This is a genomic window from Pelomonas dachongensis (genome assembly GCF_043555865.1).
Taxonomy (GTDB): Bacteria; Pseudomonadota; Gammaproteobacteria; order Burkholderiales; family Burkholderiaceae_C; genus Pelomonas; species Pelomonas dachongensis.
This window is the reverse complement of record NZ_JBIGHY010000016.1, coordinates 1-56,350: the sequence shown is the minus strand read 5'-3', so window position 1 is coordinate 56,350 and position 56,350 is coordinate 1. Positions and strand designations below refer to the sequence as shown.

Below are 56,350 nucleotides of genomic sequence, written 5' to 3'. Positions count from 1 at the left end.
ACCGTACGTCCACGCCGTTGAACTTGCCGTAGTCCCAGCTGCCGTTGCCGTTGAAGTGGGCCTCGACGATGGAGGTCTGCGGCTTGCCGTTGGACGCCAGCGGGCGGCCGAACGAGATGGCGGAGATGTAGTTGTCGTAGCGGTTGTTGTCGAACGTGCCGCCCAGCACGTCCAGGCTCACTTCGGTGGCCTCGGACGGCTTCCACTGCAGCGCCGCCGTCAGGCCCAGGCGCTCGTACTCCGCGACGGAGCGGCGGTAGCGCGGAATGCGCGGGTGGAAGGAGCCGCTGCCTGGGGCCGGGTTGGCCACGGTGCCGCCGAAGTTGTCGGTGCGGCCGAACACGTCCTGGTAAGCCGCCAGGTTCGACGTACGGGGAAGGTTGACGCCGCAGTTGTTGGCGTCGATGCCCTTCACGGCATTGTTGGCCGGGTTCTGGGGCACGAAGCCCACCGGCGAGCAGAAGCCCGAGCCGCCGTCGCTCGCGGGCAGCAGTTCGACGGCCTCGTAGCCTTCTTCCGTGGCGCTGCGCTTGGACCAGGCTCCGGACACGAGGATGCCGAGCTTGCCGATGCCGGTCTGCGCGCTGGTTGTGAACAGGCCGGTCAGGCGCGGCGCCGAGTTGCGGGCCAGCGTGTTGTAGTTGGTCTGCGCGCCGAGGGTGAGGGTCTGCTCCCTGAAGTCGAAGGGACGCGCGCCGCGCAGGTCGACGGTGGCGCCCAGCGAGCCTTCCTCCACATCCGCCTGCGAGGTCTTGCGCACGGACAGGCTGTTGAACAGTTCGGCGGCGAAGACGGAGAAGTCGAACGCGCGGCTGCGGTTGGTGCTGCCGTTGATGTCGGAGGCGCCGGTGGCCGAGATGGCCTCGATGCCGTTGATGCGCACGCGCGTGAAGCCCGCGTTCAGGCCGCGCACGGTGATCTGCTTGCCCTCGCCGCCGTCGCCACGGGCAAGTGCCACGCCGGGCACGCGCTGCAGCGATTCGGCCAGGTTGGCATCCGGGAATTTGGAGACGTCCTCGGCCTTGATCACGTCGACCAGGCCGTCGGCATTCTTCTTCTGGTTCAGCGCGTTGTTCAGGCTGGCGCGAAAGCCCGTCACGACGACGGCGTCCAGCTTGTTGGGATCTTCCTGCGCTGCCGCGCCACCGGTGGCCGTGGCGATAGCCAGTGCCACGGCGCTCAGGCGCAGCTGCGTCTTGCCTTGCACGCTGTAAGGCTTGTTCATGTCTGTCTCCTTGATCGTTGTGATGCCCCTGCGGGCGGGCAGATGGTCGTCACACGACAAGTCCGGAGCAATACAGCTTCTGGAAACACTCAGGGGCTTGCGCGATCCAGGCCTGCAACGGCCAAAAACCCCCACGAATCGCAGTCGGCATTGATGCGGGCGCGCCACACGGTGCGCGCCACGTACGCACTCAGAACTTCAGCAGCAGTCGTCCGCGGTAGGTGCCCGTAGCGACCGAGGGCTCACCCGCCGGCCCGGTCAACTCAGCGGCCTGCATCTTGGCGCCCATGCCCGGGATGGCTTGCATGAAGCCGACATCGCTGGCGGGGAAGTCGACGCTGGTGGTCGGAAAGTCCGCCATGCGCGCACTCAGCTGCAGATAGCCCGCGCCTTCGTTCACGATGACAAGGTCGCCATGCGGCGAGCCCAGCCTCAGCCAGCGCGGGTCTGCGAAGTACCCGACACGCGGGGTCAGGTCGTGCACGTCCAGCAGCGGGCCGCGCAGGCGGTTCTGCCAGACGGGGTCGGGGCCGCGCACCAGCGCGCGCGCCTGCGTGCCGTCGTCCAGTGGACGGTCGAAGCCGATGCCGTGGTACAGCACGGGTCCCTGCAGCGGGTAGCCGTAGTCCAGCGCCAGCACGCCGTCCTCGCGCAGCGTCCAGCGCACCCATTCCAGCCCACCGGCGCCGGGCGCCTCCAGCCAGGCTCCTCGCGGGCCGCTGCCAGTGGTGATGGCGACCGGGCCTGCAGGCACGGCAAAGCGCTCCGCTTCGAAGGCCATGCGCACAGACACGACCGCCGGCACGCGTCGCGCGCCCGCCAACTGGCTCACGCGCACGGCTTTCACGAGCTGCGGCGCAAAGATGTAGGTCTGGCCGTCACGCGCCACGCGGGCGCTGTTGTAGACGGTCTTCCAGCGCTGGCCGTCGGGCGACAACTCCAGCTTGAAGCCGGCCCAGCCGTCGGCCTCGGTGATGTCCAGCGCGATGGAGGCGACGTTGGCCATCGCGGCCTGCGCAAACTCGTAGACGCCCCCGCCTTTGAGGGCCAGTGCCTGCCAGTTCGGCTCGGCGGCCGCCTTGGGTCGTGCGACGACCAGACGCGGCCCGTTAGACAGCGTCTGCACCTGGCCGTCGCGCGCCAGGTGCATCAGCAAGCCGGTGTGCGCGTCGAAGCGCGCCGACACGGCGCCGGCCTGCAGCCTCACGATGTCGCCGTCACGGGCCACGCGGGGCTCGCCGGCGCGCGCGGTGACCAGGCGAGCGAGCGAGCGATCCGCCGCCGCCCAGGTCCATGTCAGCAAGTGCACGTCGCCCTTGGTGGCCGTCAGCCGCAGGGCATCGGCCTCACGCCACGCCACCGGCAGCGGCAGCTGCAACTCACCGCGCGCATGCGGCGCCACGGCCGGGCCGGCCAGCTCGCCCTGGGTCAGCACAACCGCCCGGGTCGTGCTGTCAGCCATGCCGGCAAAGCGGATCCATTCCCACTTGAAACGCACCGCCGACAGCGGCGTAAAGTCGTAGTCGTTGCGTAGCTTCAGGCGACCGTCGAAGGACTTGTCCAGCCGCGGCTCGTCGATCTGCACCGGCGACCAGATCTCCCGGACCGTGTCGTAGCTCGGTTCCTTCTCCAGCCGCGACCCGACGATGCCGTCCGGCGCGTAGCTGCCGAACAGGTCCAGGCGCCCGCCCTGGTCGGTGCGGACGACGCCCTCGTCCGCCAGGTTCCACAGGAAGCCGCCCGTTCCGCGCGGCGACGCCCTCATCGCACGCCAGTAATCGTCCAGCCCCGCGCCATGGCCGCCGTCGAACAGGCCATGCAGGAACTCAGTGGGCAGCACCAGCATCGGGCCGGCCAGACGACGCTGCAGGTCGGGGTAACGCGGGTAGTGCTTGGTGTCGATGCCGCCGAACGGCTCCCACGGATGGATCAGCGGGCGGGCCTGCGGGTCGTAGAGGGCGAAGTCGCCGTCCAGCTCGCGGTTCCAGCCGCCCTCGTTGCCGTTCGACCAGATGATGATGCTCGGGTGGTTGACGTCTCGCTCCACCAGCGCGCGCACCAGCTTGCGGCCCACCTCGGTGTCATGGGCCTTCTGCCAGCCGCTCAATTCGTTGATGACGTACAGGCCCAGTTCGTCCGCCGCCTCCAGGAACGCCTTCTCGGGCGCGTAATGGGCCACGCGCATCGCATTCATGTTCATGGACTTGATGAGGCGCGCGTCCTCATACGCCTGCGCGCGCGACACCGCGCGGCCCGTCTCCGGTCGGAAGCTGTGGCGGTTGATGCCCTTGAGCATGAGGCGCTGGCCGTTCAGGTACAGGCCCTGTCCCTCCCGGACCTCGAAGGTCCGAAAGCCGAAGCGCTCGCGCGTCTCGTGGACGGCCTTGTCGCCATCGAGCAATGTGACCTGGATCTGGTACAGGTGCGGCGTCTCGGCCGACCACAGCAGCGGCCGCTCAATCCGGCCCTGCAGGCGCACGCGGCCCGTGCCACCGGCAGGAATGGCGGCAGACAGCGGCTGCCCCACCGCCACGCCGTCGCGCGTGGTGACCTGAGCCACGAGGCGCGTCACCGTGCGCGGCGCGCGCAGTGTCACGTCGGCCACGAGCGCGCCGCTGGCTTTCGCATCGATCGCCACGTGCGCGATGGACTGCGGCGGAGACGCTTCCAGCCATACCGGCCGGTAGATGCCGCCGAACACCCAGTAGTCCCCATGGCGCTCGGCAATGTCCGTGGCCGTCGCAGCCGAAGCCTCGCTGACCTCGACCTCGATGTCGTTGTCTTGACCCGGCTTCAGCCAGCGCGTGATGTCATGGCTGAAGCGGTTGAAGCCGCCCTGGTGCAGCGGGCCCGCCAGGTGCCCGTTGATCTTGACCAGGGTGTCCGTCATCACCGCGTCGAACACCACGCGCACGGTCAGCCCCTGCCAGGCGGCGGGCACCGCAAAGCGGCGCCGGTAGACGGCTTTGTCGGCCGCGCGCGGACCCTTGTCGTAGCCGTACTGGTAGTGACCGAAGCCCTGCAGCTGCCAGTTGGACGGCACCGGAATGCGCGCCTGCTCGCCGGCACGCCGGCCGCCGTCGATGACGAAGTCCCACGCCACGGCATCGTCGGGACCGGTGCCGCTCAGCATCTGCACCTGCGTGCGCGGCGCGTCGGCGGCCAGCGCGAGCGGCGCCGTCAACATGCACACAAGCAGGCCCACGAGCCACGTCTTCCATTGTTTGCCCATCAGCGTCATCCCGGCAGTTCCACGTTGGCTGACCCGCTGCTAGCGCGGGTCGAAAGTCAGTTGCTCGGCACGCACATGCGCCTCCCAGGCCTCGCGGGTCCTGAAATCCAGCCCCCGTTCCCATACGGAGGCGATGTAGTAGACGAAGGGCTGGCCGGGCTTCACGCGCAGGCGGACGAGGTGGTTGTCCGCGTCGGCGCCCACGTCCACCACCTGCGCCGGGTCCACGCGTACGGCGGTGCCCATGGCGCCGTGCTGCGCATGTGCCGGTGTCCAGAGCATCAACAGGCCCTGCTTCGCGTCGACCGTCAGCACACCGCGGGCCGTGCCCACCGGCGTCTTGTTCAGACCGATGCCGACGATGAGGTCTTCCGGCTTGTCCGAATCGATCACCGACTGCAGCCGCGTGAAGTGGCTTCCCAGCGACAGCGTGAACGTGCGAGTCTCCCAGACCCTGCGGTCCACGCCCACCGGCCAAGGCGCGTAGCTGACCTGGAAGGATGCGACATCCGGACCGTTCTGCAGGATCTGGTGCGAGGCCCAGTTGCGCGACACCCAGAGCTTGTCGTCGAACCAGATGCCCAATCCGCCCACACCGCGGCTGCCGCCGACGCCGTAGAAGTCCAGGCCCTCGCCGTAGTCGTTGTGATACGAAGGGGTCTTCAGCTGCCGGTCCATGAAGGGCCAGCGCACCTTCTTGACCCAGGCGTCGATGCCCGACCCGGACGGCGGTTCGAGCTTCTGCAGGGCTGGTCCGTAGATGCGATGGGCGACGCGGTCGTTCTCCCAAATCAGGTCGTCCGCACGGTCCGGGGCATGGCGCACGACGGCGCGGGGCACGCGCTCTTCAGCTGAGGGAGGCCGCAGCGCGTTCGAGACCGCTGTCGCCTCCGCGGCATGCGCGAGCGGGAGCAGCGAAAGTGCATAGAACGCAAGAAGCGCCACCGCAACCAGCGCTCGATGTATAGGTTTCATGGCTTCCCACCCTTGAGTCATCGACGCACCCGGCAGAACTGTCGACGGACCCGGCGAGCCAGCTTGCCGTGCGCTGCGCCACCTGTGCGGCGCGGATCGTAGGCGGGAACATCGGCGCAGCGCTGCTCAACAATCTGAGCGGTTGGGCCCAAGCGGCGCAGGCCTTCGGCGCGGCAAGTTCTTCAGCATCTTGGTGAAGCTGCGCGACAGTGCAGCGGCCCTGAGCGGTCGGGCAGGCGGATGGGGGCCTGTCGCGGTCTCGTCCTGCACGCCACGCAAGCCATAAAGGAAAACGGGTCAGCGCCTTGCGGTGCTGACCCGTGATTTCTCTTCTTATTTTTGGTGCGGCTGGCAGGATTCGAACCCACGACCCCTTGGTTCGTAGCCAAGTACTCTATCCAACTGAGCTACAGCCGCTGAAGCCTCACAGTATAGCCAGATTTTCTGGCGTCTCGCAAGACTTTCGAGATTTTCTTAAAAATAGTTCGAGGCGCCTCTGGTGAGCCTATGGCTCAGGGCAGCCGCGCGGCTGCCTGGTAGCAGCGGGCGGTGCGCGCTTCATCGCCTTCCTGCTCGGCCAGGGCCGCCAGGCCCAGCCAACTGCGACGGCGCGCGGCGCTGGGCATGGTGACGTCATCGGCCACGGTTTCCAGCATCAGGCGCGCCTTGCCCCACAGCTGGCGCTCGGCCAGCGCATGCCCGAGCGCATAGGCCAGCGCCCGCTCACGCGGGAAGCGCGACTGTGCGGCCTCCAGGCGCTGCAGCCAGTCGGGCCCGCAGCCCACCAGCACGGGCACCAGCGCGTGCGCCAGCGCGGCCCGCTCGTCTGGCTGCAGTTCTGCCAGATCGTCGAAGAAAGGGCGCAGCCAGCCGCGGCCGTCGTCGGGTGCACCCAGGTGGCCGGCGCATTGCGCGGCGCGGGCGGCGACCAGCGCGTCGCGACGGTCGGCCGAATCCAACTGCTGCCACACGACGCGCAGTTGGTCCACGTCGCGGGCGCCGTCCAGCGCCTCGAACGCCAGCGTACGCAGCAGGCCTTGTGCGGCGACCTTGGAGAAGGCCTGGTGCTTGGCCAGCAGTCGGGCGGTTCGCAGCGCTTCCAGCGGCTGTTGCGCCAGGCGCGATGCCTGCAGACGCAGCCGCAGCGCCTGCGTGCGCCGGGCAACGCCAGGGGGCAGTTCGCCGATCAGGCTCAGCGCACGGGTCGCGTCGCGGTCGTCGAGCGCCCATTCGGCGGCCAGCAGGCGCGCGCCGTCTTCGTGGGCACGTGCGCCGCCAGTGCGACGCGCCAGCTCCAGTGCGCGGTTCAGCTGCTCGTCGCGGTGGCGGCGGTCCTGCAGGCGATGCGCGCTCGCGGCCGTCAGCAGGTGCGCGAGCGCCATGAAGGCCTGGTCGGCCGCCAGTTCGGGCGTGGCGGACTGGATGTTCAGCGCCTTCTGGGCCGCCTTCTGCGCGCGACTGAAGCGGGCGCCGAAGAACTCCACCAACGCCTCGCGCAGCGCCAGCTGGGCGCTGCGTTCGCGCTGCGCCAGCCGCCATTCGCGGGCCCGATTGGGCAGCGTGGTCAGTGCCTCGATGGCCTGGATGGCGGTGACCAGTGCGAAGCAGCTGGCCACCAGCAGCAGCAGGAACAGGTTCAGCGAGATGTCCAGCCGCCAGCCGCGCCAGTAGAAGCTGGCGAGGCCGTCGTTGTTGCCGAGCATGAGGGCCGCGACGACGGCCGCGACGAACAGCAGGACCAGCCAGATGACGAGGCGCATGCTCAGCCCCTCTTCAACGACCGGCCGCCGCGGCGGTCAGCGCGGCCAGCGTGTCGTCCGGACGGGGCACGCTGACCTGGCGGGCCTGGCCGCCGACCTGCCGCAGCAGCTCGGTCACGCCGACCACCTTCCGCGAGCGCATGTCGAAATAGCGGCTCAGCATCTCCTGGCTGTCGCGCAGGTCGCTCTGGGCCGTGTCGAACTGGCGGCTTAGCAGCGCCAGGCGGGCGTTCAGCAGCCGCAGCTTGAGGTTCTCGCGCAGGAAGAAGCTCTGGTCGGGCGAGATCAGCGCGGCCTCGGGATGCTCGATGCGGGTCACGCGCAGCAGCGTGCGCGCCTCGCCCCACACCAGGCCGGTCCAGCCGGACAGTTGCTCGCGCGCCTGCCACCACCACAGCGACAGCTTGCCGTCGGCGGCGGCAGCGGCCTGCTCGCGCTGCAGCTTCAACGCCTGGTCGCGCTGCTTTGCGGCCACTTCGGACGGCCGGTCCTCGCGCGGCCGCAGGGCCACCTCGCCGCCCGACATCAGCGGCAGCTCGTCGGCCATGCGCACGACTTCGTCGAGCTTGATGGTCAGCGTGGACACATCCACCACCGCGACCGCACGCACGCGCTCCAGGTCGCGGGCCACGGCGCGGCGCACGCCTTCCAGGCGCGGCTGCTTGTAGCGCAGCAGGCGCTCGTCGGCCTGCTTCAGCGTGGCAACCAGCGGCTCGGCACTGCCGGTGATCTGGCTCTGCTGCAAGGCCACGCGAATGGCGGCCTCGATGTCGCCCACGACGTTCTCGTCCCGCGAGCGCGACATGGACTGGATCAGGTCCTCCAGCTGGCCGCGCTGCAGCGCTACCTCAGCCAGCCGCGCCTCCAGCAGCGAGACCTTGGCCGCGGTGTCGCGCACCAGATCGCCGGACTGCTTGGCCGCCAGCCGCGCCTCGGTCGCTTGGGCCTGGCTGGCCTCTTGACGGCGCACCAACTCCTGCTCCAGCGACTGCTGGCGCGACAGGCTCTGCCAGGCCAGCACCACGCACAGCAGCACGGCAGCCCCCAGCACGGCCAACAGCCAGGGCAGCCACGACGGCAGGACGGACGGGGCGGGGGGCGGCAGGACCGCGGGCTCGGCCGCGGGCAGCTGCGCCGTTTCGGGGGAATTCAACTCACTCACAGTGCGGCAGATTCTGTCAGAGCCCTTTCAGCGCCCGAGTCACCGCTTCGGGGTCCGGTCGCGCCAAAACCACAGGCGCGAAGCCGGCAGCGCGCGCCGCGTCAGCAATGCGCCCATGGGTGGCGACGGCACGCTGCCCCGCCACGGCCTGGCCGGCCAGGTGACCCACGGCTTCGGAACTGCTGAACAGCCAAACAAAGCCCTGCGGGTTAGCAAGGATTTGACCGAGCAGGGCCTGCTCGGCGGCGTCGAAGCGCGGGCCGCTGCGGTGATAGACGGTGACGGCCTCGGTGCGGGCACCCGCCTCGGCCAGCCGCTCGGCCAGCCATTCGCGGCCGCCGTCCCCGCGCAGCAGCAGCACGCGGGCACCGGCCCAGTCGCGCCGCGGCTGCAACTGCTGCCACAAATGCTCGGAGTCCAGGCCGGTCGCATCGGTGGCGGGCTGGACGATCTGCGCAGCCGGCACGCCATGGGCCGCCAGTGCCTGCGCGCTGCCCGGCCCGACGCAGGCGGCCAGCGTCAGCGCCGGCCATGCGGCGGCCGGTGGCGCATGGGCGAAGAACTCCGCCACCGCGTTGGGGCTGACGAAGACGGCCAGGTCCACGGCTGGCAGCGCGGCCCAGGCGGCGTGCACCGGTGCCGGGTCGCGGGCGGCCAGAATCTCGATCAGCGGCAGCGCAACCGCCGGCTGCCCGAGTGCGGCCAGCCGCGCCAGCCAGTCACCGCATTGCGGCCGCGGCCGTGTGAGCACCAGCGTGGCAGCGCTCATCCGGGCAGGTAAGCGCCGGCACCCAGCTCGCGCAGACGCAAGGCGACCTGCTGGCCGAGCGCGCGCGCCCCGGCCATGTCGCCCACGTAGGCTTCCACGCCGGTCCTCAGCAGCGGCGACAGGTGCACCTCGGCATGGCCCAGAGCCGCCTCCAGCCGCAAGCTGCGGCCCTGCCAGCGCGCGTGCGCGGCCAGCGGCATGCTGCAGCTGCCACCGAGCGCGCGCGACACGGCGCGCTCGGCCTCGCAGGCCAGCTGCGTCGGCGTGTGGGCAAGCCGGGCGAGCGCCGCCACCAGCGCGCTGTCGTCGGCGCGGATCTCCAGCCCCAACGCGCCCTGCCCTGCGCACGGCAGCATCTCGTCGATCTCGAAATGGCAACGGATGCGCTGGGCCAGGCCCAGGCGCTTCAGGCCGGCGGCAGCCAGCACGATGGCGTGGTAACCGCCCTCGTCCAGCTTGCGCAGCCGCGTGTCCAGGTTGCCGCGCAGCGGCTCGACGCGCAGGTCGGGCCGCAGGCTGAGCAGCTGCGTGACGCGGCGCAGGCTGGAGCTACCCACCACGGCGCCCTGCGGGAGGTCGGTCACGGTCGCGTAGTCGTTGGAGACGAAGGCGTCGCGCGGGTCCTCGCGCTCGAGCACGGCCGCCAGCAGGAAGCCCTCGGGCAGCTCCATCGGCACGTCCTTCAGCGAGTGCACTGCCAGCTGGGCGCGGCCTTCGGCCAGCGCGGCTTCCAGCTCCTTCACGAACAGGCCCTTGCCGCCGACCTTGGACAGCGTGCGGTCCAGGATCTGGTCGCCGCGGGTGGTCATGCCCAGCAGCGTGGCCGTCAGGCCCAGCTCGTCGCGCAGGCGGGCCTGCACGTGTTCGGCCTGCCACAGCGCTAGGCGGCTTTCGCGGGTGGCGATGATGATGGAGGTGGTCATGGCGTCGATTATCGAGGCCGCCCCGCCGACCTCAGGGCTGGCGGCTCTTGAAGAAGGCGTTGATGGTCAGGCGCCCAGGGTCGGATTCGTAGCCCGCCCGGGCCGCCTCCCAATCGATGTCGGCGGAATGGAACAGACCGCCGTCATAGAAGATGGCGCGGTTCCACCGTGCCGGCACGCGCCCGATGACCTCGAAGTGGCGACCGGTCTGGGTCATGTAGCCCGGCGCAATGCCGTACTTGTCGCCGAAGGCGCTGGCATCCAGCGTGTTGGCATCCTGCCGCAAGCGCGCCGTGTCGGCCTCGGACAGCAGCGGGCGGAAGAAGACCGTGCCGCCCAGCCGTGAATCCTTGAACAGGTAGTGCACCGAGGCCGCTACGCGCTCGCCGGCGCCGAGGTCGGAGTCGTCGCGGTGGCAAATGCGCTGGCGCGCGTCCAGCGTGGCGGCGTCCTGCACGACGCGGGAGAAGCGCGCGGTCGTGCCCAGCGTGGCGCCGGGCTGCAGCAGCGGCGCCAGCCGCGCGCGGAAGAAGGTGTCGAGCTCCGCAGTCATGCCGACGGTCAGGCCCAGCTGCGGGCCGGGATAGGGATGCCCGGGCACCGGCCTGAACTGGTCCTGGGCCGACTGCAGCAGCGCGACCAGCGCCTCCGGGTCAAGGACGAAGTCGTCGACCACGTAAACCTTGGCGCCGCCCGCCAGCTCCACCACGTCCAGTCGCGCGTCCGGGTTGATGCGCAGGGCGGATAGCGGGGCGGCGTCTGGCCGGTCGACCTGGGGCGCGGGGCAGAAGCGGTCGATGAACTGCTGGTGCGTGGGCAGCTTCATCAGCGTGCGCGCCACGTCCTTGCGGATGTCACCCAGGAACCCGGACAGGGTGCGGTCGTCCATGTTGCGGGTGATGGGGTGATGGCTGGACGGCAGGATGCCCTGCCCCAGCAGCACCTGAACCCAGGAGTTCTCAGCGAACAGCTCGCCCGGGCGCAGCATGACGCGCGCCGTGTCGCGGAAGTGCTGGATGCGGTGCTTCAGCAGCGGCGGCACGTCCATCTGGCGGCACTGACGCCAGAAGGCCGAATCGTCGCGGTTCGTCACGTGGTAGTGCAGGATGATGAAGTCGCGGATGACTTCGATCGCGTCGCGCGTCTGCAGGTTGTATTCGTCGACGTCGCTCTGGCGGATGCCGTCGGTCGGGAACAGCTCGACGAGCCGGCTCATGCCCTTCTGAATCAGGTGGATGCTGGTGGACTCCAGCGGCTCCAGGAAGCCGCTGGACAGGCCGATGGCGACAACGTTCTTCTTCCAGACCTGCTCGCGCTGCCCCGGCGTGAAGCGAATGACGCGCGGCTCGCGAAGCACCTCGCCCTCGACGTTGGCCAGCAGCGTAGCCTTGGCCTCATCGTCACCGATGTGCTGGCTGCTGAAGACGACGCCGTTCCCGACGCGGTGCTGCAGCGGAATGCGCCACTGCCAGCCCCAGGGGTGGGCGATGGAGCGCGTGTACGGCACCGGCTGGCCGACCCGCGTGGTTTGCACGGCCAGCGCGCTGTCGCAGGGCAGCCATTGCGCCCAGCTTTCGTAAGGCACGCCCAGCGTCTCGCCCAGCAACAGCGAGCGCATGCCGGTGCAGTCGATGAAGAAGTCGCCCGCGATCACCGGCCCGTTCGCCAGTTGCAGGCCGGTGATGAAGCCGGTGTCGGCGTCGGTGTGAACCTGGGCGATCTTGCCTTCGATGCGCTGCACGCCCAGGCCCTCGGCGATGCGGCGCAGGTACTGGCCGTACAGCGTCGCGTCGAAGTGGTAGGCGTAGTTGATGCCGTTGTCGGGCAGCAACGCGAAGCGGCTCTCCATCGCCGCGCGCAACTCCAGGCAGTAGTCGTCGTAGCTGCTGGCCAGGCCGCGCTTGCGGGCCTCGAGCCAGAAGTGATGGAAGCCGGCCGTCCAGTGGCTCTTGCCGGTCTTGCCGAAAGAGTGGAAGTAGTGCTCGCCGACGTTGCGCCAGTTCTCGAAGCTGATGCCCAGCTTGAACGTCGCCTGCGTGGCCTGGATGAACTCCTTCTCGTCCAGGTCCAGGATCTCGTGCATGAAATGCAGCGTCGGGATCGTGGCCTCGCCGACGCCCACGGTGCCAATCTCCTCCGACTCGACGAGGCGGAAGTCGAACTGCTTGCCCAGGCACTTGGACAGGCCGGCGGCCACCATCCAGCCGGCAGTGCCGCCGCCGGCGATGACGATGCGGCGGATGGGGCGGGGGGAATTGCTCATGGCGGGAGAGCCCTATCGGTTGAGGCGGTTGCGCAGGGCCGCCCGCAGCTGGCGAGCGCTGTCGTCGCTCAGCGGCGCAAGGATGCCGCGCGCCGCCTCGGGGATGTGGGCGGCGGTCTGCGCGTCGGCGTCGAAGATGTAGTGGTCGAACAGCGCGCGCCAGGCGTCGCGCTGCGCCGGGGGCAGGTCGCGCAGCGACAGCAGCGCCATCATCAGCGTGTTCAGCGGCGTGTCCATGAAGGCGGGCGACTGCCGCCACCAGAAGTTGACGAGCGCACTGACCGGCTCCAGCGACTCCACACCATGCCACCACTGGCTGGGGATGAAGAGCGCGTCGCCGGGCAGCAGCTCGAAGGTCTGCGCGTGCGCCAGCGCCTGGGCGTAGCGTGGGAAGCGCTGCAGGTCAGGCTGCGTCACGTCCACCAGGCTGACCGGCTGGCCGGCCGGCGTCAGGTCCAGCGGTCCGATGTAGAGGTTGGCCACCTGATCCGGCGGAAACAGCGTGAAGCGCCGCCGGCCGGCGACGACGCAGGCGAGGTTGTCCGGCAAGTCGAAATGCGTGGCCACCTGCATGCGGTTGCCCAGCCACAGGCTGACAAGTGGATTCGCGCCGGCTAGCGCGGCGATGTCATTGTGCCGGCGCAGCCCCGGGAACGCGGTGTCGATCTCGGTGGAGCCCAGGTAGAGCGCGTCCGGCGTTCCGGCCAGCAGCTCGTCCAGCAGCGCACCGAAAGGCCGGGTCTCGCGCCGGTAGTTGAAACCGGTGAAGTCGTCGTTGTAGAAGAAGCGCCCGCGGATCTCCGGACCGCCGCGCCACAGGCTCAGCGGCGTGTCGGCGCCGAAGCCGCGCAGGTGGTCGCAGAACGCCACATCGGAACGCTGCGCGGCCTGCACCAGCGGCCAGTCGCGCACCAGGCCGCGCAGCAGCACGGGCTGGGTGGACCGCAGCACCTCTGCCGGCAAGGCCTCGATGCCGAGTTCCGCCGACTCCCGCACGGACATCACGCCTCGCGGGCGAGGTGGCGCTGGATCAGCGGCGCGAAGTTGGAGAGCGAGGCCAGCGCCATGTAGAGGGGCATCAGGTAGTCGGCCTGGTGCAGCAGCCCGATGGTGCTCGCCTCCAGCGCGGCCAGGCGGTCTTCGTTGATGGTGTGGTATCCCACCAGCTCGCCGCGCGTGCCGTCCGGCCGCTCTACGTTCAGCACAAAAGGCTCCAGCAGGTCGTGCGCCATCAGCGTCTGCACGAACTCCGTGGTGGCCTCCAGGCCCTCGTGCAGCAGGCGCAGTACCGAGTTCATGTTCTCGGTGAAGTCGGTCGTGCCACCCTGCGGCAGGAACACAGCTTCGCCCTCCGCACCGTGGCTGATGCGCTTGCTGGACATGTCCACCATCACGCGCAATTCGTCTTCGGCAACGCCGATGGAAAACGGCAGGCGCTGCACGGACAGTGGCACGTAGTCGGCGTCCCAGCCGCTCCCGCCGTCCGCCGTCAGGAACAGGTTCTGGCCGTCATGCAGACTGAACAGCGCCGTGGGCACGAAACCGCCCTTTCCATCGGACTGGAAGACGATGGGGTAATGTGCCTGGGCGCGGCGGAACTCGTTGACGGTGACGGGCGCCGACATGAACGCGTCGCCCCACCGCTCGCCGCGCTGGGTGATGACGCGCAAGTCCTTGTGCTGGATGTTGTTGAGCAGTTGCAGCATGGGCATGGAGGGAAAAGTCACGCGGCCGGCATGCCGTGCGCGCGCAGGTGTTGGATGAGATCGCGGTGGCGTGGCAGGGCACCCAGCAGCCGCCGCGTGAGGGTGGGCACGTCTTGGATGCCGGCTTGCGCGGCAGCCAGCCTGTCGGCCCGCGGCGGCCGCATGGCCGGCATGAACCGCATGCCGTGCAGCACGTACTGGTAGCTGGCGGCCGGGAAGACCTCCTCAGCACGGTAGAAGTCGTTGTGCGACGGCGGCCGGTGGGCCCACAACTGCAGCAGGTCGCGCAGCGATTCGGGCTGCGTCGACGCGCTGCGATGATCGCGCCAGTAGTCGGCGTCGTCGCGGCGGCTCAGCACGTAGTGCAGCTTCAGGAAATCGATGATGCGCGCCCAGCGGTAAGCGAAGGCGTCGTTGAAGCGGCGCGCGACGATGTCCATGTTGGCACGGGTCGCCGGCATGTCGTCGCGGATCAGGGCGGCCGCCAGCTCGACCAGCGCCAGCGCCGAAGCCTCCAGCGGTTCGATGAAGCCGGCGGCCAGCCCGACGGCCACGCAGTTGCGGTGCCAGAACTGCTCGCGGTAGCCCGGGCTGAAACGGATGCGGCGCGGCGTAGTGTCGACGTCCGGCGCACCGGTGTGCTGCAGGTGCGCCAGCAGCGCGCGTTCGGCGGCGGCATCGTCGGTGTGACTGCTCGAATACACCAGGCCCACGCCACGGCGCGTGGGCAAGCCGATGTCCCAGGTCCAGCCCTGCGCGTGCGCGGTGGCGATGGTTGCCGAGGCCAGCGGCCCCTGAGCGTCGGCATGCGGCACCTGCACGGCCAGCGCGCTGTCGTTGAACAACACGCTTTTTTCGGAGCGGAAGCCCACGCCGTAGTGCTGCCCCAGCAGCAGGCAGGCCAGGCCAGAACAGTCGATGAAGAGGTCGCCTTCGAGGTCACCATGCGCGCGCGTAGCGAGTGCGGCGATGTCGCCGTTGTCGTACGAACGGACCGCCGTGAAGTGGTCCACCACGTGCCGCACGCCGAGCACGCCGATGGCATGCCGGCGCAACAGATGCCCCAGTTTGACGGCATCGAAGTGATAGCCGTAGTTGAGCACCCCGGCAAAGTCCGGCGTGGTGGTCTGCTTGGGCGCCAGGTGCGCGTCACACACGTGAGGCTGCGGGCTGACGGCCTCGGCGAATGCCAGCTCGCTGCCGGCCTGCCGCCACGCCGCGGAGACATCGGCCTCGCCAGAGCCGTGCGGCAGCGTGAACGGGTGGTAGTAGCGATCCGCGGCGCCGCCGTGCAGCCAGCCCTCGAAGCGGGAACCCTGCTTGAACGAAGCATCGCACTCCCGGATCAGGTCCAGCTCGCTGAGGCCGATGCGGTGCAGCGTGGCGCGCATGGTAGGCCAGGTGCCCTCCCCCACGCCGATGGACGGCACGTCGGGCGATTCGATCAGCGTGATCTGCAACGCGTCGGGTGCACGACCGCCCAGTTCAGCCGCCAGCGTCGCGGCCGTCAGCCAGCCGGCAGAACCCCCGCCCAGCACCACGATTCGTCGAACGCCTGTCGTCACCTCGGATCTCATTCCGGAGAAGTATGGGCCGAGCGGGCAAGGGGCTGCCTGCTCGGCCAGGGAATTCTGCAAAGAATGTTGGCCGAGGCAAGCGTGGAAGCACTCGCCTCGGCCAACAGTGGTCACCCGGCGCTCGCCGGGTGGCCAGGTGCTTACATCAGAAGCGGTAGCGCGCGCCGATCAGGAAGCGACGGCCGGTCTGGATGGCCGAGACGAGCATCTCGTCGGTGCGGCCATGCTGGCGGATGTAGCCATCGTTCAGGTTCAGCAGGTCCAGCTGCAGGGTCAGGTTCTTGCCGACCTTGTAGCCAACGGACATGTCCACTTGGCCGTAGGGCTCGGTGTAGACCGGGTTGTTGCCGTTGCCATCGCCGACCGCTGCGAGGAACTCGCCGCGCCAGTTGTAGGCCGCTCGGATGGACCACGCGTCGTTCTCATAGAAACCGACCAGGTTGGCGGAGTCGCTGACGCCCAGCAGCGCGGCCTGTTCATCCGTGCGCAGGTTGTTGAACTTCAGGCCCGTCTTCACCTTGGTGAAATTGCCCGACACACCGAAGCCGCTGTTGCTGAACATGTGCTGGAAGTTCAGCTCCAAGCCCTTGATGGTGTCACCCGGCCCGTTCTTGAACGTGGTGATCTTGAACGGGATCGGGGTGGCACCCGGCACGGCGCCGGTGATGCTGCCGGTGACTTCGGCAATGTTCAGCGCGCTCGTCGCCGTCACGCCGGGCTGGCCGTTGTAGTTGTTGAAGATGTAGTTGCGGATGCACAGCGGCTGCGTGTTGCCGCCGCAAGCGGCGAGCGCCGCGTTGTAATAGGTGCCGCTGGCCGGATTCAGGATCCCCGCGATCGTCGTGTCGAAGCTCGACGTGGTGACGAAGTTGTTGACCTTCTTGTAGAAGACGCCCAGGGCCGCGTAGCTGGACTTGGCGTAGTACCACTCCGCCGAGAAGTCCAGGTTCTTGGACTTCAGGGGCTTCAGCGCCGGGTCGCCGGTGGAGCCCGTGCCGCCGCCGTTGGGGTTGGCCGGGTTGTTCAGGCTCTGGCCACCTTGCATCTGGTTCCAGCCCGGGCGGCCGATGTTCTCGCCGTAGCTGGCGCGCACCTTCAGGTTGTCGGCCAAGTCGGCATCCCAGTCGATGCTGGGCAGCCAGTACGTGTACTTGCCCGACTTGGTGCCGAAGATCGGCGTGCTCGAGCTCAGGTCGATTTCGTTCTGCGACTTCCAGTTCGTCGCGCCCACACGGCTCACCACTTGCGACGATGCGTCCACCTTGGTGGTTTCGTAGCGCACACCCACCGAGACGTTCATCGGGATGGCCGTGTCAAAGGCGTGATCCCACTGGGCATATGCCGAGCTGGACTTCTCCGTCGCACGCCAGTCGTCACCCTTGGTGTAGTCGGGTGCTGCGGCGAAGTAGGCCTCGGCCTGCGCCTGCGTCATGCCCGGCGTGTTGGCCATCTTGACCTTGATGGCCTCGGCGCGAAGGCTGTCGAAATCCGCCATGTAGAAGGACGAGAACAGGCGTGAGTCGTCGTGCCCAGGGATGCGGCCGAAGAAGCTGCTGAGGTTGTACGTGCCCGTCTTGACGCCGGCGAACTGGCCCAGCGACGGCGCGACGCCACTCCAGTCGTTGTTCTGGTTGTTGAAGCTGGCGGAACGGTTCTTGGTCTTCGTGAAACCCAGGCCGAGCAGCAGCTTGTTGTCGGCGTCGATGCGCCAGGTGCCGCGCGCCTGCCCCTGGTCGATGGTCTGATCGCTCAGGTTGTTGCGGAACTGCGTGCCCGTCACGTTTGTCTTGGTGCCGTCGAACACCTGGCCCGGCAGGCTCAGGATTGGGAAGTCGCGGTCGTAGTAAGCCGTCGCGTTGCCCTGGTTGAACATCGCCAGGTCCAGCGCGTTGTAGGTGCCGAACGGGCTGTCCGGAGAGGTCTTGGACTTGGAGTGGTGAGCGTCGAGGTCGATCTGCAGCGCATCGCTGACCTTCCACTCGGTGTTGAAGCCCGTGGAGTTCAGCTTGGACTTCTGGGCGTACTGGCCAGTGTTGATGGCCAAGTCATGCTTGCCGTCCTCCCAGATGGCCGTCTGTACAACGGGGGCGGCGACGGAACCCGTCGTGAACTTGGTGGGAGGATTGCTTCCCAGCGCGCCGGAGAACGAGTTGTTGAACCAGCTCGACATCTCGGCGTTCTTCGAGCTGAGCGTGTTGACCGCCATCGTGTGGTCGACCGTGAACTTCAGATCCTTGGTCGGGGCGAACTGCAGCGTCACCTGGCCGTTCAGGCGCTCGCGCTCCATGCCGGTCAGCGAGTAGCGCAGATCGCGCGAGGTGGCATACAGGCCCGTCGGCTGATTGACGATGTTGCCTGCGGGGCTGACCGACTTGACCGCCGGGTCGTTCGTCCCCCAGCCGTTCTGCGTGTAGGCCTTGTTGGAGCCGGAATCGCGCTTGGAATAGCTGCCGCTGATGGCGATGCCCAGCGTGCGGTTGCCGAAGGTGTCGCTGTAGATGCCGGAGATTTCCGGCGTTACTTTGTCGCCCTGCAGCGGTTCGGGCAGGCGGCCGACGGAGGCATCGTAGTTGGCCTTCACGCCGATGCTGGCGATGCGCTCACGCACATCCAGAGGACGGGCCGTCTTGACGTTGATGGTCGCGCCGATGCCGCCGGTGGGCGACTCGGCACGCGCCGTCTTGTAGACCTCCAGCGCGGAGATGGAATCGGACGACAGGTTGGCGAAATCGAACGCGCGCGAACCGTTGGCGCCAGCGCCTTCCCAGCCGATGACGGCGGTGGGCATCTGACGGCCGTTGAGCAGCACCATGTTGAAGTCGGGGCCGACGCCGCGAACCGTGACCTTGGAGCCCTCGCCACTGGCGGAACGGTCAATGGACACACCGGCGATGCGCTGCATCGACTCGGCGAGGTTGGTGTCGGGGAACTTGCCGATGTCTTCGGCCACGATGCCATCCACCAGCCCACGCGACTCGCGCTTCAAGGTGACAGCGCTGTCAAGCGACTTACGAATGCCCGTGATGACGACGGTTTCCAGTGCGTTGGCAGCAGGCGCGGCGGGGGCTTGCTGGGCCTGCACAGCGGCAGCACCAGCCAGCAACGCGACCGACGAAGCCCAGGCCACCGGCTTGAGCCGCACGCGCTGGGCCTGGGGCCGCATCTTGGAATTCTGAGGGTGTTTCATATGTCTCCTTGCTTTGCTTTAATGGCCCGTTCGGACCGACTTCACGACGACTTCTGTAGCCCGCGGATGCCAGCGCTTGTTAGCGTTACCAATTTTCCGACGCACAAGTGCCTTGGTTCAAGCGCTCGCCGTACTTTATTGATTCACCCAACGCGGCATTGCTGGGGTTTGTACGAGTCGAGGCAGCGCTGTCCACATTCAGCAACAGCCGCCATGCACATCACGCCACAACTCACTCAATCCCACTGCCGATCAAGTCGAACTAACAAGTTGAGACGAGGCCTGTTAGCGATCCCAGGCAGCCATGCCACGAATCGCCTCAAGCGCCGACAACCGAAATAGACAACGTTGTCTACGATATCCGATCCCGCTGCGGCATTCAATTGCGCAGGCAGTCTGGTTTACCCGGCATGGCGTATGCAAGCGACAACCCGACGGCGCAGATTCGGCCCCGCTTGCTGCCAGCGGCCCTCGCTTCGCTGCGTCGCGGACGCCTATTGGCACAGACCTTTCCACTATCCGCCATCCCCAACCTCCTGCTGCGTCGCCACCTGGTCGTGCGCCGATCCGTGCAATCTGCCGTCGGCCGGCGCGTAGATGTCCACCCCGCCATTGCGCAATGCCGCCTTCGTCCGGCTCGAAGCGGCTGCGCTGATCGGTTCGCCACGCCCTGGCAAGGGCCGGCACGCACCGCCGATGCGCACCGCGCAAGGGGCGGAAATCGGCTGGCAGCCACACAACGACGGAGGGTCGCAAGATCGAGAAACTGCTAGAGTCAGACGCAGGTAATTCCGTTACCTCTCCTATAGAAATTCCTTGCCCGGACGACACGCCATGAGCCCACGAGCCGCCCCTGCCCGCCCCGAGATCGACAAGAAGGCCGACAAGAACGAGCCGTTGGTGGCCGACATCCGGCTGCTCGGTCGCATCCTCGGCGACGTCATCCGCGAGCAGGAGGGCCGCGAGGCCTACGAGCTGGTGGAGCGCATCCGCCAGCTGTCGGTGGCCTACCGCCACAAGCACGACAAGGAGGCGGGGAAGCGTTTCGACAAGCTACTGAAGAGCCTATCCGGCGACCAGGCCGTCAGCGTCATCCGCGCGTTCAGCTATTTCTCGCACCTCGCCAACATCGCCGAGGACCGCCACCACATCCGGCGGCGGGACGTGCACGAGCGCGCCGGCAGCCTGCAGCCAGGCTCGCTGGCCTACTGCCTGGAGCACCTGCACGAGGCCGGTATCCGCCCGACCGAGATTGCCGAGGTGCTGCGGCGCGGCTTCATCGCACCCGTGCTGACGGCGCACCCCACCGAGGTGCAGCGCAAGAGCATCCTGGACGCCGAGCGCGCCGTCGCCGGACTGCTGGAAGCGCGCGACCGCGCGTCCACCGAGCGCGAGCGCCGCGAGGCAGAGGGCCTGCTGCGCGCTCGCATCACGCAGCTTTGGCAGACGCGCATGCTGCGCTACTCCAAGCTGACCGTGGCTGACGAGATCGAGAACGCGCTCTCCTACTACCACTCGACCTTCCTGCGCCAGATCCCCAAGCTCTACGCCGAGCTGGAGGAACACCTGCCGGGCGAGACCCTGCCCAGTTTCCTGCGCATGGGCCACTGGATCGGCGGTGACCGCGACGGCAACCCCAACGTGGGCGCTGCCACGCTGAAGCGCGCCATGCAGCGCCAGAGCGAGGTCGCGCTGCGCCACTACCTGACCGAGCTGCACGAGCTGGGCGCCGAACTGTCCATCTCGCTGCGCCTGACTGGCGTGTCCCACGAGATGCAGGCGCTGGCTGAGCGCAGCCCGGACCAGAACGCGCACCGGTTGGACGAGCCCTACCGCCGCGCCCTGACCGGCATGTACGCGCGCCTGGCCGCCACGCTGCACGAGCTGACGGGCACCGAGGCGCTGCGCCACGCGGTCGCACCGCAAAATCCCTACCGCGCACCCGACGAACTGCTGGCCGACCTGCGCACCATCGAGGCCTCCCTGAAGAGCCATCATGCCGAAGCGTTGATCGCGCCGCGGCTGAGCCCGCTGATCCGTGCGGTGCAGGTGTTCGGCTTTCACCTCGCCACACTGGACCTGCGCCAGAGCAGCGACCAGCACGAACTGGTACTGGCCGAGCTGCTGGCCGCCGCCCGCATCGAGGAGCACTACGAGACGCTGGACGAAGCCACCAAGCGCGCACTTCTGCTGCGACTGCTGAACGATGCGCGCCCGCTGCGCGTCATCGGCGCCACTTACACCGACAAGACCCAGTTCGAGCTGGCCACGTTCGAGGCCGCACGTGAGGCCCTGTCCCGCTTCGGCCGCGAGGCACTGCGCCACTACATCATCAGCCACACCGAGTCGGTCAGCGACCTGCTGGAGGTGGCGCTGCTGCTTAAGGAAACCGGCCTGCTGCGCGGCACGCTGGACGGCTACGCCACCAGCGACCTCATCATCGTGCCGCTGTTCGAGACCATCGGCGACCTGCGCATCGCCCCCGAGATCATGCGCGAGTTCTACGCCCTGCCCGGCATTCGCGGCCTGGTGGACCGCTCGGGCAGCGAGCAAGACATCATGCTGGGCTACTCGGACAGCAACAAGGACGGCGGCATGTTCACGTCGTCGTGGGAGCTGTACCGCGCCGAGATCGCGCTGGTCGAGCTGTTCGACGAGCTGAAGAAGGTCGGCCCCATCACCCTGCGACTGTTCCACGGCCGCGGCGGCACGGTGGGCCGTGGCGGCGGCCCCAGCTACCAGGCCATCCTGGCCCAGCCTCCGGGCACGGTGAACGGCCAGATCCGCCTGACCGAGCAGGGCGAGGTCATCGCGTCCAAGTACGCACACCCCGAGATCGGCCGGCGCAACCTGGAGACGCTGGTGGCCGCCACGCTGGAAGCCACGCTGCTTCACCCGACGCAGAGCGCCCCCAAGGGCTTCCTGCAGGCCGCGCAGGCGCTGTCCGACGCCAGCTTTGCGGCCTACCGCAAGCTGGTCTACGGCACCACGGGCTTTGCCGACTACTTCTTCGCCAGCACCCCGATCCGCGAGATCGCCGAGCTGAACATCGGCTCGCGCCCCGCCTCGCGCAAGGCCACTCGCGCTATCGAAGACCTGCGCGCCATCCCTTGGGGCTTCTCCTGGGGCCAAGCCCGCGTGGCGCTGCCCGGCTGGTGCGGCTTCGGCTCAGGCGTCGAGGCCTTCCTTGGCGACGAGCCGGCCCAGCGCGCCAAGAATCTCGCGCTGCTCAAGCGCATGCTGAAGGGCTGGCCGTTCTTCCGCGCGCTGCTGTCCAACCTGGACATGGTCCTGGCCAAGACCGACTTGGCGCTGGCCGAGCGCTACGTCGAGCTGGTCGAGGACAAGAAGCTGGGCAAGCGCATCTTTGGCGCCATCAGGGACGAGTTTGACCGCACGCAGGCCATGCTGACGCTGATCACCGGCGACGCCAAGCGGCTGGCGGCCAACCCGTCGCTGGCTCGCTCCATCGAGCACCGCTTCCCCTACATCGACCCGCTGAACCACCTGCAGGTCGAGCTGATGCGCCGCTACCGCCGCACCCAGGCCGACGACCCGGCGATGGAGCGCGTGCAGCGCGGCATCCATCTTTCCATCAACGGCATCGCGGCCGGCCTGCGCAACACGGGCTGACCAAGAAAAACCGGCTGGCGCGTGACGCGGCAGCCGGTGGGGCTTGGGTGGCGGGCGCCTGAGGCGCGGCGCTCAAGCCTCCTCTTGGAACGCCTCCTCGCGCTTCTTCTTGATGGACGGCAGCATCACCACCACCACCATCAGCACCGCCGCGACCAACAGCCCGGCCGACAGCGGCCGCGTCAGGAACGTGCTCCAGTCGCCCCGCGCCAGCAGCAGTGCCCGGCGCAGATTCTCTTCCATCATCGGCCCGAGGATGAAGCCCAGCAGCAGCGGTGCCGGCTCGCAGCTGAGCTTGTAGAACACGTAGCCCAGCAGCGCGAAGCCCGCAGTCAGGTAGACGTCGAAGTTGTTGTTATTCAGCGAGTAGGTGCCGATGCAGCAGAACACGACGATGGCCGGGAACAGGAAGCGGTAGGGCACCGTCAGCAGCTTGATCCAGATGCCGATCAGCGGCAGGTTCAGCACGATCAGCATCAAGTTGCCAAGCCACATCGACGCGATCAGGCCCCAGAACAATTCGGGGTTGCTCGTCATGACCTGCGGGCCGGGCTGGATGCCCTTGATGGTCATTGCGCCCACCATCAGCGCCATCACGGCATTGGGCGGAATGCCCAGCGTCAGCATCGGGATGAAGCTGGTCTGCGCACCAGCATTGTTGGCACTCTCCGGCCCTGCCACACCCTGGATGGCTCCCTTGCCGAACGGCACGCGCGGGTTGCGCGCCACTTTCTTCTCCAGCGTGTATGACGCGAACGCCGCCAGCAGCGCGCCGCCGCCCGGCAGCACGCCCAGCGCCGAACCCAGGGCAGTGCCGCGCAGCACAGCAGGCCAGGCGTCCTGGAAGTCCTCGCGCGTGGGCCACAGGCCCTTGACGTCCTTGGTGAACACCTCGCGGTTCTCAGCCGGCTGCCCGAGGTTGGCGATGATCTCGCCGAAGCCGAACACGCCCATCGCGATGATGACGAAGTTGATGCCGTCGGTCAGCTCGGGAATGTCGAACGAATAGCGCGGCGTGCCGCTGATGACGTCGGTGTTGATCTGGCCCAGCAGCAAGCCGAAGACGATCATCGCGATGGCCTTCAGCAGCGAGCCGGACGCCAGCACCACGGCCCCCACCAGGCCCAGCACCATCAGCGAGAAGTACTCCGCCGCGCCGAACTTGAACGCAATTTCGATGAGAGGCGGCGCGAAGGCCGCGATGATGATCGTGCCCACGCAGCCGGCAAAGAAACTGCCCAGGCCCGCGGCAGCCAGTGCCGCGCCGGCACGGCCGCGGCGAGCCATCTGGTAGCCGTCGATGGCCGTGACCACCGAGCTGGATTCGCCCGGCACGTTGATCAGGATGGCCGTCGTGGAGCCGCCGTACTGCGCGCCGTAGTAGATGCCGGCCAGCATGATGAGCGCCGGCGTGGCGTCCAGCGCGTAGATGGACGGCAGCAGCATCGCGATGGTGGCCACCGGGCCCAGACCCGGCAGCACGCCGATCAGCGTGCCCAGCACCGCTCCGAAGAACGCGTAGAAGAGGTTCTGCAGGCTCAGCGCGGTCTGAAAGCCCAGGCCAAGATTGTTCAGCAATTCCATGACGGCCTCAGGCGTTGAAGTAGATGGGCCAGAGCTGGATCGGCAGCTTCAGCCCCACGATGAACAAGGCCCAGCAGCCAAGGGTCAACACCACGCAGGCGATCAGCACGTCACGCCAGCGGAATTCGCTGCCGGCCAGCGACGCCACCGTGATGGTCAGCGGCAACGTGCAAATCAGCCCCAAACGCGGTAGCGCCACAGCGAACAGTGCGATGGCCGCCAGGATGACCAGCAACGGCCGCCAAGCGATGGCGCCGACCGGGTCGCCGCCCTCGGACTCCAGCGTCAAAGCCTTGAACAGCACCAGCGCGCCCAGCAGCGCCAGCAGCACACCCAGGCCGAACGGGAAGTAACCGGGCCCGGGCTGGGCGGAGGTGCCAAACGAATACTCGGTCGCGCCCCAGGCGAAACCCAGGCCCACGGTCAGGAACATCAGTCCCGACCAGAAATCCCGCTGACTCTTGATCTTCATTGCGTCTCTTCTCCAGTGCGCCGCGGGAGGGCGCACAAACTGCGTCGAGGGATTCTGTCAGTGGGCGGCACCCGCCCACCCGTGGGAAACCACGGATCACCCTTCCCAGTGCGGCGTGCTGCGCAGCACCTCTTCCACCGTCGTCACGCCCTCCGCCACCTTCATGGCCCCCGCCAGGCGCAGCGGCCGCAGGCCCTCCTGCATCGCCTGGCGGCGCAGCCCGGCCAGATCGGCCAGAGACGTCTTGACACCCTCGGTCACGGTCAGCAACTCATACAGGCCAGCGCGGCCCCGGAAGCCGGTGTTGCGGCACTCCAGGCATCCCACCGGCTTGAACGGCTTCACACCGCCGCCCAGGCGCCAGTGCTTGACCAGCTCGTTGAGGCTCTCGCGCGTGACGGTCGGGTCGGGCTGCTTGCAGTGCGGGCACAACGTGCGCACCAGCCGCTGCGCCAGCACGCCGATGACGGTGGCGCTGATGAGGTAGCTGGGCACGCCCAGGTCCTGAAGCCGCGTTATGGCCGACACCGAGTCGTTGGTGTGCAGCGTACTGAAGACGAGGTGACCCGTCAGCGCCGCCTGGATGGCCATCTCAGCCGTCTCCAGGTCGCGGATTTCGCCGACCATGATGATGTCCGGGTCCTGCCGCATCAGTGCGCGCAAGCCCTCGGCGAAGCCGAAGTCCAGCTGGTTCTGCACCTGCGTCTGGTTGAAGGCCGGCTCGATCATCTCGATCGGGTCCTCGATGGTCGTCACGTTGACCTCATCCGTCGCCAGCCGTTTCAGCGTGGAGTACAACGTCGTGGTCTTGCCGCTGCCGGTCGGGCCGGTGACGAGAATGATGCCGTGCGGCTGCTTGACCAGCCCCTCCCAGCGGTCCGAGTCGTGCTGGCCGAAGCCCAGCGAGGCCAGGTCCTTGACCGCCGTCTCGGGGTCGAAGATGCGCATGACCATCTTCTCGCCGAAGGCAGTGGGCAGCGTCGAGAGCCGCATTTCGACTTCGTCACCGGCCGGGTTGCGCGTTTTGATGCGACCGTCCAGCGGGCGGCGCTTCTCCACCACGTCCATACGGCCCAGCAGCTTGATGCGCGAGGTCATCGCGCTCATCACCGTGGGCGGCAGCTGATAAACCGTGTGCAGCACGCCGTCGATGCGGAAGCGGATAACGCCCATCTCGCGGCGCGGCTCCAGGTGGATGTCGCTGGCACGCTGGTCGAACGCGTATTGCCACAGCCAGTCCACCACCTGCACCACGCCCTGGTCGTTGGCGTCCAGCTGCTTGTTGGACTTGCCCAGCTCCACCAGCTGCTCGAAGCTGGTCACCTGGCTCTGCTCGCCGGCCTTGGTGGCGGCCCGCACCGAGCGGGCCAGCGTGAAGAACTCGGTCGTGTAGCGCGCGATGTCCAGCGGGCTGGCGACCACCAGCTTGACCGGCTTGCGCACATGCGACTCGATCTGCGCGACCCAGCCTGTGTCGAAGGGTTCGGACGTCGCGATGGTCACGTCGTTTACCCCGAACTGCACCGGCAGGCAGCGCTTGGCCTCGGCATAGCCGATGGACATCACGTCGCCCACGCGGCCCACGTCGACCTTCAGCGGGTCGATGCGCAGGTAGGGCAGCCCGGCGCGCACGGCCAGCCATTCCGACAGCGCATCCACGTCCAGCGGCTTGCCCGTGGCCAGCTGCACCAGGCTCGCATGCCCCAAGCGCACCAGCGGATGCAGCGCACTGTCGCCGGCCGCGAAGCGCTGTTCGGTACGGATGGACTGCGCCTCATCGATGAGGCCGTCGCGCAGCAGCCATTTCAGCAGCGTGCGCCATTCCAGACGGCCCTCGGGCTTGGACGTGGCGGTGGCGGACGCGGGGATGCCGGACTTGGGTTTGGAGCTCATCGAGGATGTCGTCAAAGCGCCTGCAGGATGCTGGTGGGCAAGGGCTTCACGAGCCGCAGCCACTGACGGGCCGGCAACTTGAAGCGCGATTCGATGGTAGCTGCGCGCTGCTCCAGCACCTCGCGGTGCGGCACCTGCACGCCGCGTGCCGCCACCACCACCGTGTTGCCCTCCTTAGTGGGCGTGAGGCTCCAGACCTGGTCCGAGCCGAAGGCGCGGGCGATGCGCAGCGCGCTGCGCGCGAAGCTGGCGCTGCGGCCGAACAGGTTGACCGTCATCAGGCCGCCGTGCGCCAGCACGCCGCGGCAGGCGGCGTAGAAGGCATCGTCGTCCAGCACCGGCCCGGCGGCCTCGTGGTCGTACAGATCCACGTTCAACACATCCACCGTCTGCAGGTTGGCGTCGTCGTTGACCCAAACCTCCGCGTCCTGGTTGAGCACCGTCAGCCGCGCATCGTCGGCGGGCAGCCGGAACCATTGCCGGCACGCGGCGATCACCTGGGGGTTCAGTTCGACAGCCGTGGTGCGCATCTTCAACGCGCCGTGGGTGAAGCGCGTCAAGGCCGCAGCGCCCAGGCCCAGCTGCACCCCGTGGCCCTGCCCCAGCGCCGCCTCGTCGCACCACAACATCCAAGCGCACATGCGCTGGACGTACTCCAGCTCCAGCTGGTCCGGCTTGCGGATGCGCATGGCGCCCTGCACCCAGATCGAGTCCAGGTGCAGGAAGCGCACGCCGTCGTACTCGCTCAAGGTCGCAGGCGCCCAGGCCTTGGGTTTGGATTTCATGCGGCCATCATCCCAGGTCGTCACAGGTGCGGCGCCAGCGCCTCGCGCCAGGCCGCGATCTTGTCGACCAGGCTGCGGCCCGCGTGCGCGGGGCTGGTGGACGGCAGCCGCAGCACCGGCAGGCTGGGGTCGCCCACCAGGGCCACCGTCTCCTTGTGCGCCAGCGCGCCGTTGCAGGCGATGACACGCAATGCCGGCAGGCGACGCAGCAGGGCCAGCAGGTCGCTGGGCTGGGCGTCCACGATGGCTGTGTCCAGGCTGCCGTCGCGCTGGCAGGAGGCCACCGCGTCCCACACGCCCACGTGATGCGCCAGCAGCACCTGCAGCCGCTGCGCATAGGCCCGGGCCGGCAGGTCGGGCTCGCCCAGCAAGGCGGCCATCACCGGCCAGAAGGCATTGCGCGGATGGGCGTAGTACTGCGCCGCCTCCAGTGAGGCCACGCCCGGAAAGCTGCCCAGGACCAGCACCCGCACCTGGGTGTCGAACACCGGCGCCAGGCCGGTCAGCCGGATGTCGTCAGCAGCACTCGCCGGCGGGGTGGTCAGGGCAGCGCCAGGCTGCGAGGATTGGCGGGCTTTCAACGGAGGTCCATCAATGACATCGGCTGCGCAGTGTCTCAGCACCGGACGCCCGGCCTGCAATGGCTGACCTGGTCTCCCGCGTTGCGGCGCTGTGGCGCTATCCCGTCAAGTCCTGCGCCGGTGAGGCCGTGGATGCGCTGCAGCTGGACGCCGGCGGCTGGCCGGCGGGCGACCGCAGCTGGGCCATCGCCGATGCCGGCGGCGACATCACCTGGATGGGCGCCCACCCGCGGCTGGCGCTGGTGCAGGCGCGCCTGGACGGCCAGAACCTGATGCTGCAGGCCGGCCAACGCCGGCTGACCCTGGCGGCCGACGCCGGCAGCCCGGCGCCGCTGAAGGCATGGAATGCCGCGCTGCAGGACTTCGATCATTTCGACGGTTGGGACGCCGGCGACGACGCGGCGGCGCTGCTGCGCTCCACCACCGGCGAGCCCCTGCGCCTGGTGCGCCTCGCCACCGCGACGCAGCGCCGCGTCGGCGCCAACCCGCTGCACCTGGTGGGCGACGGCTCGCTGCGGGCGTGGCGCGACGCGCTGCCGCAGCCGCTCGACGACCTGGCCCTGCGCGTGCGGCCCAACCTGCTGCTGCAAGCCGTGGACAGCAGCGAACTGCCAGCCTTCATCGAGGACATCCTGGTCGAGATGCGCGTGGGGCCAATGGTGCTGAAGCGAACCGCCCCCTGCGTGCGCTGCCTCATGACCACCGTGGACCCGCGCAGCGCCGAACCGCAGCCCGAGGCGCTGCAGGCCCTGACCCGGCTCAGCAGCGAGCGCGCGCCTGGCGCGCCAGTTCAGTTCGGCGTCTATCTCGCCGGCGGCCAGCCCGGTCGCGTGCAGGTGGGCGACCTCGTCGACCTGTCGCTCGACTTCGACAGCTGCTGAAGCCGGCCACGCCGATCAACCCGCGCCCCCAGCCTTTCGCCCCATGAAACCTCTCGTTTTACTGAAGCTGCTGCTCGCGGCATTCACGGCCCAAGCCGCCGACAACCCACCACCCGCGACGCCCGACGCGCCGGCAGCGATCCGCTTGCCCAAGGGCCGCTGCCCAACCATGCCGGTGCCCAAGGTGCCACTGACGCTGCGCGACGGTGAACACGTGCTCACCGCCCGCTTCCTGCTGAAGGCCGATGGCCGCATCGAGAACATCCGCGTTGAAGGTCGCTCGCCCCCGTCCTGGGCCAGAGCCGTGACTGACGCCATCGCTGGCTACCGGTGCCTGCCCGCCGAAGCGGATCAAGAGATCGAATCGGAGTTCAGGATCAAGAGCAGCTGAGCGCCGCCAGCCGCGGCAGCGCCGCGCGCGCGTTGGCGCTGGTGATGGCGGCGGTCTGCGCCAGCGTCCAGCCGCGCAGCCCAGCCAGGCTCTGCGCGATGCGCGGCAGCTCGGCCGATTCGTTGCGCGCCTGGCCCGGGTCGGCTGCGCGTGCTTCGGCGGTCTTGTAGAGCCAGTGCGGCGGGATGTCCGGCGCGTCGGTCTCCATCACCAACGCCGTCTCCGGAGAGGTGGCGGCGATACGCCGGATCTGCAGCGAGCGATCGAACGTCAGCGTGCCGCCAAAACCCAGCTTGAAGCCCAGGGCGATGAAGGCCTGCGCCTGCTGCGCGCTGCCGTTGAACGCGTGAGCGATGCCGCCGTGCGTGAAGCCGACGCGGCGCAGCCCGGCCAGCAGCTTGTCGGCGCTGCGGCGCACGTGCAGCAGCACCGGCAGGCCGGCGCGTTGGGCGAGCTTGAGCTGCTCGACGTAGAAGCGTTGTTGCGTGTCGGAGTCGATGCCGTCGACGAAATAGTCCAGGCCGATCTCGCCGACGGCGACCAGGCGCTCATCGCCCGCGTGCCGCTGCAGCGCCTCGGCCACGCGGTCCAGCGCGTCGGGGGCCGCGTCCATCACGCACAGCGGATGGATGCCGAGCGCATAGGAGAAGCCGTGCTCGTGCGCCAGTTCGCGCACACGTTCGAGGTTGTGCGCGGCGACGGCCGGGATGACGATCTGCGTGACACCCGCGGCCTGGGCGCGCGCGACAACGGCGTCACGGTCGCCGTCGAACTCGGCCGCGTCGAGGTGGCAGTGGGTGTCGGTCCACACTGCCTAAGGGGCCTGCGAACGCCATGGCAGTGGGTCGCGAAGGCCAGGCGACAGGTGCCAATCAAGGCGCAACGCGCCGCCCGCACTCGCGTGCGGGCAAGCGGCGCAACGCCGAGTGGCGCCTGCCGCATGGCCTTCCCTGCGGGTTGTGACCAGAAGGCCCCCGCGCGGCGTTGCGAAGCCTCGCTTTGGGCATGACCAAGCTTCGTTTCGCGCCTTGCTCGCGGGCTTTCTGGTCACAACGCGACCCACTGCCATGGCGTTCGCAGGCCCCGCCTCAGCGGAACACCACCGTCCGATTGCCGTTCAGCAGCACGCGATGCTCCGCATGCCACTGGATGGCCCGCGCCAGCGCCACGCATTCCATGTCGCGGCCAATGCCCACCAGCTGCTCGGGCGGCATGCTGTGGTCGATGCGGGCGACCTCCTGCTCGATGATCGGGCCCTCGTCCAGGTCGCTGGTCACGTAGTGCGCGGTCGCGCCGATCAGTTTCACACCGCGCTCGTAGGCCTGATGGTAGGGCCGGGCGCCCTTGAAGCTCGGCAGAAAGCTGTGGTGGATGTTGATGGCCCGGCCACTCAAGTCGCGGCACAGCTCGGGCGACAGGATCTGCATGTAGCGCGCCAGCACGACCAAGTCGATCCGGTTCTCGGCGACGACTTCGCGGATCTTGTCTTCCTGCGCGGCCTTCTGCGCGTCGGTGGCGCCCAGCAGCGGGAAGTGGTGAAACGGGATGTTGTGTGACGCCGCGAGTTGATAGAAGTCGCGGTGGTTGGACACGATGGCCGGGATCTCGATGGGCAGGTGCCCGGTCTGCACGCGGAACAGCAGGTCGTTCAGGCAGTGGCCCAGCTTGGACACCAGCAGCAACACGCGCGTCTTGTGGGCTCGGGCCACCAGCTCCCAGTCCATGCTGAACTCCGCGGCCAGCGGCGCGAAGGAGGCCTGCAAGACGGCCTCTTCCGCCGGAGCCTCGAACTCGATGCGCATGAAGAAGCGCGCATGGTCGGCATCGCCGTGCTGGTGCGACGTGAGGATGTTGCCGCCCTGCTGCATCAGCACGCCGGTGACGGCGTGGACGATGCCGGCGCGGTCGGGGCAGGAGAGCTTGAGAACGAAGCGCGGATTCATGCGGAAGTCGGTTGAAACTGGCCGGCGACGAGCAGCAGCTGCCGGTCGCAGCGCGCCGCGAGGTCGCGGTCATGGGTGACGAGAACGAAAGCCGTGCCCTGCTCGCGGGCACGTTCCAGCATGAGCGCGAAGACGGCGTTGGCCGTGTCGCGGTCGAGGTTGCCGGTGGGCTCGTCGGCCAGCACGCAGGCCGGGCGGGTGACGAGCGCACGTGCGATGGCCACGCGCTGGCGCTCGCCGCCGGACAGCTCGCCAGGCCGGTGCTGCACACGGTCCTTCAAACCCACCCGCGCCAGCATGGCGGCGGCGGTGTCGCGCGCCTGCTCGTGCGTCTGGCGACGGATGCGCAGTGGCATCGCGACGTTGTCCAGCGCGCTGAACTCGGGCAGCAGGTGGTGGAACTGGTAGACGAAGCCCAGGTGCTGGTTGCGCCAGCGGCCCCGCCCGGCTTCGTCCATGCCGGAGAAGGGCTGGCCCATCAGCGTCACGCCCCCCTGTGTGGGTGCATCCAGCCCGCCCATCAGGTGCAGCAGCGTGGACTTGCCGGAGCCGGAGGCGCCCACGATGGCCAGCGTCTCGCCGCGCTTCACGGTCAGGTCCACACCGCGCAGCACCGTCACGTCCAGCCCGCCCTCGGCGAAGCGGCGCGTGACACCGCTGGCTTGCAGAACGACATCACTCATAGCGCAGCGCCTCCGCCGGTTGCACGCGGCTGGCGCGCCAGCTGGGGTACAGCGTGAAGACCAGCGACAGCGCCAGCGACACGGCCACGATGGGCAGGATGTCGCCCATCTGCGGGTCGCTGGGCATCTGGCTGATCAGGTAGATGCTGCCGGGCAGGAAGCTGGTGTTCAGCACACGTTCGATGAAGGGCACGATGACGTCGATGTTGAAGGCGATCAGCAGGCCGCTGGCCACGCCGGCCAGCGTGCCGATGACGCCCGAGACCGCGCCCTGCACGATAAAGATGCCCATGATGGAGCGCGGGCTGGCGCCCAGCGTGCGCAGGATGGCGATGTCGCTTTGCTTGTCGGTCACCGTCATGATCAGCGTGGACAGCAGGTTGAACGCCGCGACCGCGACGATCAGCGTCAGCACGATGCCCATCATGCGTTTCTCGATCTGCACGGCGTCAAACCACACGGCGTTGGCACGCGTCCAGTCGCGCACGCGGATGTCCGGCCCCATCTGCTGGGCCAGCTGGCTGGCTACGACGCGCGCCTCGTGCACGTCGCGCAGCTTGAGCTGCACGCCGGTGGGGCCGCCGGTGCGGAAGAGCTTGGCGGCGTCGTCCACATGCACCAGCGCCAGCGCCGAGTCGTACTCGTAATGGCCCGAGCTGAACGTGCCCACCACCGTAAACGAACGCAGCCGCGGCACCACGCCAGCCGGCGTGACCTGGCCGCCCGGCGCGACGATGGTGATCTTGTCACCCTCACCCACGTTGAGCTGGCGTGCCAGCTCGGCGCCCAGCACGATGTGCCAGCTGCCCGGCTGCAGCTTCGCGAACGCACCGTTCTTCAACTGCGCGCCCAGGGCGGTGACCTGTGCCTCCTCGGCCGGCGAGATGCCGCGGATCAGCGTGCCGCGCATGTCCTCGCCGCGCGCGATCAGGCTCTGGCTGGCGATGAAGGGTGCCGCGGCGAGCACCTCGGGGTTCTGGCGCGCCTTGGCGGCCGTGGCCTGCCAATCCGGCAGCGCCTGGCCGGCGTAGTCCAGCAGCTCGACGTGGGCGATGACGTTCAGCATGCGGTCGCGCACTTCCTTCTGGAAGCCGTTCATCACCGACAGCACGACGATCAGCGCCATGACGCCCAGCGCGATGCCCACGATGGTCGCACCGGAGATGAAACTGATGAAGGTATTGCGCCGCCCACCGCGGCCGGCGCGGACGTAGCGCCATCCAACCTGGAGTTCAAAGGGCGCGGACATGGAGCGGAGAAGTTGCAGTCGGCATGGGGCCGGGATGGTAACTGGGCGCCTTGGCGAGAATGCCGCACTCCCTCTTCAGGAACCGCGATGAAGCGCTTCTCCGTGCCGCTGGCGGCCTGTCTGCTGACAGGCACGCTGGCCGCCGCCCAGCCCGACCTGGTCATCCTCGTGCGCCACGCCGAACGCGCCGCCGAGCCTGCGCGAGACCCCGGGCTGACGCCGGCAGGCGAGCAGCGCGCCGAGGCACTGGCGCAGGCACTTAGCGGGCTGCGTGTGAATGCCATTGTCACCACGCAGTTCCGGCGCACGCGCGACACCGCCGCGCCGCTGGCACGGGCGCTGGGCGTGCAGCCGCTGGTGGTCGACGCCAAGGCCGGCCATGTGCAGGCGGTGGCGGACGCCGTGCGCGCGCAGACCGGCGTGGTGCTCGTCGTGGGCCACAGCAACACGGTGACGGCGGTGCTGGCCGCGCTGGGCGGGCCGAAGCTGGCGGAGCTGTGCGAGACGAGCTTCCATCACGCCTTCGTGCTGCAGCCCGCCGAGCAGCCGCCCCGCTGGGCGCAGTTCAGCTACGGCGCGGCCAGTCCACCGCCGGCCGCAAGCTGTCTCTGACTCAATGCAGCATCTGCTCCACCTCGGCCGCCGGGTCCCCCGCGGCGGCCACCTTCGCGGCCAACATGTCCAGATCCAGGTGAAGGTGCTCGATCAGCTCGGGCACGGCAACCTTCAGCGCGTGCACCGGCTCGTCGTGGTGCTCGGCCGCATCGGCCAGCACCTCGGCCACGTGCAGCACGGCGGCGATCAGCGAGAACGGCCGGGTTTCAAGCGGCGAGTTGGCGTCCTTGAACGCTTCCACCAGCGGCGCCGGGAAATGCCAGTGCGCGGCGAGCGACGCCGTCACGTCGGCATGCGTGCAGCCAAAGCGGTGTTCTTCCAGCGAGAAGCGGCTGCCGGGTTCGGCGGCATGGGTCTCGACGTCGGCCACCAGCTCAGGCTCGTCGATGGCCATCAGCAGCTGACCGGTGCGCAGCATCAGGCCTGCCAGGTAGGCGGTGTCGGTGGTCGCGCCGTCGGCGCCCAACATGCGGGCCAGGATGCGCGCGTAGTTGGCGGTGGCGATGCTATGGCGCCAAAACAGCGTGCGATCCAACCCCTGTACCTTGGGGAAGGCGCCACTGAGGCAGGCGGCCATCGCCAGGTTGCGCAGCGTCTCCAGGCCCAGCGCGTGGGCCGCGTCGATGACGGTGGCGATCTGGTGCGAGGGGCTGTAGTGCGCCGAGTTCGCCAGACGCAGCACCTTCGCGGTCAGTGCGCCGTCCTTCTCGATGAGCGCAGCGATCTGCGCCAGGCCTACGTTGTCGTCGTCGAAGCTCTTCAGCAGCCGCGACGCCACTTCGGGCATGGTCGGCAGGGCATGTTGCTTGACAAAGAAACGTTCCGCGGCGGCTGTCATTCGAGATCCTCCAAGGCGATGGCGACCGGGCCAGTCTAGGACCAAGCCAGAAGCATCGCCACGAGCTTGACCGCAGCTAAACGATCAGCAATGCACGGAAATCATTGACATTGGTGAAGCTGGGTCCGGGCTGCAACAGGTCGCCCAGCGGCGCGAAGAAGCTGGCGCTGTCGTACGCGTCCAGCAGCGCCTGCGGATTGAGGCCCAGCGCGCGTGCGCGGGCCAGGCTGGTGGGCGTCAGCAGCGCGCCGGCGTGCGGGCCCACACCGTCGATGCCGTCGGTGTCGGCGGCCAGCGCCCAGACGCCCGGCTCGCCTTGCAAGGCCATTGCACAGCCCAGCAGGAACTCGGTCGCACGGCCACCCTGGCCCGGTCGCCTGGCAGCGTCGACCGTCACGGTAGTCTCGCCGCCGGACAGGATCACGCAAGGTTTTGCAAAGGGCTGGCCACGCCGCGCAACGGCCCGGGCCAGCGCTGCATGCAGGCCGCCCACGACGCGGGACTCGCCCTCGATCTCGTCGCTGAGGATGTGCGCCGCCAGGCCTTGCTCCCTCGCCAGTGCCGCCGCCGCCTCCAGGCTCATCTGCGGCGTGGCCAGCATGACCAGCTCGTGGCCGGCCAGCCGCGCGTCGCCGGGCTTGGGCGTCTCGAACACGCCTGACTCCAGGCCAGCGCGCGCAGCGGCGGGCAGGTCGATTCGATAGCGGCGGCCGATGGCCAGCGCGTCTGCGCACGTGGTCGGGTCGGCTACGGTGGGGCCGGACGCGATGATGGCGGGGTCGTCACCCGGCACGTCGCTGATCGCCAGCGTCAGCACGCGCGCCGGTCCGCACGCCGCTGCAAGGCGCCCGCCCTTGATGCCGGACAGGTGCTTGCGCAGGCAGTTCATCTCGCCGATGGACGCGCCGCTGTTCAGCAGCGCCCTGTTGACGGCCTGCTTGTCAGAAAGCAGAAGGCCTGGCGCTGGCAGGCTCAGCAGCGCGGAACCACCGCCGGAGATCAGGCAGATGACGAGGTCGTCAGCGGTGAGGCCGCGGGTCAGCGCCAGCAGCCGCTCGGTGGCGGCCAGGCCGGCGGCGTCGGGCACGGGGTGGGCGGCCTCGACGACCTCGATGCGACGCGGCTTGTCGCCCGACGGAACATGGCCGTAGCGCGTGATGACCAGGCCCGACAACGGCGCATTCGCCGGCCACGCGGCTTCCAGCGCCTGCACCATCGCGCCACCCGCTTTGCCGGCGCCCAGCACGAGCGTGCGTCCCTTGCGCGGATCGGGGGGCGGGGGCAGATGCTGCGCGAGCATGCGACCGGGCAGCGCCCGCGCGACGGCCGCGTCGTACAGCTGGCTCAGCAGCGCACGCGGGTCCGGTGTCATGGCTGTTGCGCCCACCTCGCCATCAGCGCGCGCTCGTCGTCGGTCATGCCGGTCACGTTGTTCAGCGGCATCAGGCGCTGCACGGCCACCTGCTGCACGATCTGCGCCTTGTGCGCGGCCAGCGCCTCGGCCGTATCCAGCCGCACGCCCTTCTGCGCTGCCTCGCCGCTGTGGCACATCAGGCAGCGCTGCGCGGCGATGGCCTGCACCTGCGCCAGCGTGACGGGTGCTGCTGCCGCCACAACAGGCTGGGGCTTCGGCGCCATCCAGACGATGAGGCCGCCCAGCAGCGCCAGCGCGAACGCCACCGCACCCCAGCTGTTGACACCCTTGTGCCGCTTCACGAAGAAGATGCGGATGGCCACGGCCGCGGCCATCAGCACGCACAGTACGACCCAGTTGTGCGAATGCTGGTGCAGCATGCCGTAGTGGTTGCTGAGCATCGCAACCAGCACCGGCAGGCCGAAGTAGGTGTTGTGCACGCTGCGCTGCTTGCCGCGCTGGCCATGGATGGGGTCGGGCCTCTCGCCGGCACGCAACTGCGCGATGACCTTCTTCTGGCCCGGGATGATCCAGTGCGCCACGTTGGCGGTCATCATGGTCGCCAGCATCGCGCCGACGATGAGAAAGGCGGCGCGGCCGGCGAACAGCTGGCAGGCCAGCCAGCTCGCCACCACGACGAATGCCACCACCACGGCCATCACCCGTCCGTCGTTGCCGATGGCGCCGTCCTTCGTGCGGCCCAGCGTCTGGCAGGCGATGTCATACACCGCCGAACCCACGACGAGGAAGCCCAGCGCCGCCACCACCGCTTGCCAAGGCGCGTCCCACGCGTGCACGCGCGCGTCGATGAGCATCTGGCTGGGGTTGAAGAGATACAGCACAACGAACAGCGCGAAGCCACTCATCCAGGTCCAGTAGCTCTCCCAGTAGAACCAGTGCAAGTCCTTCGGCAGGTTCGAAGGCGCCACCAGGTACTTCTGCGGGTTGTAAAACCCGCCGCCGTGCACGGCCCACAGCTCGCCGTCCACGCCCTTGGATTTGACGTCATCGGCGGTCGGCTTGACGAGGTGGTTGTCGAGCCAGACGAAGTAGAACGATGCGCCTATCCAGGCGATGACAGTGATGACGTGCAGCCAGCGCAGCAGCAGGTTGGCCCAGTCGAGCAGGTAGATTTCCATGAGCGGTGGTGATCTTGAACAGCTCCACCACGGCGGGTGCTGTGGAGCCCAAGCGTCGCGTCCGCGAACTGCTCACCAGTCCGACACCGCTGCGACCCGGCGGAAGTGTATGCAGGCCGGGCCTCTCTGCGCCGCCGGCGCAACCTCAGGCTTTCTTGAAGCCCACGTAGGCTACGCCGATCACACTGCCGCGCTCGTCGCGGATGGGGTGATAGCACGCGTCGAAAAGCGTGCCCAGCACGTCCACCTCGCCGCGGAACGGCTGCCCCCGGCTGACGGTCTCGAACGCCTTGGCCCGCGCCAGCGGCGTGCCCACACCGCGCGAGCCGTCGGGCGCGAGCACGTTGGTGCTGACCCGCACAAAGTCCTCGCCAGCCTTCACGAAGATCGTTGCGGTGGCGCCATGCTGGCGCTTGATTTCGTCCACCAGCGCGTAATGCTTGTTCAACTTCTGGCTGCCGAAATAGAGGCCGGGCACCTTTCGGTCGCCAACCGCCTCCGTTCCCTGCAGTCGCGGCACGCCGAGCTGGGCGAGGCCGGCCTGCAGCGCCGCGATGGTCACTTCCGGGTTGCCCGCCGCGTGCAGCCGGAAGAAAGCCACGGCGCCCACGAGCTGCTGCGCCTGCTCGCGCAGGCTGGCCGCAGCCGCGGCGCTCTGCTCCACCAGCGCGGCGTTCTGTTGAGTGGATTGGTCCATCTGCGTGACGGACTCGCTCACGTCGCTGACATGGCGGGCCTGCTCGGCGCTGGCACTGCTGATGCCGTTGACGATGCGGTCGACCGTCTGGATGGCGGCCACCACCTCCTGCATGGTCTGGCCCGCACCATTCACCTGCCGCGAGCCCTGCTGCACGCGCTCTCCGCTCTCGGTGATGAGCTGCTTGATCTCCCGCGCGGCCTGGGCGCTGCGCTGGGCAAGGGCCCGGACCTCACCAGCCACCACCGCGAAGCCGCGCCCCTGCTCGCCAGCGCGTGCGGCCTCCACCGCGGCATTGAGCGCCAGGATGTTGGTCTGGAAGGCAATGCTGTCGATGACGCCGATGATCTCGGCGATGCGGGCCGAACTGGTGCTGATGCCATGCATGGTGTTCACCACCTCGCCCACCACCTGGCCGCCGTGTGTCGCCACACCCGAGGCGTTGGCCGCCACGCCGGACGCCTCGCGCGCATGCTCGGCGCCCAGCAACACCTGCTGATGCAGCGTGGCCATGGCACCGGCCGTGCGCTGCAGCGCAGCGGCCTGCAGCTCGGTGCGCTGCGACAGGTCCATGTTGCCGGTGGCGATCTCGGCGCTGGCCATGGACACGGCCTCGGCGCCCTCGCGCACCTGGGCCACCGCGGCCATCAGCCGCTGCTGCAGGCGCGCCAGCCCCGCCGTCAAGCTGGCGTCGTCGCCTGCGGCCACCGCCCAGGTCTGGGTCAGGTCGCCCTCGGCCATGCGCTGCATCTGGCTCGACACGACGTGCAGGTCGCCCCCCAGCTCGCGCCGCTGGACGCGCGTCAACCACACCGTCAGGGCCGTGCCCGACACCAGGCTGCCGCCCAGCAAGGCCCACAGCAAGCCGCGCGAGCCCGCCCCACCGGAGCCCAGCGCCTGCAGCGCCACACCGCAGGCCAGCACCGCCAACAACGTCAGCCAGCCCAAGGCCAGTCCGAACCGGGTCGCCATGGGCACACCAGCCATCCCCCGCGCTTCTGGATGCATACGCTTCTCCCTGCCTGATGTTTCGCCGAGCGTTGTATCACTGCCCGGCGCTTCCCCCAGCGTCCCGGCGCGCCTCACAATTCGCACATGCCCGTTTCAACCGCCCGACGCCTGCTGCTCTGCCTGGCCGCCGCGCTCGCAGCCCCGCCGGCGCTGGGCGCGGAGGCCACCACGGTGCACCTGGCCACCAACGTCGAGCGCAGTTACTTTCCGCCCGCCGAAGCCCTGCTCACCAAGGCCTACGCCTCGCTGGGACTTAAGGTGGAGTTCCGGCCCTGGCCGCTGCCACGCACGCAGCTGGAACTGCGCGCCGGCCGGCTGGACGGCGTGGCCATGCGCGCGGAAGCCTTCTTCGAGCAATCGCCCTTCATGCGCCGGGTGGACGTGCCGCTGCTGGAGCTGCACGTCTACGCCTACGCCCGGCCGCCCTGCCCGCGCAGCCTTGCGCTGGCCGAGCTGGGGCAGCAGCGTGTGACCTACCAGCGCGGCATGGTGGCCGCCGAGGCCCTGGTTCCAGAGGCCGCGCGCCGGCCGGCCAACACGCCGAGCGATGCCTTCCTGAACGTGAGCACCGGCACCGCCGACGTGGCGCTGGTGCTCACCACGCCATGGATGTCCGAGGTGCCGGTGGATACCCGCGACGGCAGCCTGTGCCGAGTGAGCACGCCGCTGAGCCGCACCCAGCTGTTCCACGGCGTGCACGAGTCCCGCGATGCGTGGGTGCAGCCGCTTACGCAGGCCTTGCGCACGCTGAAGGAGCGGGGTGAGCTGCACAAGGCGTGGGCCGACTACGAGCGCGAGGTCGGCTTGCCCAGCAACCGGCTGCAGGCGCTGCCCGGGCGCAGTCTCACGATCACGCAGCCGGAAGCGCCAGGATCTGCGCTAGCACAGCCACTGCGATGACGGCGGGCTGCTTGCCCGCCACGCCCGCCACGCCGATGGGGCAGACCACCTGATCCAGCTCGGCCGCGGTGAAGCCGCGCGCCTCCAGGCGATGCCGGAAGCTGGCCCACTTGGTGCGGCTGCCGATCATGCCGATGAAGGCCAGGTCTTGCCGCTCGCGCTGGCGCTTCAGGCAGGCCGCTACGAGGTTGAAGTCCTCGGCGTGGCTGTAGCTCATGATGAGCACGGCCGAACCGGGCGCGAGGTCGGGCACCACATCGGCAATCGGGTCTGCCGCCTCCTGGCGCCAGCCGGGGGCGGGTGGCTCGGGGGGGAATTGATCTGCGCGGCTGTCCACCCAGTGCAGCGCCAGCGGCAACTCGCGCGCGATGCGGGCAATGGCCAGGCCCACATGGCCGGCACCGAACAGCGCGACTGGTCGCAGCGGGCCCGCGGGCAGCCTGACTTGAAGGTCCTCTCCCGCGGCGACTCGCTCGAAGCGCAGCCACACCACGCCGCCGCAGCACTGGCCCAGACCCGGACCCAGCGGGTAGCGCACCTCGGGCTCCAGCTTGCCACCGGCCAACGCCACACGGGCCCGGGCGATGGCATCGAACTCCAAATGGCCGCCGCCCACGGTGCCGGAGAGGCCATAGTCCGTCACCGTCATCCATGCGCCGACCTCGCGCGGCACGCTGCCGCTGGTGCGGGCGACTGTGACAAGCATGCATTCGGCATCAACCATGCTGCGCCCTCCGCCTCATGCGCAGGCGTTTGAAGCGCAGGAATACGCCCAGGCCAAGCAGGGCGAGCAAGCCAGCCAACAGGATTTGCCCGAGTGCCGCAGCGACCGCGCCACCGCCCCACAGGCCAAACATCGCCAATCCATCAACGAATGCGTAGAGCCCCCCGCCCCGGTCTTCACCCCGGCGTGAACGCTGGGTGTTGGGTTCAGCTGCCACGATAGGTCGAGTAGGACCACGGCGACGCCAGCAACGGCACGTGGTAGTGCGAACTCACGTCGGCAATGCCGAAATCCAGCGGCACCTCGTCCAGGAAGGGCGGCTCGGGCAGCGTCTCACCGCGGTCGCGGAAATAGGCCGCCACCTCAAACACCAACCGGTAGCGGCCTGCCAGGAAGTCCGTCCCTTCCAGCACCGGGCCGTCGGCGCGGCCGTCACCATTCAGGTGCAGGCTGCGCAGCCATTGGGGCCCTTGCGCATCGAAGCGGTACAGCCGCACGCCCATGCCGGCCGCAGGGCAGCCGTTGGCGGTGTCGAGCACGTGTGTTGTCAGTTTGCCCATCGGGATTCCGTTCAGCCTTGCCGCGTGCGGCTTGATGCAAAGTGTAGGGATGAGCATTGCACGCTACCCCCGCGACCTGATCGGCTACGGCGAGAACCCACCTCATGCGCAATGGCCGGGCCAGGCCCGCGTGGCCGTGCAGTTCGTGCTGAATTACGAGGAAGGTGGCGAGAACTCGGTGCTGCACGGCGATGCCGGCAGCGAGCAGTTCCTGTCGGAGATGGCCAACCCGCCCAGCTTCGCGGCGCGCCACCTCAGCATGGAGAGCATCTACGAATACGGCTCGCGCGCGGGCGTGTGGCGACTGCTGAAGGAGTTCGAGCAACGCGCGCTGCCGCTGACGGTGTTTGGTGTGGGCATGGCGTTGGAACGCCACCCGGACCTGACGCAGGCCTTCGTTGAACTGAACCACGAGATCGCCTCGCACGGCTGGCGCTGGATTCACTACCAGGGCATGGACGAGGACACCGAACGCGCCCACATGGCGCAGGCCATGGCGTCGCTGAAGCGCCTGACGCTGGGCCGCCCTGCAGACGGATTGCATGGCCTGGGCTGGTACACCGGCCGCGACAGCCCCAACACACGCCGGCTTGTCGCCGACTTCGGCGGCTTCGAGTATGACAGCGACTACTACGGCGACGACCTGCCCTTCTGGCTGCAAGTGCGCAAGACGAATGGCGAGCTAGTGCCGCATCTGGTCGTGCCGTACACGCTGGACTGCAACGACATGCGCTTCGCGCTGCCGCAGGGCTTCAGCCACGGCGAGCCGTTCTTCGAGTACCTGAAGGACACGTTCGACGTGCTGTACGCCGAGGGTGCCGACAGCCCCAAGATGATGAGCATCGGCATGCATTGCCGGCTGCTGGGCCGGCCGGGGCGCATGCGTGCGCTGCAGCGCTTCCTCGATCACATCGAGTCACATAGCCGCGTGTGGGTGTGCCGGCGCCTCGACATTGCGCGGCACTGGAAGGCCGCGCACCCCTTCGACGCCAAGACCGCTTTCGTGTGGGAATGATGACACTGGACCAACTCAACAACGCCAACGCCGCCGACTTCGTCGCGCTGCTGGACGGCACCTACGAACACTCGCCGTGGATTGCCGAGCGCGCTGCGGCAGCTCGACCGTTCAAGTCGCTGGCCGCGCTGAAGGTGGCGCTTGCGCACGTCTTGCGCGAGGCCACCTTGGGTGAACAGCTGGGCCTGATTCGCGCCCACCCCGAGCTGGCCGGCAAGGCCGCGGTGGCGGGCGAGCTGACGGCGGAATCGACGAACGAGCAGCAGAAGGCCGGGCTCACGGCCTGCACGCAGGAAGAATTTGCGAAGTTGCAGCAGCTGAACGCCCACTACAACGCGCGCTTCGGCTTCCCGTTCATCCTGGCGGTCCGCGGCCCGCGTGGCACCGGTTTCACACGGGAGGAAATCATCGCGACCTTCGAGCGCCGGCTGCGCGCCCACCCGGACCTGGAGCGCGCCGAATGCTTAAGGCAGATCCACCGCATCGCCGAGATCCGTCTGAACGACAAGTTCGGCGTGAAGCCGCGGCTGGGAGAACAGCTGTGGGACTGGGCGGCCGAACTCGCGCGCCACAGCGACACCGACGACTTCCTCACCTGCACTTACGCCACGCCTGCACACACCGCCGTCGCGGCACAGCTGATGGCGTGGATGCGCGATGAGTGCGGCTTCGACGAAGTCAGCCGCGACGCCGTTGGCAATGTCGTGGGTGTCTACCGCGGCACCAGCGAGCAGCGACTGCTGACCGGCAGCCACTACGACACCGTGCGCCGCGCCGGCCGCTTCGACGGGCGTCTGGGCATCTTCGTGCCCATGCTGGTCGTGCGCGAGCTGAGCCGCGCAGGCCAGCGCCTGCCGTTCGGCATCGAGGTGGTGGGCTTCTCGGAGGAGGAATGCCAGCGCTTCCCGGCCGACTTCCTGTCGGCCAGCTCACTCGTCGGCACGTTCGATCCAGCCTGGCTGGACAAGACCGATGCCGCTGGCACCACGCTGCGCGACGCGATGCAGGCCGCCGGCCTGCCGGGCACGGTGGCGGCAATAGCGGCCTGCCAGCGCGACCCGTCGCGCTACCTCGGCTTCGTCGAGGTTCACATCGAGCAAGGTCCGGTGCTGGACAGCCTGGACCTGCCGCTGGGCATCGTCACCAGCATCAACGGCAGCCGCCGTTACACCGGCGAGGTCATCGGACTGGCCAGCCATGCGGGCACAACGCCCATGGGCCAGCGGCGCGACGCCGCGGCGGCCGTGGCCGAGCTGATCCTGTTCGTCGAGCAGCGCGCCGCCGCCGTGCCCGAGGTGGTGGGCACTGTGGGCATGCTCGAGGTGCCGTCGGGCTCCACCAACGTCATCCCCGGCCGCTGCCGTTTCAGCCTGGACCTGCGCGCGACCACCGACACGGCGCGCGACCTGCTGGACCTGGATGTGCGCACCACGCTGCAGGAGATCTGCGCGCGACGCGGCCTGAGCTTCACGCTGGCGCCCACGCTGGCCGCCAACGCCGCGCCCAGCGATGCAGCGTGGCAATCGCGCTGGGAGGCCGCCGTCACCCAGCTGGGCCTGCCGATCCACCGCCTGCCCTCGGGCGCCGGGCACGACGCGATGAAGATGCACGAGCTGCTGCCCCAGGCCATGCTGTTCGTGCGCGGCGGCAATGGCGGCATCAGCCACAACCCGCTGGAGTCGGTGACGATGGACGACGCGGAGCTGGCGGTACGCGCATTTGAGAAGCTCTTAGCAATCATCTGATGGAATCGACACTGCTCTTCGTTGTCGAGGATGCATTCCAGCTATCGGGCATTGGCTGCACGCTGGTTCCTGGGCCATCGATGGATTTCGGTATCGATGTACGCCCCGGTGATGCGCTGAGATTGGAGCTACCGAATGGAAATCAAATGGACACGCAAGTCGCGGGCTTGGTATCCATCCGCCGCACAAACGCGCGCACCTTAGAACGGTGCCATTGACACTCCCCAAATCCGTACAGAAGGAACAAGTGCCTCCAGGCACTCGCGTCTTTCTCATCGCCAAGCAGATCACATGAGCACCACCGACACCTGGATCGCGAACAACTTCAACGACGAAGTCCGCTTCCTCCAGCAACTCGTCCGCATCCCCACCGACACCCCGCCCGGCAACAACGCGCCGCATGCGGACCGCACGGCGGAGCTGCTGAAGGAGCTCGGCTTCACGGTCGAGAAGCACCCGGCGCCGCTGTGGGCGGTACAGGCGGCAGGCATGCAGTCGGTGACCAACTTGGTCGTGCGGCACCGCTTCTCCACCTATGGCCCCACCGTCGCGCTGAATGCGCATGGCGACGTGGTGCCGCCCGGCGACGGCTGGACGCATGACCCCTACGGCGCCGAGATCGTGGACGGCAAGCTCTACGGCCGTGCCGCCGCGGTCAGCAAAAGCGACTTCGCGACCTACACCTTCGCGCTGCTGGCCTTGAAGAATTCCGGTCTGCCGCTGAAGGGCGCCGTCGAGCTGCACTTCACCTACGACGAGGAGTTCGGCGGCGAGCTGGGCCCGGGCTGGCTGCTGCGCGAGGCCATCACGCGGCCCAAGTTCCTGATCGCCGCGGGCTTCAGCTACCAGGTCGTCACCGCGCACAACGGCTGCCTGCAGCTGGAGGTCACGCTGAACGGCCTGGCCTCGCATGCGGCCTACCCGAGCACGGGCATCGACGCGCTACAGGCCGCCAACAAGATGCTGACCGCGCTCTACGCGCACAACGACGTGCTGAAGACGCGGCTGTCCGCCGTGCCGGGCATCACCCACCCCTACCTGAATGTGGGCCGCATCGAGGGCGGCAGCAACACCAACGTCGTGCCAGGCAAGGTGGTGATGAAGCTGGACCGCCGCATGATCCCGGAGGAGGACGCCACCCAGGTCGAGGCCGAGCTGCGCGCGTTGATCGACGCGGCCGTGGCGCAGAGCCCCGGCGTGACGCTGGACATCAAGCGCCTGTTGCTTGCTCACTCCATGCAGCCACTGCCCGGCGCGGAGCGCCTGATCTCGGCCTTGCAGAAGCATGCCGAGGACGTGTTCGGCGAGCCCATCCCGACGTCCGGCACGCCGCTGTACACCGATGTGCGGCTGTACACCGCGCACGGCGTACCGGCCGCCATCTACGGCGCCGGGCCGCGCACGGTATTGGAGAGCAATGCCAAGCGCGCCGACGAGCACCTGGTGCTGGACGACCTGAAGCGCGCCACGCAGGTCATCGCCCGCACGCTGGCGGACCTGCTCAAGCCCTGACCCGTGGCGCAGTGGCCGGATCGGCCGCTGCACCATCACGTCAGCCCGCGGGCGCGCTGGCCGCCGTCCTTGCCGCGTCCGCCAGCACCGCGTTGACGTGTTTCACCAGAACCTGAACGCTGTCCTCACCCCAGCCACGCTGCCGCGCTGCCACTGAGCCGTCGGCACGCAGCACCACCGTGTAGGGCAGTGAGCTGGGTTTCTGGAAGGCCTGGGCGCTGGCGTCGCCGGGGTCGTACGTGTGCGTCAGCTTCGTCTTGCCCGCCAGCGCACGCTGCAGTTTCCTGAAGACGTCGCGCTCTTCGACATTGACCGCAATGATGGGCAGACGCTCACCCGTCTTGGTCTGCAGGTTTTCCAGCACGGGCAGCTCGTTGCGGCAGTACGGGCACCAAGACGCCCAGAAGAACACGATGACCGGCTTGCCCGCGAAGTCGCTCAGCCGCACGGTCTTGCCGTCCAGTGTCTGGCCCAGCGGCGTCTCGGGCGCGGCCTGCTGCAGCAGCGGCGGATCGGCCTCTTCGGCGCGCGCGCCGGCACTGGCCACCAAGACCGTCGATCCAAGCCAGGCCAGCAGTCCACGGCGATGCAGTTCGGTGTCCATCCAAGCTCCCTCAGCCGGTGCGTGCCAGCTTGAGCAGATCTTAGGCGGCCCGGGCCGCGGCTCTGGCGCTCCTAGAATGCCTCGCCCATGCCCACACTGACCCACGCCCGCGCGCGCCGCCAATCCTGGTGGTGGCTGGCCGTGCTTGTGCTGGGCATGCTGGCGCCGGGCATCAGCGCCGCGCTGTCGCATGCGCGCGGCGACTTCTCGGCCTGGCAGGACATCTGCCGCGCACCGAGAGCCAGCCGTGCCGCCGACCAGCCCCCACCCATCGAGGCCGCGCTGGACCTGCTGGCCAAGGGCCACTGCCCGGCCTGCCACCTGGCCGCTGCCGACCTCGCACCGCCGCCCTCGCCGCAGCTGCAGCCGCTGCGCACCGAGCTGGGCTTCGAGGCCCCCGAGCGGTTCTGGACCGCCCCGGTCACCGCGCACGCCTGGCGCCCCGCCAGCGCACGCGCCCCTCCTGCATTGATCTGAGCAAGACGCCCGACCCGGCGGCCTGACGGCCCCGGGCGCCGCCCCATGCCGCACCGGCTGGGGCCTGACTCCGATCACTGCTGTTTCCATGACCCAACACACCCTCACGGGGCTGGCGCTCGCCTGCCTCGCCTGCCTCGCATGCATCAACGCGCACGCCCAGGGCGTCGCCACCGATGCCCAGCTCGCCCCCGTAACCGTCAACGGCACCGCCAGCAAGACTGGCCTGCCCGCAGCCGTGCCCGGCACCACCGCCAGCAAGACGGCCGAGCAGCTGCGCGAGCAAAACCTGTTCAACCCCGAAGACGCGCTGAACTACGCGCCCGGCACCACGGTGCGCAAGCGCTACCTGGGCGACCGCAACGCGCTGCTGGCCGGCCGCAGTTTCGGCACGCTGCAGCCGTCCCGCGCGCTGGTCTACCTGGACGGCTACCTGATCAGCAACTTCCTGGGTCGCTTCGACGCGCCGCGCTGGAACATGATCTCGCCCGAGGCCATCGCTCGCGTGGACCTGCTCTACGGCCCCTTCTCGGCGCTGTTCCCCGGCAACTCCATCGGCACCACGGTGGCCGTGAGCCAGCGCGTGCCGCAGGGCTTCGAGCTGTCGGGCCGGCTCATCGCCAGCAGCCAGAAGTTCAAGCAGTACGGCCGCAGCGAGCGCTTCGACGCCGGCCAGTTCTCGCTGCACGTGGCCAACCGTTTCGACGGCGGCCTGTGGCTGAGTGCCGACCTGAACCACCAGGACGCCACCTCCCAGCCCATGCAGTACCAGACCGTCGTGGCGAATGCCGCCGGCAACTTCCCTGCGGCGGCGGGCACAGCCACCACCGTCACCGGCATCGTCTACGACACCGACCCCAAGGGCCTCAAGCGCGCCGTCTTCGGCGCCAACTCGGGCGCCATCGACCACACGGTGCAGGACACGCTGAACCTGCGCGGCGGCCTGATGCTCACGCCCACGCTGGAGGCCAGCGCAATGGTCTCCTGGTGGCGCAACGACACCGAGACGCGTAACGACAGCTGGCTGCGCGATGCGGCGGGCAACACCGTCTGGTCCGGCGTCGTCACCGACGGCACCAACCACTTCAGCATCCCGCCAAGCGGTTTTGCGCCCTACACCCGGCTGGAGACACACCAGCAGCTGGGCGCCACGCTCAAGACCAAGCGCGGCCCGGGCTGGAATGGCTCGTTGGTGGTGTCGGACTACCGGCTGCTGAAGGACGCCAACCGCCAGGCCAACAACCCTGCCCCGGTCGCAACCAACGGCGGCGCCGGCAGCCTGACGCTGCGCGACGGCACCGGCTGGGACACCGCCGAGGTGCAGGCCAGCTACACGCCCACGGCGGGTGACTGGGGCGGTGGCCGCCACAGCCTGGCGCTGGGCCTGCACCGCAACGGCTACCGGCTGGAGAACGCCGTCAACGCGGCCGCCGACTGGCGCAACGACACCGGCAGCCAGACGCAGTTCTACGGCGGCAAGACCGAGGTCACGGCAGTCTATGTGCAGGACGCCTGGCGCCTCACAGACGACTGGCTGCTGACGCTGGGCTGGCGCGAGGAGCGCTTCAAGGCCTTCGCCGGGCGCCAGCTGGGCGGCGGCGTGACGGTCAACTACGACGGCCGCACGCTGACCGGCAGCTCGCCCAAGGCAGCGCTGGCCTGGGCCGCGACGGACCGCCTGCTGCTCAAGGCCAGCCTCGGCCGCGGCGTTCGCTTCCCCAACGTGGAGGAGCTGTACAACGGCACCGTCACCGCCACCAGCCAGACGCTATCCGATCCGACGCTGAAGGCCGAGACGGGCGATGCCTTCGAGCTGAGCGCCGAGCAGGACTGGGACCGCCAACGCCTGCGCGTGTCGCTGTACTGGGACGATGTGCGCGACGCCATCCTGCGCCAGTCCACCACCGACGCTGCCGTCTGCAAGACCACCGCCACCGGCGCCAGCAGCTATACCTGCGTGCAGAACGTGGACCGCGTGAAGACGAACGGCATCGAGCTGGCCTGGCAGGCGCAAGACCTGGCCCTGAAGGGCTTGGCGCTGGAAGCCAGCGCGGCCTACACCTTCAAGAGCGAAGTCACCGCCAACAGCCGCGACCCGGCGATGGTGGGCAAGTGGTGGCTGCGCGTACCGCGCACCCGCGCCGCGGTGCAGGCGAGCTACCGGCCCGCTGCGCAATGGCTGTTCGCCGCCGGCTGGCGCCATCAGGGCCGCGCCTACAACGACACCTACAACCTGGACGTGAACCCCAACGTCTACGGCGGTGTCTCCAAGGTCAACCAGCTCGACGTACGCGGCGCCTACAAGTTCAGCCGCCAGCTGGAGCTGGCCCTGGGCATCAACAACCTGACCGACCAGCAGGCCTACCAGAGCCACCCCTACCCGGGCCGCACGCTGTTTGCCGAACTGCGCTTCCAGCGCTGAGAGGAACCTTCATGAGCACGACGAGTTCCGCGGCGCTGAACCGGCTGTTCTGGCGCCTCCACTTCTGGGCCGGCCTGATCAGCTCGCCCATCATCTTGTTCGCCGCGCTGACCGGCCTGCTCTACGTCTTCACGCCCCAGATCGAGGCTTGGCGGCATGCGGACGTGGACCGGGTGACGGTGAGTTCACAGCGCCTGCCGCTCGATGCGCAGGTGCAGGCCGCGCTGGCCGCCGCACCCGACGCGGCGCTGCGCTACGTCGTGCCTGCCCATGCGGCCGACGACAGCACGCAGGTCTGGTTGCGCGCACCGCACGCCCACCACGGCGCCGGCGGTGAACACGACCACGGCTTGCCCACCGGCAGCATCGTCTACGTGAACCCCTACACCGGTCAGGTGCTGGGTCAGCTGCAGGAGATGGAGCGCTTCAAGACCTGGGCCAAGAAGCTGCATTCCACGGCCTTGCAGGGCGACGGCTGGCGCTGGCTCATCGAGCTGGGCGCCAGCTGGATGCTGGTGCTGTTCGCCACCGGCCTGGTCATGTGGTGGCCGCGCTCGCAGGCCCGGGGCGGCGACGGCTGGCGTGCGCTCGTGCCCCGCTGGGGGCGCGGCCGGGCGACGTGGCGCGACCTGCATGCGGTGGTGGCCATCGCGCTGGGCCTGGTGCTGGCCGTCGTGCTGGTCACCGGGCTGACATGGGCCGAACACAGCGGCAAGCGCTTTCGCGACATGCAGCGCGCCCTCGCGCAGGACGCGCCTCGCGCGCCCAAGGGCTTGCAGTCCACAGCCACCGAAGCACCGCCGCTGAGCTGGGAGGCCGCCTACGAGAAAGCGCGCAGCCGCGCGCCCGACATCGCCATGCAGCTCACGCCACCAGCCGGCGAGCGCGGCGTGTGGCGCATCGAGAACTTCGACCGCAGCCAGCCCACCGGCCGCTTCAGCCTGGTGCTGGATGCGCGCAGCGGCGCCACGCTGTTTGCCGGCGGCTGGGAGCGCCTGCCCGCGCTGGCCCAGGCCACGGCGGTGGGCATCCCCTTCCACCGCGGCGAGTTCGGTGTGTGGAACCAGGTGCTGCTGGCACTGGCCGCACTGGCGGCGGTGTTCTCTGTGGTGTCGGGCTTCGTCATGTGGTGGCAGCGCCGGCCGCGCGGCAAGGTCGCGGCGCCAACGCTGCCGGCGCGCACGCTGAAGGCGGTACCGCTGTGGCTGTGGCCGCTGATGGCTGCGCTCGGCTGGGCGATGCCGGTGTTTGGCTGGAGCTTGGTGGCCTTCATCGCGTTGGAGGGGCTGGCGCGAATAGGCCGGGTCCGCGCCGCTTGATCGCGGCTTTGTTCACGGGTCTTGGCGCCGATGATCCATCCCGTCACCAGTGCATGGCCCCCGGCAACGTTGCGGCCCCTGGCGAGACGGCACGCGAGCCGTCCGCGACGCCCATCAGGCCTGCATTGCGTCCTCCGCCCCGGATGTCGCCAGACTGGCCGCCTGCGCTGTGATGCACGCCGCAGCCCCATGCACCCCATCGGGTGCGTCCCGGGCGGCGTGAAGCGCCATTCGCCCCGACGGCTCCGGCCGGCGGGGCGCCTTCTTTGCGCCTTGTTTGCAAGCGCCGCTGCGCGCGCTGCCTCCCACCCTACGATCCGGGCCTTTGCCGCCCGAGACCGCCCCATGTCCGCGCCCCTGCCCCGCTTCAGCGTCGTCGTTGCCAACTACAACCATGCGGCGCTGGTGGGCCGGGCCATCGACAGCGTGCTGGGCCAGCAGTACCCGGCGGAGCTGCGCGAGGTGGTCGTCGTCGATGACGGCTCCACCGACGACTCGCGCGAGCGCCTGGCCGCCTGGTGCGACACGCCAGGTGTGCGGCTGGTGCTGCAGGACAACCGCGGCCAGACCGCCGCATTCGCCGCCGGCGTGGCGGTGGCGCAAGGCGACTACATCTGTCTGCTCGACGCCGACGACCACTGCCTGCCGGACCGGCTCGCCGCGGTCGCCGCGCACCTCGACACACTCGGCGCCACGCCCGAGCAGCTGTTCCTGTGTCACGACCTGCAAATCTTGGACGGCGTCGACGGCGCACCTATTGCCGCCACCTGGTTCGACCAGATCGGCCAGCACCGCTTCGGCCCGCACCTGACGCTGAGTGCGGTGCACCACGAGTTCCCGTTCGCGTCGACCTCCGGCATGGTGTTCGGCCGGCCACTGCTGGCGCGCGTGATGGCGCTGCTGCCGCTGCACGAGTGGCGGATGTTTGCCGATGCCATCCTGGGCCACACCGCCATGCTGCTGGCCGGCGAGGTGCACTACCTGCGTCGCTGCCTCACCGGCTACGTGGTGCACGGTAGGAACGACAACGCCAGCATCGTGGCCGGCCGATACGTCGCCAAGGCGCGCTGGAACGACAGCCGCGCGCGCCAGCTGCGGCTGCTGGAACTGCTGGTCGACACGCTGCCGTTCAGCGCCGACGAGCGCGCCGAACGCTGGGGCTACCTGGCGCGGCTGGAGCACGCTTACCGCACCGTGTCGGCCGATCGTTCCCGGCCGCAGCCGCTGATCAGCCTGGTGGTCGACGCGCAGGGCGCGCCGCCCGACTGGATGCAGGCCACCGCGGACGCAGCCGCGCGGCTGCGCGACTGCCGCCACGAACTGCTGTGGGTGGGCGACGCTGCCACCCTCGCCGCCCTACCCCCTGACTGACCCGGCACGCCCGTGGCTGTCCCCGAAGGCGCCGACACCTACGCCCGCCTGCGCGCCGGCCACGCCGCAGCGCGCGGCGGCTACCTGTGCTTTCTGGACGCCGGCGACCGGCCCGACCCGCTGTTCGGCGCCCGCCACCTGCACGCCCACCGCCACGGCAGCCTGCCGATGTTCACGGCCAGCGACCTGCGCCTGCTGCACGCCGACGGCACCCTGATGCACGGCGGCATCCTCGCCACGGCGACGGGCTGGGGCGGCGGCGCGCTGCCGGCGTTCGCGCACACGCTGCGCGACTGGCCGCTGGCGCCGCTGCCCAGCCTGCTGATCCGCCGCACGCCCATCCTGGACGCCTTCTTCGGCGCCGACAGCCTGCCGCTGCCGCCTCGGCTGGCCGGCTGGCTGCTGGCGCACTACCTGGTGTAGCTCGGCGGCGCCACGCGGCTGCAGGAGAACCTGATGGACCTGCGGCTGCCGCCCGACGCCACCCCCAACGCGGCCTGGCTGTCGCGCTTCGTCGACCGCCACGGCCCCACGCCGGCGCCGGACCTGGGGGCCGCCGCCGAAGCGCTGTTCGTTGCCTATGCGCGTGCCCGCAGCGAGGAGCGCGCGTTTCTCTCCGAAGCCTGGGAGACGCGCTTCCTGTGGTGGCTGCTGCAGTCGGGCGACGCCCACACGCCAGCGCGGCTGGCGGCCCTGGCGCGCACCGCGGCCGACGCTGCATTCGGCGCACGCGTCCTGGATGTGCTGAACAGGCACGCGGCCCGGCGATGAGCACCCGCGTCACGCTGCTCACCACCGTCGACTTCTGGACGCCGGGCTCGGGGCACCGGGCCCGCATTGACAGCCTGGTGCGCGGCCTGGCCGGCGAGGTGGCGCTGACCGTGCTGCTGCCCACGCCGGCCCCGCCGGCCGCCGCAGCCCACCTGGCGGCCACCGCGCCGCAGGCCCGCCTGGCCAGCCTGCGGCCGCCGCCGGACGGCCCCAGGGACTTGGCCCTGGCCCGCCTGAACGGCTTTTTCGCCGCCCATGCGCAGGACGCCTGCATCATCGAGTTCATGCAGCTGAGCTGGATGCTGCCCGCCGTGCCGCCGGGCGTCATGCGCCTGATCGACACGCACGCGGTGGCCAGCCAGCACGACGCGATGCTCGCCCAGCGCGGCCTGCTGCCGGGGCCGGTCATCAGCGCCGCGCAGGAGCGCGGGCTGCTGGCCGCGTACGACAGCGTCATCGCCATCTGCGCGCCCGATGCCGCCGTGTACGCCGGCTGGCTGGGCGCAGACAAGGTGGTGCTGGCGCCGCATGCGCAGCCGCTTCACAGCAGCCCGCACCGCCCCGAGGCCGAGCGGCTGCTGCTGGTGGCCGGCGACTACCCACCCAATCGCGAGGGCCTGACCTGGTTCCTCGGCGAGGTCTGGCCGCACCTGCGGGACTGGGACGACAGGCTGACGCTGGACGTGGTGGGCAGCGTGGGCCCCGGCCTGGGGCTGGCGTCGGACCAGGGCGAGGGGTTGCTGGTGCACGGCCAGGTGCCCGACCTGACCGCCGCCTATGCGCGCGCCGACCTGTGTATCAACCCCGTACGCTGCGGCGGCGGGCTCAAGATCAAGACGGTGGAGGCGCTGGCCCATGGCCGCCCGCTCATCACGACGGCCCACGGCGCGCGCAGCCTGGAAGCCCACGCCGGCCGGGCCTTCGCGGTCGCGGATACGCCGGCGGCGTGGGTGGACGTGGTGGTGCAGCTGGCCGACGACCTGCCGGCGCGAGAACGGCTCGCGCAGACCGCCCGGGCCCTAGCCGCCGACCAGTTCAGCGCCGCCGCCTGCTACGGGCCGCTGATCGCCGCACTGCGCCGCTGAACCGAAAAAGGCGCCCCCAGGCGCCTTGTCATCGACCGCGAGGGTCGATCAAACGGTTGCGATCACTCGCCGTTGCCCTGCCGGCGCTTGCGACGCGCCAGACCCGCGGCGCCCACCGCCAGGCCCACCAGCGCGAGGCTGGCCGGCTCGGGCAGGTCTTGCGCCGCGGCGTTCGCGGTCAGCACGAAGCCGTCTGCGTCGACCGGCGTCGAGGGCGAGCCCCAGACGTCCATGGGGTCGCCGTAGAAGGAACCCGCATAGCCCACCGCGACGGTGCGCTCGCAGGTGGCATCGCTGGCAACCGCGCTGCGGGTGGCGTATTCACCGTAGCCGCCGTAACCATAGCCGCCACAGTCTTCCGTGAAGCTGTAGACGCCGACGTTCGCGCCCGAACTCGTGCCCACGACCGACTGCACATCGAAGAAGGCGCCCGCCTCAACCACGCCCAGGTCGACCGTGTAGTAGTCGTTGTTCCAGCTGTAGCTGCCGTCCTGCACGCCAGCCGTCAGGTCGTCTGCATTGGTCAGCACGGTGCCGGTGCGCGTGGCGGTGGTGCCGGCGGCGGTGGTGGTAATGGCAGCGCCGGAGCTGAACTTGGTGATCCAGGTCGTGCCGTCCAGGCTGACCTGAACCGAGGCCGCGTAGGCGGACGTCAGCGATTCGCCGGTCGTCAGGTCGCGATAGCCGTTGGAGAAGGCCGAGATCGAGCCGCCGTAGATGTGGAAGCTCAACGTGTAGTGCTGGGCCACGCCGCTCAGGTTCTGGAAGCGGTTGACGAACTGGGCGCTGCTGGAGCCGGTGCCGGTGCCGTTCACGTTGGAATGGACGGCGTAGGCGCCACCGCTGTGGGCGAATGCGTAGCCGGACGTCCAGCCCGATGCATCGCTGGCGCTGGTGCTGCTGTTCACATACGAGAACGGCGCCGTCGACGGGAACTCGGAGGTGTACGTCGTGCCGTTGCCGCTGGCGACGGCAGCGGCGCTGGACGCGCCGATGACGGGTTCGGCGTGGGCGATGGCAACGCTGCCCAGCAGCGTGGCCAGCGCGGCCAGGGTCATCCGCGACAGGCGGGATTGGGGCAAGATCATGCGAAAACTCTCCAGTGAAAATCGCGCGCACCGAATGCAAACTTGATGCCACAGAAAAATATCCATACGCAGCAGTCACTTAGAAATTTTCTTGCACCCCCCTAATTCAAAATTTCTCAAATCTGTCGACACCACCTATGTCCCGCATCCTGATGGCCTGGGAGATGGGCGCCAACATGGGCCACATCGACCGCCTGCTGCTAACGGCCCGGGCGCTGCGTTCGCGGGGCCACGAGGTCAGCTTCGTGCTGCGCGACCTGTCGCGTGCGCATGCGCGCATCGCCGCCGAGGGGTTTGCCATCGGGCAGGCACCGGTGTGGCTGCCCAAGCTGGCCAATCCGCCGCCGCTGAGCAACTACACCACCGTGCTGGCCGCCGCCGGCTGGCTGGACGCGCCCGGTCTGGCCGGTCTCATCAGCGGCTGGCGGCGCTGGTACGAGGTGCTGCAGCCCGACGTGCTGATCTGCGACCACGCGCCCACCGCGCTGCTCGCGTCACGCGGGCTGGGCATGAGCGTCTGGACCATTGGCACCAGCTTCGAGGTGCCGCCGCGCGGCGCGCACTTTCCGCCCATGGCGCATTGGGAGCCGTGCAGCGGCTCGCGCAGCGCCACCGACGACGCCACGCTGCTGCCCGCCGCCAACCAGGCCCTGGCCCTGCACGGCCTGGCACCGCTGGCCCGCCTGACCGATCTGTTCGACGGCTGCCACCAGGCCATCGCCTCGCTGCCAGAGCTGGCCCACTACGACGGCTACGGCCCGGACATGCCGTTCTGCGGCCCCACCTATGTCGGCGACAGCGGCATCGAACCGGTCTGGCCGGGCAGTGTCGGCCCCAAGGTGTTCGCCTACCTGAACCCGGCGCACACCGAATTCGCGCGACTGATGCAGGCCCTGCGCGAACTGGGCGTGCGTGCGCTGGTGCACGCCAAGGGCCTGTCGCCGGCCGGCGCGCAGCGGCTCGGCGGGCCGCAGCTGCGCTTCGAGACGCAGCCCGTGCGGCTGGACCCGGCGCTGGCAGAGGCTGACCTGGTGGTCTCGCACGGCGGCCTGGGCACCGCCACGGCCGCGCTGCTGGCGGGCAAGCCGCAGTTGGCCGTGGCCACCCACATGGAGCAACTGATGACGGGAAGGCGGCTGGCCACGCAAGGCCTCGGGCTGGCTGTGCCGCCCGGCGCCACGGCAACCGACTGGCGGCACCTGATCGGCCAGCTGCTGTCCGACACGCGGATCGCGGCGGCGGCCCGTGCGGTAGCCGACCGGCATCGCGGCGAGACTGCCACGGGCACGGCCGAGAAGCTGGCGGACCTGATCGAGGCTGGGCGCTGAGCAGTGGGGTAAGCCGTTCAGGGCCCGACGCCGTGCTGTGGGCTTATCCGGCGGATCGAATGAAGGCCGAGAACGTCACTTCGAGCGGGCAAACCTGCGTGCGTTCAAAGCAGTAGCGCTCATGCTGTGTGGCAGCGATCTGCGGCTGCTTGCGGCTCAACGACGAAGCGTCAGCCGACGTCGGAGCCGTCCGCTGGAGCGAAAGGTTGAGCCGAGGCGTGCAAGACAAACGACGCGTCGCCCGCACTGCGAAACGGCCTGAGAGGAGTCCTGGACGCGATGCTGAACACATGCCCTCCCACCGACCAGACTTTCACGTCTGCTACTGCGCCCGAGGCCTGAAGCGTTCCTGATCCCAGTTCTAACTCGGCGCGGCTTTCAAACACGGGCTTCGCTTGGCCAGCGAACCTTGAACCAACGCATGCGGTAGAACTCGATTTCGTTCCAGTCCAACAGCCGCTGGACCTTGTTGATGTGGGCAAGCTGCTCGGAATACTTGATGCGCAACTCGACTGGCAGACCCACCTCTATGCCGCGAAGAATGGCTTGCTCGAAGGGAAGAAGGCTCGCCATCGTCCCATAGCTGTTGGGTCCCATGTGATCATGTTCCCGTTCGCAGCTGGGCCTTGTTCAAGCCAGGGACGTGCTGCGAGAGTTGATCCGAACCCTCAAGGCCGAGCAGTCGGTCGTCAAAGTCGCATGAGCCGAGTCCAGGCCCGAGCCCGCACCACCCCTCTGACCCGCACAGAGATTCGAGAGTCCGAATCCAGCCTGGCAGACCTGGCCGAGCGCTACAACATCAGCCGCCAAACGGCCAGGAAGTGGAGGAACCGGGAGGACG

General features: G+C 69.0%; 48 protein-coding genes and 1 tRNA gene (1 of these 49 cut by a window edge). 18 read left to right on the top strand and 31 right to left on the bottom strand.

From position 1 onward, the window contains the following. From ACG02S_RS24785 to ACG02S_RS24725, 13 genes are all read right to left on the bottom strand, one after another. Positions 1-1,225 carry the beginning of a TonB-dependent receptor gene (locus ACG02S_RS24785; protein WP_394473179.1) on the bottom strand. Its footprint begins 1,742 nt before the window's first position, so only the first 1,225 of its 2,967 coding nucleotides appear in the window; it begins with the start codon at positions 1,223-1,225; its stop codon lies beyond the left edge, outside the window. A gap of 190 nt (positions 1,226-1,415) precedes the next feature. Beyond that, complete coding sequence (locus ACG02S_RS24780; protein ID WP_394473178.1) at positions 1,416-4,457, bottom strand: glycoside hydrolase family 2 protein; 3,042 nt, start codon at positions 4,455-4,457, stop codon at positions 1,416-1,418. A gap of 39 nt (positions 4,458-4,496) precedes the next feature. Beyond that, complete coding sequence (locus tag ACG02S_RS24775) at positions 4,497-5,297, bottom strand: DUF4861 family protein (RefSeq protein WP_394473177.1); 801 nt, start codon at positions 5,295-5,297, stop codon at positions 4,497-4,499. 475 nt (positions 5,298-5,772) lie between these two features. Then, positions 5,773-5,849: transfer RNA gene (locus ACG02S_RS24770), tRNA-Arg, on the bottom strand. A 95-nt stretch (positions 5,850-5,944) separates the two neighbouring features. Then, entirely contained in the window at positions 5,945-7,192 is a 1,248-nt protein-coding gene (locus tag ACG02S_RS24765; protein WP_394473176.1) for a heme biosynthesis HemY N-terminal domain-containing protein, read from the bottom strand. Between the two features lie 13 nt (positions 7,193-7,205). Beyond that, positions 7,206-8,354, bottom strand: coding sequence for a uroporphyrinogen-III C-methyltransferase (locus ACG02S_RS24760; RefSeq protein ID WP_394473175.1), 1,149 nt, complete (start codon positions 8,352-8,354; stop codon positions 7,206-7,208). A gap of 16 nt (positions 8,355-8,370) precedes the next feature. Beyond that, positions 8,371-9,123 (bottom strand): uroporphyrinogen-III synthase, encoded by a 753-nt coding sequence (locus ACG02S_RS24755; protein ID WP_394473174.1) that lies wholly within the window; start codon positions 9,121-9,123, stop codon positions 8,371-8,373. Next, positions 9,120-10,046 (bottom strand): hydroxymethylbilane synthase, encoded by a 927-nt coding sequence (hemC, locus tag ACG02S_RS24750; RefSeq protein WP_394473173.1) that lies wholly within the window; start codon positions 10,044-10,046, stop codon positions 9,120-9,122. The genes ACG02S_RS24755 and hemC overlap by 4 nt, the downstream gene beginning before the upstream one ends. A gap of 31 nt (positions 10,047-10,077) precedes the next feature. Continuing rightward, positions 10,078-12,309: a DUF6445 family protein gene (locus ACG02S_RS24745; protein WP_394473172.1), complete on the bottom strand. Its 2,232-nt coding sequence runs from the start codon at positions 12,307-12,309 to the stop codon at positions 10,078-10,080. Positions 12,310-12,321: 12 nt separating this feature from the next. Beyond that, positions 12,322-13,311, bottom strand: coding sequence for a cupin-like domain-containing protein (locus ACG02S_RS24740; protein ID WP_394473171.1), 990 nt, complete (start codon positions 13,309-13,311; stop codon positions 12,322-12,324). Next, positions 13,311-14,015, bottom strand: coding sequence for a SapC family protein (locus ACG02S_RS24735; protein WP_394473170.1), 705 nt, complete (start codon positions 14,013-14,015; stop codon positions 13,311-13,313). The genes ACG02S_RS24740 and ACG02S_RS24735 overlap by 1 nt, the downstream gene beginning before the upstream one ends. A gap of 17 nt (positions 14,016-14,032) precedes the next feature. Beyond that, a complete protein-coding gene (locus ACG02S_RS24730) occupies positions 14,033-15,580 on the bottom strand; it encodes a tryptophan halogenase family protein (RefSeq protein ID WP_394473169.1) in 1,548 nt (515 codons plus the stop codon). A gap of 157 nt (positions 15,581-15,737) precedes the next feature. Next, the gene (locus ACG02S_RS24725) at positions 15,738-18,779 is read right to left on the bottom strand and encodes a TonB-dependent receptor (RefSeq protein WP_394473168.1); all 3,042 of its coding nucleotides are present in this window, start codon (positions 18,777-18,779) and stop codon (positions 15,738-15,740) included. A gap of 834 nt (positions 18,780-19,613) precedes the next feature. Between ACG02S_RS24725 and ppc the strand changes: the two genes are divergently transcribed. Then, entirely contained in the window at positions 19,614-22,412 is a 2,799-nt protein-coding gene (gene ppc, locus ACG02S_RS24720; protein ID WP_394473167.1) for a phosphoenolpyruvate carboxylase, read from the top strand. 72 nt (positions 22,413-22,484) lie between these two features. Here the strand turns inward: ppc and ACG02S_RS24715 are convergent, their stop codons facing one another. The 5 genes from ACG02S_RS24715 to ACG02S_RS24695 all read right to left on the bottom strand — a co-directional run bounded on the left by ACG02S_RS24715 (position 22,485) and on the right by ACG02S_RS24695 (position 27,727). Then, the gene (locus ACG02S_RS24715; RefSeq protein ID WP_394473166.1) at positions 22,485-23,996 is read right to left on the bottom strand and encodes a tripartite tricarboxylate transporter permease; all 1,512 of its coding nucleotides are present in this window, start codon (positions 23,994-23,996) and stop codon (positions 22,485-22,487) included. A gap of 7 nt (positions 23,997-24,003) precedes the next feature. Continuing rightward, on the bottom strand, positions 24,004-24,468 hold the full coding sequence (locus tag ACG02S_RS24710) for a tripartite tricarboxylate transporter TctB family protein (protein ID WP_394473165.1): 465 nt from the start codon (positions 24,466-24,468) through the stop codon (positions 24,004-24,006). Positions 24,469-24,564: 96 nt separating this feature from the next. Then, a complete protein-coding gene (gene tfpB / locus ACG02S_RS24705; RefSeq protein ID WP_394473164.1) occupies positions 24,565-26,361 on the bottom strand; it encodes a type IV pilus assembly ATPase TfpB in 1,797 nt (598 codons plus the stop codon). 11 nt (positions 26,362-26,372) lie between these two features. After that, positions 26,373-27,146: a spermine/spermidine synthase domain-containing protein gene (locus ACG02S_RS24700; protein ID WP_394473163.1), complete on the bottom strand. Its 774-nt coding sequence runs from the start codon at positions 27,144-27,146 to the stop codon at positions 26,373-26,375. Between the two features lie 20 nt (positions 27,147-27,166). After that, on the bottom strand, positions 27,167-27,727 hold the full coding sequence (locus ACG02S_RS24695; protein ID WP_394473162.1) for a DNA-deoxyinosine glycosylase: 561 nt from the start codon (positions 27,725-27,727) through the stop codon (positions 27,167-27,169). Positions 27,728-27,786: 59 nt separating this feature from the next. Here ACG02S_RS24695 and ACG02S_RS24690 point away from each other — a divergent pair, with 59 nt between their 5' ends. Next, positions 27,787-28,608 (top strand): MOSC domain-containing protein, encoded by an 822-nt coding sequence (locus tag ACG02S_RS24690; RefSeq protein WP_394473161.1) that lies wholly within the window; start codon positions 27,787-27,789, stop codon positions 28,606-28,608. Between the two features lie 43 nt (positions 28,609-28,651). Continuing rightward, on the top strand, positions 28,652-28,999 hold the full coding sequence (locus ACG02S_RS24685; RefSeq protein WP_394473160.1) for an energy transducer TonB: 348 nt from the start codon (positions 28,652-28,654) through the stop codon (positions 28,997-28,999). Here ACG02S_RS24685 and ACG02S_RS24680 read toward each other — a convergent pair. The 4 genes from ACG02S_RS24680 to ACG02S_RS24665 form a co-directional block, all read right to left on the bottom strand. Then, positions 28,986-29,810, bottom strand: coding sequence for a TatD family hydrolase (locus ACG02S_RS24680; protein ID WP_394473159.1), 825 nt, complete (start codon positions 29,808-29,810; stop codon positions 28,986-28,988). The genes ACG02S_RS24685 and ACG02S_RS24680 overlap by 14 nt on opposite strands. Before the next feature lie 277 nt (positions 29,811-30,087). After that, entirely contained in the window at positions 30,088-30,942 is an 855-nt protein-coding gene (purU, locus tag ACG02S_RS24675) for a formyltetrahydrofolate deformylase (RefSeq protein WP_394473158.1), read from the bottom strand. Further along, positions 30,939-31,625, bottom strand: a complete 687-nt coding sequence (gene lolD, locus ACG02S_RS24670; protein ID WP_394473157.1) for a lipoprotein-releasing ABC transporter ATP-binding protein LolD — start codon at positions 31,623-31,625, stop codon at positions 30,939-30,941. The genes purU and lolD overlap by 4 nt, the downstream gene beginning before the upstream one ends. Continuing rightward, positions 31,618-32,874, bottom strand: coding sequence for a lipoprotein-releasing ABC transporter permease subunit (locus ACG02S_RS24665; RefSeq protein WP_394473156.1), 1,257 nt, complete (start codon positions 32,872-32,874; stop codon positions 31,618-31,620). The genes lolD and ACG02S_RS24665 overlap by 8 nt, the downstream gene beginning before the upstream one ends. Positions 32,875-32,961: 87 nt before the next feature. Between ACG02S_RS24665 and ACG02S_RS24660 the strand changes: the two genes are divergently transcribed. Next, positions 32,962-33,486, top strand: a complete 525-nt coding sequence (locus tag ACG02S_RS24660) for a histidine phosphatase family protein (protein ID WP_394473155.1) — start codon at positions 32,962-32,964, stop codon at positions 33,484-33,486. Position 33,487: 1 nt separating this feature from the next. Here the strand turns inward: ACG02S_RS24660 and ACG02S_RS24655 are convergent, their stop codons facing one another. The 4 genes from ACG02S_RS24655 to ACG02S_RS24640 all read right to left on the bottom strand — a co-directional run bounded on the left by ACG02S_RS24655 (position 33,488) and on the right by ACG02S_RS24640 (position 38,549). After that, entirely contained in the window at positions 33,488-34,327 is an 840-nt protein-coding gene (locus tag ACG02S_RS24655; protein ID WP_394473154.1) for an HDOD domain-containing protein, read from the bottom strand. Between the two features lie 76 nt (positions 34,328-34,403). After that, on the bottom strand, positions 34,404-35,699 hold the full coding sequence (locus ACG02S_RS24650; protein ID WP_394473153.1) for a glycerate kinase type-2 family protein: 1,296 nt from the start codon (positions 35,697-35,699) through the stop codon (positions 34,404-34,406). Further along, the gene (locus tag ACG02S_RS24645) at positions 35,696-36,880 is read right to left on the bottom strand and encodes a urate hydroxylase PuuD (protein WP_394473152.1); all 1,185 of its coding nucleotides are present in this window, start codon (positions 36,878-36,880) and stop codon (positions 35,696-35,698) included. Before ACG02S_RS24645 ends, ACG02S_RS24650 begins: the two co-directional genes overlap by 4 nt. A gap of 145 nt (positions 36,881-37,025) precedes the next feature. Next, positions 37,026-38,549 (bottom strand): methyl-accepting chemotaxis protein, encoded by a 1,524-nt coding sequence (locus tag ACG02S_RS24640; protein WP_394473151.1) that lies wholly within the window; start codon positions 38,547-38,549, stop codon positions 37,026-37,028. A 123-nt stretch (positions 38,550-38,672) separates the two neighbouring features. On the opposite strand from ACG02S_RS24640, the gene ACG02S_RS24635 reads away from it, so the two are divergent. Continuing rightward, on the top strand, positions 38,673-39,488 hold the full coding sequence (locus ACG02S_RS24635) for a substrate-binding periplasmic protein (RefSeq protein ID WP_394473150.1): 816 nt from the start codon (positions 38,673-38,675) through the stop codon (positions 39,486-39,488). On the opposite strand, the gene xdhC is transcribed toward ACG02S_RS24635, so the two are convergent. Beyond that, positions 39,439-40,194: a xanthine dehydrogenase accessory protein XdhC gene (xdhC, locus tag ACG02S_RS24630; protein ID WP_394473149.1), complete on the bottom strand. Its 756-nt coding sequence runs from the start codon at positions 40,192-40,194 to the stop codon at positions 39,439-39,441. The two genes, ACG02S_RS24635 and xdhC, sit on opposite strands and share 50 nt — an antisense overlap. 16 nt (positions 40,195-40,210) lie before the next feature. On the opposite strand from xdhC, the gene ACG02S_RS24625 reads away from it, so the two are divergent. Then, positions 40,211-40,402 (top strand): hypothetical protein, encoded by a 192-nt coding sequence (locus tag ACG02S_RS24625; RefSeq protein WP_394473148.1) that lies wholly within the window; start codon positions 40,211-40,213, stop codon positions 40,400-40,402. 16 nt (positions 40,403-40,418) lie between these two features. On the opposite strand, the gene uraH is transcribed toward ACG02S_RS24625, so the two are convergent. Beyond that, a complete protein-coding gene (gene uraH, locus ACG02S_RS24620; protein WP_394473147.1) occupies positions 40,419-40,772 on the bottom strand; it encodes a hydroxyisourate hydrolase in 354 nt (117 codons plus the stop codon). Positions 40,773-40,821: 49 nt separating this feature from the next. Here uraH and puuE point away from each other — a divergent pair, with 49 nt between their 5' ends. The 4 genes from puuE (at position 40,822) to ACG02S_RS24600 (ending at position 45,044) form a co-directional block, all read left to right on the top strand. Beyond that, positions 40,822-41,787 (top strand): allantoinase PuuE, encoded by a 966-nt coding sequence (puuE, locus tag ACG02S_RS24615; RefSeq protein WP_394473146.1) that lies wholly within the window; start codon positions 40,822-40,824, stop codon positions 41,785-41,787. After that, complete coding sequence (gene uraD, locus ACG02S_RS24610) at positions 41,784-43,532, top strand: 2-oxo-4-hydroxy-4-carboxy-5-ureidoimidazoline decarboxylase (protein ID WP_394473145.1); 1,749 nt, start codon at positions 41,784-41,786, stop codon at positions 43,530-43,532. Before puuE ends, uraD begins: the two co-directional genes overlap by 4 nt. Then, a complete protein-coding gene (locus tag ACG02S_RS24605) occupies positions 43,532-43,750 on the top strand; it encodes a hypothetical protein (RefSeq protein WP_394473144.1) in 219 nt (72 codons plus the stop codon). The genes uraD and ACG02S_RS24605 overlap by 1 nt, the downstream gene beginning before the upstream one ends. 73 nt (positions 43,751-43,823) lie before the next feature. Beyond that, positions 43,824-45,044 (top strand): M20/M25/M40 family metallo-hydrolase, encoded by a 1,221-nt coding sequence (locus ACG02S_RS24600; RefSeq protein ID WP_394473143.1) that lies wholly within the window; start codon positions 43,824-43,826, stop codon positions 45,042-45,044. Between the two features lie 40 nt (positions 45,045-45,084). Here the strand turns inward: ACG02S_RS24600 and ACG02S_RS24595 are convergent, their stop codons facing one another. Further along, the gene (locus ACG02S_RS24595; protein ID WP_394473142.1) at positions 45,085-45,648 is read right to left on the bottom strand and encodes a TlpA family protein disulfide reductase; all 564 of its coding nucleotides are present in this window, start codon (positions 45,646-45,648) and stop codon (positions 45,085-45,087) included. Positions 45,649-45,735: 87 nt separating this feature from the next. Between ACG02S_RS24595 and ACG02S_RS24590 the strand changes: the two genes are divergently transcribed. The 7 genes from ACG02S_RS24590 to ACG02S_RS24560 all read left to right on the top strand — a co-directional run bounded on the left by ACG02S_RS24590 (position 45,736) and on the right by ACG02S_RS24560 (position 53,093). Next, the gene (locus ACG02S_RS24590; RefSeq protein ID WP_394473141.1) at positions 45,736-46,125 is read left to right on the top strand and encodes a DUF2946 family protein; all 390 of its coding nucleotides are present in this window, start codon (positions 45,736-45,738) and stop codon (positions 46,123-46,125) included. Positions 46,126-46,213: 88 nt separating this feature from the next. Next, the gene (locus tag ACG02S_RS24585; protein ID WP_394473140.1) at positions 46,214-48,547 is read left to right on the top strand and encodes a TonB-dependent receptor; all 2,334 of its coding nucleotides are present in this window, start codon (positions 46,214-46,216) and stop codon (positions 48,545-48,547) included. 11 nt (positions 48,548-48,558) lie between these two features. Next, the gene (locus ACG02S_RS24580) at positions 48,559-49,866 is read left to right on the top strand and encodes a PepSY-associated TM helix domain-containing protein (protein ID WP_394473139.1); all 1,308 of its coding nucleotides are present in this window, start codon (positions 48,559-48,561) and stop codon (positions 49,864-49,866) included. Between the two features lie 345 nt (positions 49,867-50,211). Continuing rightward, positions 50,212-51,237, top strand: coding sequence for a glycosyltransferase family 2 protein (locus ACG02S_RS24575; protein WP_394473138.1), 1,026 nt, complete (start codon positions 50,212-50,214; stop codon positions 51,235-51,237). A 12-nt stretch (positions 51,238-51,249) separates the two neighbouring features. Beyond that, the gene (locus ACG02S_RS24570) at positions 51,250-51,660 is read left to right on the top strand and encodes a hypothetical protein (protein WP_394473137.1); all 411 of its coding nucleotides are present in this window, start codon (positions 51,250-51,252) and stop codon (positions 51,658-51,660) included. Between the two features lie 33 nt (positions 51,661-51,693). Next, positions 51,694-52,008 (top strand): hypothetical protein, encoded by a 315-nt coding sequence (locus ACG02S_RS24565; protein ID WP_394473136.1) that lies wholly within the window; start codon positions 51,694-51,696, stop codon positions 52,006-52,008. Beyond that, on the top strand, positions 52,005-53,093 hold the full coding sequence (locus ACG02S_RS24560) for a glycosyltransferase (RefSeq protein ID WP_394473135.1): 1,089 nt from the start codon (positions 52,005-52,007) through the stop codon (positions 53,091-53,093). The genes ACG02S_RS24565 and ACG02S_RS24560 overlap by 4 nt, the downstream gene beginning before the upstream one ends. A gap of 62 nt (positions 53,094-53,155) precedes the next feature. Here the strand turns inward: ACG02S_RS24560 and ACG02S_RS24555 are convergent, their stop codons facing one another. Then, the gene (locus ACG02S_RS24555) at positions 53,156-54,181 is read right to left on the bottom strand and encodes a PEP-CTERM sorting domain-containing protein (protein WP_394473134.1); all 1,026 of its coding nucleotides are present in this window, start codon (positions 54,179-54,181) and stop codon (positions 53,156-53,158) included. Positions 54,182-54,318: 137 nt separating this feature from the next. Between ACG02S_RS24555 and ACG02S_RS24550 the strand changes: the two genes are divergently transcribed. Continuing rightward, positions 54,319-55,509, top strand: coding sequence for a glycosyltransferase (locus ACG02S_RS24550; RefSeq protein ID WP_394473133.1), 1,191 nt, complete (start codon positions 54,319-54,321; stop codon positions 55,507-55,509). 378 nt (positions 55,510-55,887) lie between these two features. Here the strand turns inward: ACG02S_RS24550 and ACG02S_RS24545 are convergent, their stop codons facing one another. Then, positions 55,888-56,106: a hypothetical protein gene (locus tag ACG02S_RS24545; RefSeq protein WP_394473132.1), complete on the bottom strand. Its 219-nt coding sequence runs from the start codon at positions 56,104-56,106 to the stop codon at positions 55,888-55,890. Between the last annotated feature and the right edge of the window lie 244 nt (positions 56,107-56,350).

What these genes read in the sequence shown, in the direction of transcription:
- ACG02S_RS24780 (WP_394473178.1), bottom strand. Translation starts at nt 4,457, where the DNA reads ATGGGCAAACAATGGAAGACGTGGCTCGTGGGCCTGCTTGTGTGCATG.
- ACG02S_RS24765 (WP_394473176.1), bottom strand. Translation starts at nt 7,192, where the DNA reads ATGCGCCTCGTCATCTGGCTGGTCCTGCTGTTCGTCGCGGCCGTCGTC.
- ACG02S_RS24755 (WP_394473174.1), bottom strand. Translation starts at nt 9,123, where the DNA reads ATGAGCGCTGCCACGCTGGTGCTCACACGGCCGCGGCCGCAATGCGGT.
- hemC (WP_394473173.1), bottom strand. Translation starts at nt 10,046, where the DNA reads ATGACCACCTCCATCATCATCGCCACCCGCGAAAGCCGCCTAGCGCTG.
- ACG02S_RS24745 (WP_394473172.1), bottom strand. Translation starts at nt 12,309, where the DNA reads ATGAGCAATTCCCCCCGCCCCATCCGCCGCATCGTCATCGCCGGCGGC.
- ACG02S_RS24740 (WP_394473171.1), bottom strand. Translation starts at nt 13,311, where the DNA reads ATGTCCGTGCGGGAGTCGGCGGAACTCGGCATCGAGGCCTTGCCGGCA.
- ACG02S_RS24735 (WP_394473170.1), bottom strand. Translation starts at nt 14,015, where the DNA reads ATGCTGCAACTGCTCAACAACATCCAGCACAAGGACTTGCGCGTCATC.
- ACG02S_RS24725 (WP_394473168.1), bottom strand. Translation starts at nt 18,779, where the DNA reads ATGAAACACCCTCAGAATTCCAAGATGCGGCCCCAGGCCCAGCGCGTG.
- ppc (WP_394473167.1), top strand. Translation starts at nt 19,614, where the DNA reads ATGAGCCCACGAGCCGCCCCTGCCCGCCCCGAGATCGACAAGAAGGCC.
- ACG02S_RS24715 (WP_394473166.1), bottom strand. Translation starts at nt 23,996, where the DNA reads ATGGAATTGCTGAACAATCTTGGCCTGGGCTTTCAGACCGCGCTGAGC.
- ACG02S_RS24710 (WP_394473165.1), bottom strand. Translation starts at nt 24,468, where the DNA reads ATGAAGATCAAGAGTCAGCGGGATTTCTGGTCGGGACTGATGTTCCTG.
- tfpB (WP_394473164.1), bottom strand. Translation starts at nt 26,361, where the DNA reads ATGAGCTCCAAACCCAAGTCCGGCATCCCCGCGTCCGCCACCGCCACG.
- ACG02S_RS24700 (WP_394473163.1), bottom strand. Translation starts at nt 27,146, where the DNA reads ATGAAATCCAAACCCAAGGCCTGGGCGCCTGCGACCTTGAGCGAGTAC.
- ACG02S_RS24690 (WP_394473161.1), top strand. Translation starts at nt 27,787, where the DNA reads ATGGCTGACCTGGTCTCCCGCGTTGCGGCGCTGTGGCGCTATCCCGTC.
- ACG02S_RS24685 (WP_394473160.1), top strand. Translation starts at nt 28,652, where the DNA reads ATGAAACCTCTCGTTTTACTGAAGCTGCTGCTCGCGGCATTCACGGCC.
- purU (WP_394473158.1), bottom strand. Translation starts at nt 30,942, where the DNA reads ATGAATCCGCGCTTCGTTCTCAAGCTCTCCTGCCCCGACCGCGCCGGC.
- lolD (WP_394473157.1), bottom strand. Translation starts at nt 31,625, where the DNA reads ATGAGTGATGTCGTTCTGCAAGCCAGCGGTGTCACGCGCCGCTTCGCC.
- ACG02S_RS24665 (WP_394473156.1), bottom strand. Translation starts at nt 32,874, where the DNA reads ATGTCCGCGCCCTTTGAACTCCAGGTTGGATGGCGCTACGTCCGCGCC.
- ACG02S_RS24660 (WP_394473155.1), top strand. Translation starts at nt 32,962, where the DNA reads ATGAAGCGCTTCTCCGTGCCGCTGGCGGCCTGTCTGCTGACAGGCACG.
- ACG02S_RS24655 (WP_394473154.1), bottom strand. Translation starts at nt 34,327, where the DNA reads ATGACAGCCGCCGCGGAACGTTTCTTTGTCAAGCAACATGCCCTGCCG.
- ACG02S_RS24650 (WP_394473153.1), bottom strand. Translation starts at nt 35,699, where the DNA reads ATGACACCGGACCCGCGTGCGCTGCTGAGCCAGCTGTACGACGCGGCC.
- ACG02S_RS24645 (WP_394473152.1), bottom strand. Translation starts at nt 36,880, where the DNA reads ATGGAAATCTACCTGCTCGACTGGGCCAACCTGCTGCTGCGCTGGCTG.
- ACG02S_RS24640 (WP_394473151.1), bottom strand. Translation starts at nt 38,549, where the DNA reads ATGGCGACCCGGTTCGGACTGGCCTTGGGCTGGCTGACGTTGTTGGCG.
- ACG02S_RS24635 (WP_394473150.1), top strand. Translation starts at nt 38,673, where the DNA reads ATGCCCGTTTCAACCGCCCGACGCCTGCTGCTCTGCCTGGCCGCCGCG.
- xdhC (WP_394473149.1), bottom strand. Translation starts at nt 40,194, where the DNA reads ATGCTTGTCACAGTCGCCCGCACCAGCGGCAGCGTGCCGCGCGAGGTC.
- ACG02S_RS24625 (WP_394473148.1), top strand. Translation starts at nt 40,211, where the DNA reads ATGCTGCGCCCTCCGCCTCATGCGCAGGCGTTTGAAGCGCAGGAATAC.
- uraH (WP_394473147.1), bottom strand. Translation starts at nt 40,772, where the DNA reads ATGGGCAAACTGACAACACACGTGCTCGACACCGCCAACGGCTGCCCT.
- puuE (WP_394473146.1), top strand. Translation starts at nt 40,822, where the DNA reads ATGAGCATTGCACGCTACCCCCGCGACCTGATCGGCTACGGCGAGAAC.
- uraD (WP_394473145.1), top strand. Translation starts at nt 41,784, where the DNA reads ATGATGACACTGGACCAACTCAACAACGCCAACGCCGCCGACTTCGTC.
- ACG02S_RS24605 (WP_394473144.1), top strand. Translation starts at nt 43,532, where the DNA reads ATGGAATCGACACTGCTCTTCGTTGTCGAGGATGCATTCCAGCTATCG.
- ACG02S_RS24600 (WP_394473143.1), top strand. Translation starts at nt 43,824, where the DNA reads ATGAGCACCACCGACACCTGGATCGCGAACAACTTCAACGACGAAGTC.
- ACG02S_RS24595 (WP_394473142.1), bottom strand. Translation starts at nt 45,648, where the DNA reads ATGGACACCGAACTGCATCGCCGTGGACTGCTGGCCTGGCTTGGATCG.
- ACG02S_RS24590 (WP_394473141.1), top strand. Translation starts at nt 45,736, where the DNA reads ATGCCCACACTGACCCACGCCCGCGCGCGCCGCCAATCCTGGTGGTGG.
- ACG02S_RS24585 (WP_394473140.1), top strand. Translation starts at nt 46,214, where the DNA reads ATGACCCAACACACCCTCACGGGGCTGGCGCTCGCCTGCCTCGCCTGC.
- ACG02S_RS24580 (WP_394473139.1), top strand. Translation starts at nt 48,559, where the DNA reads ATGAGCACGACGAGTTCCGCGGCGCTGAACCGGCTGTTCTGGCGCCTC.
- ACG02S_RS24575 (WP_394473138.1), top strand. Translation starts at nt 50,212, where the DNA reads ATGTCCGCGCCCCTGCCCCGCTTCAGCGTCGTCGTTGCCAACTACAAC.
- ACG02S_RS24565 (WP_394473136.1), top strand. Translation starts at nt 51,694, where the DNA reads ATGGACCTGCGGCTGCCGCCCGACGCCACCCCCAACGCGGCCTGGCTG.
- ACG02S_RS24560 (WP_394473135.1), top strand. Translation starts at nt 52,005, where the DNA reads ATGAGCACCCGCGTCACGCTGCTCACCACCGTCGACTTCTGGACGCCG.
- ACG02S_RS24555 (WP_394473134.1), bottom strand. Translation starts at nt 54,181, where the DNA reads ATGATCTTGCCCCAATCCCGCCTGTCGCGGATGACCCTGGCCGCGCTG.
- ACG02S_RS24550 (WP_394473133.1), top strand. Translation starts at nt 54,319, where the DNA reads ATGTCCCGCATCCTGATGGCCTGGGAGATGGGCGCCAACATGGGCCAC.
- ACG02S_RS24545 (WP_394473132.1), bottom strand. Translation starts at nt 56,106, where the DNA reads ATGGGACCCAACAGCTATGGGACGATGGCGAGCCTTCTTCCCTTCGAG.